General features: G+C 41.8%; 38 protein-coding genes, 3 tRNA genes and 1 pseudogene. 9 read left to right on the top strand and 33 right to left on the bottom strand.

What is annotated here, in order from left to right; genetic code table 11:
• Positions 1–306 precede the first annotated feature (306 nt).
• The 4 genes from AC075L_RS11350 to AC075L_RS11335 form a co-directional block, all read right to left on the bottom strand.
• The gene (locus tag AC075L_RS11350) at positions 307–2319 is read right to left on the bottom strand and encodes a hypothetical protein (RefSeq protein ID WP_243104524.1); all 2013 of its coding nucleotides are present in this window, start codon (positions 2317–2319) and stop codon (positions 307–309) included.
• A 125-nt stretch (positions 2320–2444) separates the two neighbouring features.
• Positions 2445–3140, bottom strand: a complete 696-nt coding sequence (locus AC075L_RS11345) for an N-acetylmuramoyl-L-alanine amidase (protein ID WP_020993441.1) — start codon at positions 3138–3140, stop codon at positions 2445–2447.
• 164 nt (positions 3141–3304) lie between these two features.
• A complete protein-coding gene (locus AC075L_RS11340) occupies positions 3305–4954 on the bottom strand; it encodes a glycosyl hydrolase family 18 protein (protein WP_118593319.1) in 1650 nt (549 codons plus the stop codon).
• Between the two features lie 312 nt (positions 4955–5266).
• Positions 5267–5467, bottom strand: coding sequence for a hypothetical protein (locus AC075L_RS11335; protein WP_008707925.1), 201 nt, complete (start codon positions 5465–5467; stop codon positions 5267–5269).
• A 708-nt stretch (positions 5468–6175) separates the two neighbouring features.
• Between AC075L_RS11335 and AC075L_RS11330 the strand changes: the two genes are divergently transcribed.
• Positions 6176–6922, top strand: coding sequence for an adaptor protein MecA (locus AC075L_RS11330; protein ID WP_020993442.1), 747 nt, complete (start codon positions 6176–6178; stop codon positions 6920–6922).
• 181 nt (positions 6923–7103) lie between these two features.
• Here AC075L_RS11330 and AC075L_RS11325 read toward each other — a convergent pair whose 3' ends face one another.
• The 5 genes from AC075L_RS11325 to AC075L_RS11305 all read right to left on the bottom strand — a co-directional run bounded on the left by AC075L_RS11325 (position 7104) and on the right by AC075L_RS11305 (position 12394).
• Entirely contained in the window at positions 7104–7304 is a 201-nt protein-coding gene (locus tag AC075L_RS11325) for a DUF1858 domain-containing protein (protein WP_008707923.1), read from the bottom strand.
• Between the two features lie 100 nt (positions 7305–7404).
• A complete protein-coding gene (locus AC075L_RS11320; RefSeq protein WP_008707922.1) occupies positions 7405–8385 on the bottom strand; it encodes an ABC transporter permease in 981 nt (326 codons plus the stop codon).
• A 12-nt stretch (positions 8386–8397) separates the two neighbouring features.
• Positions 8398–9477 carry an ABC transporter permease gene (locus tag AC075L_RS11315; RefSeq protein ID WP_022380540.1) on the bottom strand — a complete coding sequence of 360 codons (1080 nt, stop codon included), beginning with the start codon at positions 9475–9477 and terminating at the stop codon, positions 8398–8400.
• Entirely contained in the window at positions 9474–11009 is a 1536-nt protein-coding gene (locus tag AC075L_RS11310) for an ABC transporter ATP-binding protein (protein WP_008707920.1), read from the bottom strand. The genes AC075L_RS11315 and AC075L_RS11310 overlap by 4 nt, the downstream gene beginning before the upstream one ends.
• Positions 11010–11263: 254 nt before the next feature.
• Complete coding sequence (locus AC075L_RS11305; protein WP_370792857.1) at positions 11264–12394, bottom strand: BMP family ABC transporter substrate-binding protein; 1131 nt, start codon at positions 12392–12394, stop codon at positions 11264–11266.
• A 468-nt stretch (positions 12395–12862) separates the two neighbouring features.
• Here AC075L_RS11305 and AC075L_RS11300 point away from each other — a divergent pair, with 468 nt between their 5' ends.
• Entirely contained in the window at positions 12863–13036 is a 174-nt protein-coding gene (locus AC075L_RS11300) for a DUF362 domain-containing protein (protein ID WP_008707918.1), read from the top strand.
• Between the two features lie 69 nt (positions 13037–13105).
• Here AC075L_RS11300 and AC075L_RS11295 read toward each other — a convergent pair whose 3' ends face one another.
• The 14 genes from AC075L_RS11295 to AC075L_RS11230 all read right to left on the bottom strand — a co-directional run bounded on the left by AC075L_RS11295 (position 13106) and on the right by AC075L_RS11230 (position 24578).
• A complete protein-coding gene (locus AC075L_RS11295) occupies positions 13106–13576 on the bottom strand; it encodes a MerR family transcriptional regulator (RefSeq protein WP_008707916.1) in 471 nt (156 codons plus the stop codon).
• Positions 13577–13982: 406 nt separating this feature from the next.
• Positions 13983–15311, bottom strand: a complete 1329-nt coding sequence (dnaB, locus tag AC075L_RS11290) for a replicative DNA helicase (RefSeq protein ID WP_008707914.1) — start codon at positions 15309–15311, stop codon at positions 13983–13985.
• A gap of 20 nt (positions 15312–15331) precedes the next feature.
• Positions 15332–15778, bottom strand: coding sequence for a 50S ribosomal protein L9 (gene rplI / locus AC075L_RS11285; protein ID WP_008707912.1), 447 nt, complete (start codon positions 15776–15778; stop codon positions 15332–15334).
• The gene (locus tag AC075L_RS11280; RefSeq protein ID WP_022380541.1) at positions 15775–17826 is read right to left on the bottom strand and encodes a DHH family phosphoesterase; all 2052 of its coding nucleotides are present in this window, start codon (positions 17824–17826) and stop codon (positions 15775–15777) included. Before AC075L_RS11280 ends, rplI begins: the two co-directional genes overlap by 4 nt.
• Before the next feature lie 255 nt (positions 17827–18081).
• Positions 18082–18345 carry a 30S ribosomal protein S18 gene (gene rpsR, locus AC075L_RS11275; protein WP_008707906.1) on the bottom strand — a complete coding sequence of 88 codons (264 nt, stop codon included), beginning with the start codon at positions 18343–18345 and terminating at the stop codon, positions 18082–18084.
• Positions 18346–18381: 36 nt separating this feature from the next.
• Positions 18382–18843 (bottom strand): single-stranded DNA-binding protein, encoded by a 462-nt coding sequence (locus AC075L_RS11270; protein ID WP_022380542.1) that lies wholly within the window; start codon positions 18841–18843, stop codon positions 18382–18384.
• 79 nt (positions 18844–18922) lie between these two features.
• On the bottom strand, positions 18923–19210 hold the full coding sequence (rpsF, locus tag AC075L_RS11265) for a 30S ribosomal protein S6 (protein WP_020993443.1): 288 nt from the start codon (positions 19208–19210) through the stop codon (positions 18923–18925).
• Between the two features lie 110 nt (positions 19211–19320).
• A complete protein-coding gene (locus AC075L_RS11260; protein WP_008707901.1) occupies positions 19321–19512 on the bottom strand; it encodes a DUF951 domain-containing protein in 192 nt (63 codons plus the stop codon).
• A 31-nt stretch (positions 19513–19543) separates the two neighbouring features.
• Entirely contained in the window at positions 19544–20266 is a 723-nt protein-coding gene (locus AC075L_RS11255; RefSeq protein WP_022380543.1) for an NAD-dependent protein deacylase, read from the bottom strand.
• 121 nt (positions 20267–20387) lie between these two features.
• Complete coding sequence (gene srtB / locus AC075L_RS11250) at positions 20388–21200, bottom strand: class B sortase (RefSeq protein ID WP_022380544.1); 813 nt, start codon at positions 21198–21200, stop codon at positions 20388–20390.
• Positions 21201–21311: 111 nt separating this feature from the next.
• Positions 21312–21488 (bottom strand): hypothetical protein, encoded by a 177-nt coding sequence (locus tag AC075L_RS11245; RefSeq protein ID WP_476387689.1) that lies wholly within the window; start codon positions 21486–21488, stop codon positions 21312–21314.
• Positions 21485–22879 carry an AAA family ATPase gene (locus tag AC075L_RS11240; protein ID WP_476387688.1) on the bottom strand — a complete coding sequence of 465 codons (1395 nt, stop codon included), beginning with the start codon at positions 22877–22879 and terminating at the stop codon, positions 21485–21487. The genes AC075L_RS11245 and AC075L_RS11240 overlap by 4 nt, the downstream gene beginning before the upstream one ends.
• A gap of 183 nt (positions 22880–23062) precedes the next feature.
• Complete coding sequence (locus tag AC075L_RS11235) at positions 23063–24301, bottom strand: vWA domain-containing protein (protein ID WP_022380546.1); 1239 nt, start codon at positions 24299–24301, stop codon at positions 23063–23065.
• Complete coding sequence (locus AC075L_RS11230) at positions 24270–24578, bottom strand: hypothetical protein (RefSeq protein WP_022380547.1); 309 nt, start codon at positions 24576–24578, stop codon at positions 24270–24272. The genes AC075L_RS11235 and AC075L_RS11230 overlap by 32 nt, the downstream gene beginning before the upstream one ends.
• A 157-nt stretch (positions 24579–24735) precedes the next feature.
• Between AC075L_RS11230 and AC075L_RS11225 the strand changes: the two genes are divergently transcribed.
• Positions 24736–26457 carry an ABC transporter ATP-binding protein gene (locus AC075L_RS11225; protein WP_022380548.1) on the top strand — a complete coding sequence of 574 codons (1722 nt, stop codon included), beginning with the start codon at positions 24736–24738 and terminating at the stop codon, positions 26455–26457.
• Positions 26458–26745: 288 nt separating this feature from the next.
• On the opposite strand, the gene AC075L_RS11220 is transcribed toward AC075L_RS11225, so the two are convergent.
• The 6 genes from AC075L_RS11220 to AC075L_RS11195 all read right to left on the bottom strand — a co-directional run bounded on the left by AC075L_RS11220 (position 26746) and on the right by AC075L_RS11195 (position 34000).
• Complete coding sequence (locus AC075L_RS11220) at positions 26746–27978, bottom strand: 6-phosphofructokinase (RefSeq protein WP_195990754.1); 1233 nt, start codon at positions 27976–27978, stop codon at positions 26746–26748.
• A gap of 145 nt (positions 27979–28123) precedes the next feature.
• On the bottom strand, positions 28124–29515 hold the full coding sequence (locus AC075L_RS11215; RefSeq protein WP_195990753.1) for a uracil-xanthine permease family protein: 1392 nt from the start codon (positions 29513–29515) through the stop codon (positions 28124–28126).
• A gap of 160 nt (positions 29516–29675) precedes the next feature.
• On the bottom strand, positions 29676–31397 hold the full coding sequence (locus tag AC075L_RS11210; protein WP_022380550.1) for a S8 family peptidase: 1722 nt from the start codon (positions 31395–31397) through the stop codon (positions 29676–29678).
• Positions 31398–31457: 60 nt separating this feature from the next.
• Positions 31458–32240, bottom strand: a complete 783-nt coding sequence (locus AC075L_RS11205; protein ID WP_008707888.1) for a prolipoprotein diacylglyceryl transferase — start codon at positions 32238–32240, stop codon at positions 31458–31460.
• A 55-nt stretch (positions 32241–32295) separates the two neighbouring features.
• On the bottom strand, positions 32296–33132 hold the full coding sequence (locus AC075L_RS11200) for a hypothetical protein (protein WP_022380551.1): 837 nt from the start codon (positions 33130–33132) through the stop codon (positions 32296–32298).
• Positions 33133–33139: 7 nt separating this feature from the next.
• Positions 33140–34000 (bottom strand): HdeD family acid-resistance protein, encoded by an 861-nt coding sequence (locus AC075L_RS11195; protein WP_055060232.1) that lies wholly within the window; start codon positions 33998–34000, stop codon positions 33140–33142.
• A gap of 462 nt (positions 34001–34462) precedes the next feature.
• Between AC075L_RS11195 and AC075L_RS11190 the strand changes: the two genes are divergently transcribed.
• From AC075L_RS11190 to AC075L_RS11175, 4 genes and pseudogenes are all read left to right on the top strand, one after another.
• Positions 34463–35257 (top strand): GDSL-type esterase/lipase family protein, encoded by a 795-nt coding sequence (locus tag AC075L_RS11190; RefSeq protein ID WP_008707883.1) that lies wholly within the window; start codon positions 34463–34465, stop codon positions 35255–35257.
• Entirely contained in the window at positions 35254–35730 is a 477-nt protein-coding gene (locus AC075L_RS11185; protein ID WP_025579382.1) for a DUF4358 domain-containing protein, read from the top strand. Before AC075L_RS11190 ends, AC075L_RS11185 begins: the two co-directional genes overlap by 4 nt.
• A gap of 155 nt (positions 35731–35885) precedes the next feature.
• Positions 35886–37275, top strand: a pseudogene (locus tag AC075L_RS11180) (MBOAT family O-acyltransferase).
• Positions 37276–37287: 12 nt separating this feature from the next.
• Positions 37288–38481 (top strand): DHHW family protein, encoded by a 1194-nt coding sequence (locus tag AC075L_RS11175; RefSeq protein WP_022380555.1) that lies wholly within the window; start codon positions 37288–37290, stop codon positions 38479–38481.
• A gap of 268 nt (positions 38482–38749) precedes the next feature.
• Here the strand turns inward: AC075L_RS11175 and AC075L_RS11170 are convergent, their stop codons facing one another.
• Positions 38750–39487 carry a LytR/AlgR family response regulator transcription factor gene (locus AC075L_RS11170; RefSeq protein ID WP_022380556.1) on the bottom strand — a complete coding sequence of 246 codons (738 nt, stop codon included), beginning with the start codon at positions 39485–39487 and terminating at the stop codon, positions 38750–38752.
• Between the two features lie 359 nt (positions 39488–39846).
• Between AC075L_RS11170 and AC075L_RS11165 the strand changes: the two genes are divergently transcribed.
• Complete coding sequence (locus tag AC075L_RS11165; protein ID WP_476387687.1) at positions 39847–40077, top strand: hypothetical protein; 231 nt, start codon at positions 39847–39849, stop codon at positions 40075–40077.
• Between the two features lie 41 nt (positions 40078–40118).
• The gene (locus tag AC075L_RS11160; protein ID WP_022380558.1) at positions 40119–40682 is read left to right on the top strand and encodes a GNAT family N-acetyltransferase; all 564 of its coding nucleotides are present in this window, start codon (positions 40119–40121) and stop codon (positions 40680–40682) included.
• A 115-nt stretch (positions 40683–40797) separates the two neighbouring features.
• Here the strand turns inward: AC075L_RS11160 and AC075L_RS11155 are convergent.
• The 3 genes from AC075L_RS11155 to AC075L_RS11145 form a co-directional block, all read right to left on the bottom strand.
• A tRNA-Cys gene (locus AC075L_RS11155) sits at positions 40798–40868 on the bottom strand.
• A gap of 38 nt (positions 40869–40906) precedes the next feature.
• Positions 40907–40978 (bottom strand) — tRNA-Glu (locus tag AC075L_RS11150).
• A gap of 44 nt (positions 40979–41022) precedes the next feature.
• Positions 41023–41095, bottom strand: a tRNA-Asn gene (locus AC075L_RS11145).
• Between the last annotated feature and the right edge of the window lie 17 nt (positions 41096–41112).

The following is a 41112-nucleotide window of genomic DNA, read 5'->3' as shown; positions in this document are numbered from 1 at the left end:
TCCTCAAATCCGGCAAACAGTCTCCCTGTCACAGGCATGGCAACCATTCCCATCAGAAATGCCAACAGCCACCAGGTCCAGAATGTCCATACATCTCCCTTTAACAGAAATGCAGACAGCCCTGCAAGAGCTGCTGCAAGAAGCACTCTCGGTGCCCATTTCTTCATCCGTACGTCCTCCTTAATCATTTATAAAATTATTGTGGTTACTATAATCTTACACATTCTCTCTTATCTCTGTAAATCTGTGATCACCCGGCTCATAATCATAAATCCGGAGTAATCCCCGTAATAATGCATTTGAGGATTATTCTGTTGTTTTATAGATCCGTATCCGTCCATCCTGAGTCTCATAAACCTTTTCATATGCCGCAGCAATTGTCTCCTCACGACATTCCTGCTGTTCAAATTCCGAACCTTCTTCAAACAGGATATATGTTATTTTTTCCTGTTGTACTGTTTTTTTCAATGTTTCACTGTCAGATGTGGTGTATATCGTTACAGCCTGTGCAGCCCTGTAATTCGTATCATAGCCTGCAGACCATGCGTAATATGGCCATCCACAGTAAAGCATAGCTCCGGACATCGTCACTTCATTCATGCTGTACTCAGGAGTAAGTAAAAGATCGTTTTTCTCCAGATTCTCCTCCAGCCATTGGGTCAGCTCGCTGTTCATATTTACAGTCACACATCTGCCCGGACCATTTCCCTTTATGATCACCACAAAGTCATAAATCCCGGTCACACTCAGAGATATCACCAATACTATTGCCAGTATCTTTCCCATAGTTTTCTGTATCCCGGATTGCCCATTTCTCCCTTTCCAAAGACTGCATACTGCCCATGCCCAGAAAATCGTCAGAAACGCATATGATATCATGATATATTTATGGTTTACATTAATATCCGGTGTCATCAGAAGCACAAAAGCAAAAATCACCGGAAACAGGAAACTCACAAGGATTGCTCTCTCCCGTCTTCTCATAAACCATACCATTAGTACCAGCCCAAGGAAAAAAACTCCGCTCATCCAGAACAGATATTTCACAACTCCCGGGACAGTCTTATCCTCTGCCAGAAATCCCAGATAAATCTGAGGACTCATAGCACTTCCAACAATAAAAATCTTTGACTGAAGCCAGGAAAAGAAGATGGATACCCCCGCCATGACAGCGTAATCCACTTTTCCATCCGAGAAAATCGCAAAGCCGCACAAAATCAGCAGACCGCCGATCACTGCTGCCCCATTCCAGAACGCACACAGACCCAGAAACATTCCCATAAGCAGTGCCTGATCCAGATTTCTGCTTTTCCATCCTTCCTTCGAAAAGATTCTGTTTTTTATCCAGAGTATTCCCTTCTCTTCATGTGCCGTCCCGGCTTCCAGCCAGTCCATAAACAGATATAGTGCCAAAGTCACCATCAGAAGTCCAAATGCCAGATGCCTCTGATTAAGATAAACATTAAAGTTCCACAATCCCCAGTTCTCATTGACAGTATATCCGATAAAGGAAGTATTTTCTTCCAGGGTTTCCACAAGATTCCCTGCCTGGATATGCTCCCATACAAATCTGAAAAAAGCCATTCCGCTTCTGAAAAAGAACAGAAACAATGCCAGTACACCGCAGCACATTTTGCCTGTGATCCTAAGTGCAAGCTGATATAACAGCATAAGAAATCCCACAAGCGACAAGGTACTTACGATATTATAGGCAAAGTCTATACGCATTCCAAGATATTCCAGATTTCCTGCGAGAAACTGAAACATAAAATGATACTTTACATCTGCACCTCCATAATGAGGATACTGTGTGGGAAAATTATTTCCTGCAGAAAAAGAACGCATCATCGCCGTATGTGGTGCATAATCTCCATACACAGTCAGGCCGGAATACAGGATTCCGTCTTTTATATAGAATACATAAAACATCATATATGTAATAAATACAGTCAGCAGACCAAAGAGTAATATTTCCTTTTTTAATCTGCGCTTATCCTGTGTTTTATCAATATTCCATATCCTGTAACTTCCCTGTTTTCTGTATTTCTGTACGCTGAGCAGTATCATAATAACTGCTGCACCTGTCATCCCGATAATATTTCCATACAAAAGTGGATTTTCAACTTTTCCCACAACACTGAAAAACCAGGAAATAATATATACCATCCAGGTCAGTAAAAGTGTTCCGACTCCAAAAGAAGCCGGAAGTATGAGCCAGATACGATTAATACCTGACACACTCCTTCCCTCTCCTGTCAGCATTTTCGATACTTCACAGCCCAGCATTCCTGCCAGAAGCAGATAAATAATTCCAAGCATAATTTCTCCCTGTACATTTCCCCGCCATGCAGATACTTCTATCCTCCCGGGGGATTTTATCAAACAAGTATCAGTATAGCAAAAATCCCTACTTATTAAAAGCAAGTTCACATAAATTAAACATTTTAAATTTTTTGTTGCTTCAGATATTGTTCAATCCCTTTCACTATAGCTTCCACTATTTTATTCTGATATTCTTCTTTGCAGAGAAGTCCGGCCTCTTCCGGATTTGTAAGAAAACCACACTCTACAATATTCAAAACACTTTCACTTCTTTTTAACAGATAATAGGTTTTATTACCTTTTGCCACACGAGGGCGTTTTACTTTCAGTCCCAGATTCAGTTCTTCCTGGATAAACTCTGCCAGATTCTTTCCCCGGACAGAATCTTCATAATAAAACACCTGGGGACCGCATACAGACGAATCCTGATAGCTGTTCTGATGAACACTTATGCACAGCACAGGTCTGTATTTCTTTATCATAGCAATCCTGCACTGCATATCCTGTGCTTTCTGATTTCTGCTGTCCTCCTCATAAAGGCCCTTATCTTCTTCCCTTGTCATGATTACAGAAAATCCTTGTTTTTCCAGAGAATCCTTTAATTTTACGGCAATCTGAAGATTTATCCCCTTTTCTTCCAGTCCGTTCACTCCGATCATTCCCGGATCCGCTCCACCATGTCCTGCATCTACCAGAATGATTTTTGAATTTTCTGTTGAACTCATAGTCTCTGAAACTTCAGCTGCCTGTTTTGACAGAATGAGAAAACTGACAAGAAGCAGACACCCTAACATTAATTCCAGTCCATATTTTTTCAAACTAAAAACACCTCCTGAGACATCTTTTACAGTCTACGGGAAAATTCACTGTTCCTGTAGACTGGCTATAGCAATTCCATAAAATAATGCAATCAGTATTTCATAAAATTCTATATTAATATATGTTTCAGAAGATGTTTTTATAGCCTGCTGATGCAGAACTTTTAATTATTCAGATTGTCCGAGATTACCTGCCAGATTCCGTTGTTTTCAAATCCAAGCTTCCATGCAGAAACTCCTGCAAGGTCATATTTGGATACCAGCTTCACTTTCTCTGCAACTGACTGAGCATCCTCAAGCCAGATCTGATAGGTAGAATTATCTATATCATATTTTCCATAATTCTGGGAGGTTGTCTTATCCCAGTAGGTTTCCACATTATTATCTGCAATTGTCTGCTGCGCCTGATCCATACCGATTGCTTCACTGGTTACATTTCCCCCTGTGGTCCTCCACAGTCTGGTATAAAACGGAATGGCATTGATCACACGTTCAGCCGGAACCTCATCCAGTGTATCCTGGATTCCCTGTTCCACCCATGGAAGAGATGCCACAGAACCGGCTTCAGATCCTACATAATGCTCGTCATATCCCATGATGATCACATAATCTACAACCCTTCCCTGCTCAGCCCGGTCATAATGGCTTGTAAAATCCTCAGGAACCGGGTTATCCACTGAAAGAACCAGATTATTCTTATGACACTCTATGGAAAGTTCTCTCAGAAATTCCAGAAAATGAGTTCCCACATCCTCGCTGAGAGATTCAAAATCCACATTAATGCCATCCATTCCCACATCTTGGGCTGCCTGGATCAGCTGACTGATAATATTCTGTCTCGCCGCAGTGCTGGAAAGTGTTTCCGTTGTACTTACTTCCTGTGTAAAGTTGTCGATCAGTCCCCATACCTGGAGCCCCTTTTCATGAGCCTGTGATACATAATCTGCACTCGCAATGCTTGCAATGTTTCCTGAAGTATCTGTCAGATAGAACCAGGTAGGCGAGATCACATTCACACCTGTCATATTTGCTGTCGCATCCGCAAAATAAGCATTGGCATCTGTGGATGTCACCTGATGCCATACCATATTGACCTTGCTGTCCATAGTAAGATAGGAGTACTCTTCTTTCTTAAAGCTTCGTTCAAATTTTGTCTTCTCTGCTTCTCCCACTTTCTTCTTATCTATATAACCAATATATCCATCATCCGTAGCTACCTGATCCCAGTCCTCCAATTCTTCGATAAGACGAAGCTTTGTGCCTTTCTTTACAGAAGTAAGAATAGCCGATTTGATTCCACCGCGGTAACGTATGCTTGTATTCTTCTTAACTGTGACTGTTTTTACATTTTTGAATTTATACTGTATGGCAATCCTGTATGGATCTTTTGTGATGTATGCATCAAGATCTGTAAATTCCTGCACATAAGTAAGATTCAGATACACTTTGTCATCTTTCACCCATACCTTATCTCCTGCCTCAGATGATGCACTCGCAGAAGTCAGCTCCGAAGGTGTTGCATAAAGTATCTGCTGATTGGCAGAATCCCAGTAATATCTCTGGTTCAGATAAGTATTCACCACATCCAGTGGTAAATAGACTCTGTCTCCGTCCACCAGACCACGTTCTTCCAGTTTCTCAGTTCCAATGACCAGAGCAATCTCCCCATCTGCCATTTCTCCATAATATTCATTCAGATCCATTTTCTCAGAAGATGGTATGTACTTCATTACTACATGAGTGACAATTCCAAGAATCGCAACAAGAATGACCAAAACGGCAACTGCGATAACTGGTTTATACTTTTTATTCATAGTATTTTTCCTTTCAGTAAATATTGTGTTACCGGAAACAAAGCAGACAGTAACACGATCGCTATTGATACATCAGCTCACAGAAAGGTATTTCATATAGTTATTTTGAGTATGATGTACCAGTATTATCAACTGTATCGGTAACTTGATGATACTGGCTTAAGTATACCATAAAATATTACAATTGTATTGCAAAATCGTATTTTTCACAAATTTTTAAGATATGCGTAATTATATTCTTATGCTGCCCGAAGGCATTATGAACATCGGGGGGGACTGATTCAGAATCTGTTCGGGCAGCTTTCTCTTTTGTTATTTTTCTTTGACGAAATCAAAATCCACACGAGCGATCCGTCCTTTTTCATCTTCAACGTAATCACGCATGTATCCACCACCTTCTGCAATCTGACAGGCTTTTGCAATTGTTTTCGGATTACTGAGTATACCATTCAGATACAGAGAAATTCCCTGTTCACGATAACTCTTCAATTCTTTTTCCAGTGGTTTACGCATGCTCTTTTTGGTTGCCCGTGATATATTTTCCGTAAGCTTACCTCCCTTCTTTCATAAGATTTTTTAGAAAGCACCTTATCGGCTGTTGAAAAAACAATATCCCTGCACCTGTTTTATCGTTACTGTGAACGGAGTGAACAGTAACGTTTCAACTTCTTATCATCTTCTTATCATCATGGAAATTTTACCTGTACATTGCCACAGCAGGAACGCTGCATGAAAAACGGCAATGAAGTTTAGAAATAAAAGATCACTTTGGTTAATGTTTCAGATCTTCGCTTATGTGAACCGCAGGTTTACTGCTTCTTCTGTTTTCATTATATCCATCTGGTAAATAGATGCAAGTGTTTTTCTTCATTTATGTATTTTTTTCTGTTTTGTTTCTAAAAATTTAATATTTTGGTTGATTACTTATCTTTACATTTTGCAGTTCTGTGTTATATAATATAGTGTATAAAATTTTATAAATTCACAGTCAGACAATAGAATTTTTGAAGTTACTTACAGCAATTTTCCAAAGACAGCGCATCTATGGCAATCCTTTAAAATTGCTGTTCAAAAAAACAATAGTAACTTTTAATTTATCCGTAATTGTCCGCAGCTTTCAAAAGTTAAATTTTCATTATCAGAAACACTTTTAATGGATTTTCACAGGCAATTATGAAGCTGCCAGATAATTCAATGTTATTCAGAATAGGATGTGACAACATGAAGATAGAAAAGATCAACGACAACCAGATACGCTGCACACTGACAAGAGAAGACCTGGAGAACCATCAGATCCGTATCAGTGAACTGGCTTACGGCACTGAGAAAGCCAAGAAACTTTTCCGCGATATGATGCAGCAGGCACAGATACAGTTTGGTTTTGAGGCAGATAATATTCCATTAATGATCGAGGCCATCCCGGTGAGTACCGAGAGCATCATCCTGATCATTACCAAAGTAGAGGATCCTGAAGAACTGGATACCCGTTTCTCCAAATTTGCTCCATTCAGAGGGAATGATAAGACAGATACTCTTCAGCTTGACGGTGCAGACAATATTATTGATATCTTCCAGAAGCTTTACGAAGCAAAGATGAAGAGTACTCAGACAAAAGATGGCAAATCTGCTCAGAATACCGGAGCAAAGGAAAATGACGATACTCAGGTTCCTGATGTAAATCTTATCCGTCTCTATGAGTTCGACACACTGGACGATGTGATTGCGGCCGCCCATGGACTGAACGGCTATTTTACCGGTACAAACACCCTGTACAAAGATCCGGCCGATGAGCTTTACAAACTGGTACTTCACCAGTCATCACTTTCTCCGGAGGATTTTAACAGGGTATGTAATATTCTTACGGAATATGGACAGGGAAAGGCTTTCTCTCTTTCAGGAGAAGCTTATCTGACAGAACATGGAGAACTGATTTCCGATTCTGCCCTTCAGCAGCTGATTCAACTGTAATAATTTTCATAATTAAAAGAGCATTCAGTTTTCATCTGAAAGCTCTTTTCTTATACCATAGTAAATTACAGATTTCTCAAAAAAGGATGTCCTGAACTTATTCAGAACATCCTTTTTACATGTCAGACTATGACAATTCAACAATTGTCATAGTCCGTCATATGATTACCTTTCAGAAAGATTATTCTCCAAGAAAATCATTGATCTGGTTAACCAGTACATCAACATCCAGTCCATGAACCATAGCTGCTTCTTCGAGAGATTCCATCTGGGAAGATGGGCATCCAAGGCAATGCATTCCTGCTCTCATAAGAATCGGTGCGATATTTGCATCAATCTGAAGAAGCTGACCGATCAGCATGTCTTTTGATACTTTAGCCATTGTATATTTCCTCCTTAATTTTTCTTCATACTACTCAGCTTTTATAGCTTCTGATATTATAATACTATTTTACTCTGGAATCAACTGCAAACTTTTAATTTTATCGTTCCTCCCTAAAATACGGAAGTCCCAGCGCAGCAGGCGGCTGGTGTTCCTTTTTCTTTCGGAAGCTTGTGAATACCAGTACGATAATCGTTACCACATAAGGCAGTGCTTTAAATACTTCCTGCATGCTTCGTCCAAGTCCCGGGATATAAAGATACAGAATATAAAGAGCTCCGAACAGGAATGCTCCCCAGATTGCATTCAGTGGTTTCCATAATGCAAAGATTACCAGTGCAACAGCAAGCCAGCCACGATCTCCAAAACCATTGTCTGTCCAGGTTCCTCCTGAATATTCCATTACGAAATAGAGTCCGCCCAGACCTGCCAGACCTGCACCGATACAGGTTGACAGATATTTATATTTGATAACATTGATACCTGCTGCATCTGCAGTTCCCGGATTTTCACCGATTGCCCTGAGATTCAATCCCGCTCTTGTCTTGAACAGAAAAAACGATAACAGGACTGCTATAATAATACAGAGATATGTAAGGAAACCATAATTAAATAAAATACCTCCGATAACCGGAATCTTAGACAATCCCGGGATTTTTGCCGTATAGGCACTTCCTGTTACTTTTACGGAAATCTGTCCTACACCGCCTGCAAGCTTGGAAATAGAACCGCCAAAGAAGTTACCAAAACCTGTACCAAAAATGGTAAGTGCAAGACCTGTTACATTCTGATTTACACGAAGTGTGATAGTCAGGATACTGTAGATCAGACCACCGATTGCAGCACATGCAAACGCACACAAAAACGATATCAGTACACCCACAAGTGCATTGGGATCAGGATTATCCTTCTCATAGAGGAAAGCTCCCATAAGACCTGAAATGCCGCCCATATACATAATTCCCGGAATACCAAGATTCAGATTACCGGATTTCTCTGTCATAATCTCACCAAGCGCCCCATACAGAATACAGATGCCCTGGACAATTGCTTTTTGAATAAAAACTATCAGTACACTCATTGCCGCTACCTCCTATTTCTTTGCACGCTTTACTCTGTAGTTGATAAAGAATTCTGCACCGATCAGGAAAAACAGAATGATTCCCAGAAGAACATTGGAAGCATTCTCATTCAGTCCATACTGTGTTGCGATCTGTACGGCACCCTGGTTCATAAATACGATGCCAAAGGAAACTGCAACCATAATAAATGTATTAAACTTGGAAAGCCATGCGACAATGATCGCAGTAAATCCACGACCGCCTGCTGTTGCAGTGGAAATCGTATGGCTGGCTCCGCTGACAATAACAAAACCTGCGATACCACAGATTGCACCGGAGATTGCCATTGTACGGATAATAACCTTTTTCACCTGGATACCGGCATATCTGGCAGTATTCTCGCTCTCACCTACTACTGCGATCTCATAGCCCTGCTTACAGTATTTCAGATAAATAAACATTCCCACTGTCAGAATCAGGACAATGACTACATTCCAGCCATATTTCTGTCCGAACAATTCCGGAAGCCATCCGCCTTTTGTAGCCTGATTGATGATACCGACTGTATTGGAACCTTTCGGATTTTCCCAGAATACAATACAATAAGTTACTACCTGCATGGCAACATAATTCAACATCAGAGTAAACAGTGTCTCATTTGTATTCCAGTTTGCTTTAAATACAGCCGGGATCATTCCCCAGATCATTCCGCCAAGTGCACTTGCCACAAACATTACGATCAGGAGTAACCCTGCAGGCATTTTATCTCCTGCATAGATCATGGCGGCAGCAGAGCAGGCACCACCGATCAGGATCTGACCTTCTGCACCGATGTTCCAGAATTTCATTTTAAATGCAGGTGCCAGACCAATGGAAATACACAGCAGTACCATTGTATCTCGTATGGTCTGCCACAGACGGCGATCCGAACCCATTGCTCCATCCCAGATTGCCTTATAGACATCCACCGGATTCATCTTTACCAGGGCAACGATCACCGCTCCGCACACGATCAGTGCAAGGATCAATGCAATGAAACGGATCAGAAGACGTTCCTGCCATCTGGCTTTGTTTCTTCTTTTACTTACCTGTAAGAAAGGTTCTTTCTTCATGCCTGTGTCCCTCCTTTTTCATGCTTCGTCATAAGAATCCCGATTCCTTCTTTCGTTGCAGTTCTTCCATCCTCAATTCCGCTGATTTTACCTCCGCAGAACACTGCAATCCTGTCACACAGTTCAAGAACTACATCAAGATCCTCAATAACACAGACTACTGCAACCCCTTTTTTCTTCTGTTCATTCAGAAGGCGGTAGATCACATGGGAAGTATTGACATCCACCCCTCGAGTCGGGAAAGCTACCAGAAGCACTTTCGGATTCTGGGCAATTTCTCTTCCTACCAGAACCTTCTGCACATTTCCTCCTGACATCTGACGGACAGGTGCAGAAATACTTGGAGTCATGACTTCAAGCTGTTCTTTGATTTTTAATGCCAATGCCTTTGGACCTTTTCGATCCAGGAATGGACTTTTGCCATTGCGATAGCTTCTGAGCATCATATTATCAGTCATATCCATATCGCCCACAAGCCCCATACCAATACGGTCTTCCGGAACAAAAGCAAGGCTGATTCCTGCTTTATTAATGGAGATAGAATCCATTCCTGCAAGCTCAGTTCCTTTTCCATTGTCATCAAGCAGGGTGATCGAACCGCTCTCTATTGCCTGGAGTCCTGCAATTGCCTCCAGAAATTCTTTCTGGCCGCTTCCGGAAATTCCGGCAATACCCAGAATCTCTCCTGCATTTACTGTCAGATCAACATCATCCAGAGTTTTTACCTCTTCTTTGTTTTTACAGTTCAGACCTTTGACTACTAATCGTTTCCTTACATTCTCCGGTTCAGGACGGTCGATATTGAGATCTACTCTGCCGCCTACCATCATCTCTGACAGACTCTGTGCATTTGCCTGAGCTGTTTCCACTGTATCAATATACTTTCCTTTTCTGAGGATTGCCACACGGTCTGATAACGCCAGAACTTCCTGGAGTTTGTGCGTGATGATCATAATGGAACATCCATCTTTTCTCATATTTCTCAAAATATCGAATAACCGGTCAGACTCCTGTGGTGTCAGAACTGCGGTCGGCTCATCCAGGATCAGAATCCTTGCACCGCGGTAGAGCATCTTTATGATCTCAACTGTCTGCTTCTGGGAAACGGACATTTCGTAGATCTTCTGTGACAGATCCAATTCAAAGCCATATTTATCTGCCAGCTTCTGAATATCCTCTGTGATTCTCTTCATGTCCAGCTTTCCCTTTCCCGGAAGTCCCAGAACAATATTCTCTGCTGCTGTCAGTACATCTACCAGTTTAAAATGCTGATGTACCATACCGATTCCCAGTTCATAGGAATCTTTCGGTGAACGGATTGTTACTTCTTTTCCATTTACAAAAATATGTCCTTCATCCGGATAATAAATTCCATAGATCATATTCATCAGAGTTGTCTTTCCGCTTCCGTTTTCCCCCAGAATTGCAAGAATCTCCGATTTTCTCAGTGTGAGATCTACATGATCATTCGCCTGGACCGAACCAAAACTCTTGGAAATATCTCTAAGTTCAAGTGCATAGTTTTCTCCCACTATCGTTTCCTCCTTTTATCTAATGATATCCAATCTACAGTAAAAGTCCTGTCTCTTTGACTGCCGATATCATTTAATCCTACTTCTGAATTATGGAATTGCTCTCCTGTATACTCCATAATACAGCAAAAGAAACCTTCTGTCAGAAGACTTCAAGACTTCTTTTGCACGTACGATATGAAAACAGCAGAGCTGCCGCCCGGGCAGCCCTGCTGTCGTAAATTGCTCCGCGCTTTGCAGCTCCAGCAATTTTCTTATTCTGTAATAGATGTAATTCCATCAATCGCAATATCAAATGCAGGTGCGGAACCATATTCAGATTCATGGAAGTATCCGTCAGAAATGTACTCTGTATCACCCTTCTTATAAGTATCAAGTTCCTTGCCGTCTACTGTAAATGCAGATGTATCAAATACATGAAGGGAACCATCAATGAGCGCATCTTCCACTTCTTTGACCTTTTCTTCTGTACCCTCTGCTACAGTTTTGTCATTGAGAGCTGTGATCTTATCTGCACCTTCCGCAAATCCTTTACACCAGTCAGTATCAATTGCTGTGCCGTCAAGCATACACTGTACTGCGTATGTATAATATACACCCCAGTCCATAGATGCAGAAGTAAGTGCTGTGTTCGGAGCAACAGATGTCATATCAATATTATAACCTACACACGGAACTCCTGCTGCTTCGCATGCTGTAGGAGCACCTGTTGTATCTGCATGCTGGCTGATCAGTACACAGCCGTCAGAGATCAGAGCATCTGCGCACTCTTTCTCAAGGTCAAAGCTTGCCCAGCTGTTTGTATATTTTACTTCCATTGTTACAGACGGGCATACGCTCTTCGCGCCAAGATAGAAAGCTGTATAACCGGAGATAACCTCTGCGTATGGGAATGCACCTACATAACCCATCTTGCATGCGTCTTCTTTTACTGTGCCGTCCTCGATCATTTCATTCAGTTTCAGACCTGCAACTACACCTGACACGTAACGTGCTTCATAAATATTTGTAAAATAGTTATGCATATTGGAAAGTCCGCTGGATGCAGCCTGTGTTCCTGTTGCATGACAGAACTGAACCTCCGGATATTCCCCTGCTGCTTCCAGTATATAAGTCTCATGTCCAAAGCTGTTTGCAAAGATGATCTGACATCCCTGATCTGCAAGGTCTGCTGCCGCATCATAGCATCCTTCATCTTCACCGATGAGAGTTTTCTCAATAATCTGAGAATCGTCAAGACCAAGCTTCTCTTCCATCTCATCAATTCCTTTCATATGAGCAGCCGTGTAACCTTCATTCTCATCACCGATATAGATCACTCCTACTTTCAGGTCCTCTTTTGCAATCCCTTTACCTTCATCTTCTGCAAATACCGGTGCACTCATGGAAACCGCCATTACTGCTGCAAGTCCAATTGCCAATGCTTTCTTCATTCTTCATTCCTCCATTCTTTCTATTTGTTTTCTGATTCCTGCTACGGAACAAAAGAGGCACAACTTTCTGTGTTATGCCTCCTTGCAAGTATCTTTACTATAACCGTTTATGTCTGAATTGTCAATAAATTCAGCAAAAACGCACTTTCTTTTTGATACTCTTATTTTTTTTGTATATTAACAGACTATTTTCCATCATACAAATGCCTGTATTTTGGCAGGATAATTTCTCTGCTCGGACAGACATTCACATGCCCGTCAGCTATTTGTAATCTGCAGGTAAAGTAAGCAAATGCTAACTTAATATTATTTTATAATGTATCTGATTTTATACTTGTAATTCAGACAAAGATATATTAAAATGTATGCAGAACCCCGAAAGGGGCCTAAAACGTTATTACGATAAGGAGGATTCTAATTATGGCATATGTAATTTCAGACGAATGTGTAAGCTGTGGAACATGCGAAAGCGAATGTCCTGCAGAAGCTATCTCTCAGGGAGATGAGCATTATGTAATCGACGCTGATGCATGCTTAGACTGCGGAACATGTGCAGATGCATGTCCAACAGAGGCTATTCATCCAGCAGAATAATTCATGATTTCAAAACAGCTTCATCTCTGTTTACCGCAGAGACGAAGCTGTTTTCTTTATGGATAACTTTTACAAATGTTTTCTTCTGATCCTCCTGCTTCTTTTTTCCAGTGCTGCAGCAGCCTCTTTTCTCGCAAGCTGTCTGTTACGGATCGTTTCATCCAGATCCCGGCACTGGTCTTCTCCCTCTTTTTTCATATGTAGCTCCTGAGCGATCAGACGTTCCATGATTTTCTGAAATTCAAGTATTTTTTCCCTCTCAGGCTGTTCATCTTCAAGAAGCTTCACTTTGCTCGCAGTAGTCCCGGGTGCAGTCCTTGAAATTCTTGGAACCAGTTCTTTGATCGCTCTCAGGGCAAGTCCTCTTTTCTTTAGTTCCTTTATATTAGCCAGAAGCGTAATATCATTTCCTGTATAGTAACGATGTCCCTGCTCATTCCTGCATATCCTCAGTTCCAGTTCTTCCTCCCAGTACCGGAGGACCGATGCCCTCACGCCAAGGATTTCTGCGGTCTGAGTCACAGTATACCGCTGCTCCATGCTGCCCCTCCTCCTTTTGAGTCCATTTTTTCATCAGAAACCACTGATGCATATCAACAACTCAATCTATCACCTGATATCATTGAACCACTGCACTGTAAAAACAGCTGTCATAATCCTGATATCATGTATATTTATTATAAAACGCCATAGCGAGATTGCAAGAAGTTTCGATTGACAAACTTCCCTATAAAACTTTATTTTGACACAAAAAACAGGGAAACAGTACCGGATTCTCCCCCTGATACTGTTTCCCTGTGAAATTTTTCTATAGCAATCCTCGTAAATAATGCATTTAAGACAATTCAGCAGGATTTCACACTCTGATGGGCTGGATTAATATGCATTATTTTAGAGGATTGCTATAATATTATTCAAGTCAAAGATCAAACTCCTCTGAGATAGATTATTTCTTCATATTCACAAACTGTGTATATCTCGGCAGCCATACCAGTTCTACTGTTCCGATGGGACCGTTTCTCTGTTTGGCAATGATGATCTCTGCAATGTCCTTCTTCTCTGTATCCTTATGATAATAGTCATCTCTGTAGATAAACATTACCACATCAGCATCCTGCTCAATGGCTCCGGATTCTCGAAGATCCGAAAGCATTGGTCTGTGATCCGGACGCTGTTCCACCGCACGGCTGAGCTGAGACAATGCGATCACCGGCACATTCAGCTCTCTGGCAAGAGCTTTCAGAGAACGGGAAATATCTGAAATTTCCTGCTGTCTGGAATCACTTTTTCCACTTCCGCTCATCAGCTGCAGATAGTCGATCATGATAATCCCGAGATTATGTTCCAGCTTATATTTCCTGCATTTGGAGCGCATTTCCGCAATGGAAATACCCGGCGTGTCATCAATGATCAGATTAGATTTACCGATAATATCTGCTCCTTCTACCAGTTTTGTCCAGTCCTCGTCTTTCAGATTACCTGTTCTCATATTCTGGGAATCTACATGAGATTCCATTGCCAGAAGTCGGTTCACCAGCTGTTCCTTTGACATTTCCAGACTGAATATGGCAACTGTGACATCCTTTCGGAATGCCATATACTGTGCAATGTTCAGTACAAAGGCTGTTTTCCCCATGGAAGGACGGGCTGCGATCAGCACCAGATCAGAAGGATGCATACCGGATGTTTTATAATCCAGATCCATAAAGCCTGTGGGAATACCTGTTACAGAACCCTTAAGCTTAGACGCTTTCTCAATGTTATTAATGGCATTCAGAACTACCTGCTGGATTGGAACATATTCTTCATTGTTGCGTCTCTGGAGAATATTGAACAGTTTTTTTTCTGCTTCTTCCAGAATAATCTCTGTATTCTCCTTCTCCAGATAGCAGGTGTTGGCAATCTCTTCATTTGCCTTGATAAGTCTGCGAAGGACTGCTTTCTCACTGACGATCTTTGCGTAGTACTTCACATTTGCAGAAGTAGGAACCGCTGAGATCAGATCTCTTACATATTCCATACTGCTGATATCCGGCGGGAGTTCTTTCTCCTTTAAACGATTCTGAAGGGTCACCAGATCTACCGGTTTCCCTTCATTACACAATTCCACCATTGCATCAAAGATGATGCCATATTGTTTCTGATAAAAATCATCACTGGTAAGTATCTCAGATGCCACAAGGATTGCATCTCTGTCCAGGATCATTGAGCCGATTACAGACTGCTCTGCCTCTATACTGTGGGGGAGTATTCTTTTAATCAGCGCTTCTTCCATTCTTTATCCCTCCGGAAGACTTATGCTTCTTTTACCCATACTTTAAGAGTTCCTGTTACCTTAGGATGTAATCTGACAGGCACCTGGGTAACACCAAGTGTACGGATTGGCTCAGGAAGCTGCAGTTTCTTTTTATCAATGTCAAGATTCAACTGTTTCTTTGCTGCTTCAGAGATTTCTTTGGAAGAAACGGAACCAAAGGTTCTTCCGCCTTCTCCTGTTTTCAGTGTAAGGATGATTTCTTTTGTCTCGAGATCCTTTGCAAATGCCTGTGCTGCTTCATATACTTCTTTTGCGACCTTCTCTTCGTTTGCTTTCTGAAGTTTCAGATCATTTAAATTCTTAGGAGTTGCCTCCAGCCCCAGTTTCTTAGGAAGGATCATGTTTCTTGCATATCCGTCACTTACATTTACGATCTGTCCCTTTTTTCCAAGTGCTTTTACGTCTTCAAGTAAGATTACTTTCATTTTGTGTTTTCCTCCTGATATTCCTGATCTATGATGTCTTTAAGCATTCTCTCCACCTCATCCGGAGAAGCCTTGACCTGGGCACCGGCAATATTCATATGACCGCCTCCGCCCATCTTTTCCATCATTACCTGTACATTGACTTCGTCAATAGCCCTGGCACTGATATAAACTTCATTATTGTACTGAGTCAGTACAAACGATGCCTTAACCCCTGCAATATTCAGAAGCTCATTGGCTGCCTGTGCTCCTATAACTGTAGGACTGTCCAGATTTTCACTTGGACATCTGGCAATGGCATAGCATTCTCTGTAAATCTGTGCAGTTCTCACTGCTTCTGCACGTGCCTGATAAGATTTCAGATCATCCCTTAACAGTTTACGTACTCTGGTCACGTCTGCTCCACTCCTTCTTAAGAATGCAGCAGCCTCAAAGGTACGTACACCTGCTCTTGTAGTAAAATTGTTTGTATCGATCATAATTCCCGCATAGAGACAGTCAGCCTCCATATTGCGGATACGCAGGTCATCCGAGAAATACTGCAGGATCTCTGCTACCATCTCACAGGCTGAGGATGCATAAGGCTCCACATAGGAAAGCACCGCATTCTCTATCACTTCGCTTCCCCGCCTGTGATGATCCAGCACAACAATTGTCTTTGTCATGTGCAGAAGCTCCTCGCATTCCGTATAGCTTGGTCTGTTAGTATCAACTACAACCACCACTGTATTGTTATCTACCATATCTTTAGCCTGCTCGCTGTCCACAAACATAGATGGCTCGTAGTCTGGATTATTCACATATCCTGCGATCAACGGTCTGATAGATTTTGTCGGATCATTCACTACAATACTGACAGATTTTCCAAGTGTTTTACCTGCACGAAAAATACCGATTGCTGCTCCCAACGCATCCACATCTGTGATTTTATGTCCCATGACAACGACTCTGTCTTTCGTACTCATAAACTCTTTCAGTGCCTGCGCTTTTACCCTGGCTTTTACGCGGGTATTCTTCTCCATCTGCTGAGTCTTTCCGCCGTAATAGGTAATATTATTTCCATTCTTAATAACAACCTGATCACCGCCACGTCCAAGTGCCATCTCTATAGCAATACGTGAATACTCATAATTTTGAATATACGTGGAGGCATTCAGTCCCACACCAATACTCAAAGTGATCGCCATCTCATTTCCGATATTAACTGTTTTAACCTCGTCCAGAATATGAAATCTCTGTTCTTTCAGAGCCTCAAGCGAACTCTGGCGCATGATCAGGAAATATTTGTCCTTCTCAAGTTTCTTTACAAGACCATCGAAATTGGAAAAATATTTCGTAATCTTCCGGTCAATCAGAGCAATCAGAAGTGAACGTCTCACATCCTCTACACTCTCAAGTGCTTCCTCATAGTTATCCAGATAAGCCAACGCTACAACAAGCTTATTGTCTTCATTCTTTTTAATGTAAGACTTCAGTTCTGTATCGTCATACAGATACATGGCGATCAGGCTGGCATTCCTGTTTGAATTCTCCAGAAACTCACTTTTGGCAACCACTTCACCAAGAGACACCCTCTGCATGGAAATACGATAAGTCTTCTCTCCAAATCGAGTACTGATCTCAGCAGTCTCTTTCTTATCTGCGACCGGTAATTTGTCAGCTGTTACATCCGGAAAAACAGTGCTGACATTTTTCTTATAAAACTGATCTTTACCTGTAAGCTCCGCAAATACTTTGTTGGACCAGATCATTCTGCCATTCATATCCATAATGGCATAGGGCAATGCCAGTTCTTCAAGGATTCTCTTTTCAAGCGAATCATACTGATTGGCAAAGGCTATCAGTTCATTTACAATGAACGGTCTGTGGCATCGGAGTATTATTACTGCACATCCCACATAAATCAGGATTCCACCTGACACAATAATACCAGCCTTCACGCTGACAAAATATACCCAGATATTAAGTACGATCAGTAAAGCCGAGAGAATCAGAGGCCACCGCATGAATGCTTTCATATGCCCTTTTAATTTCAGTTTATCACTCATATCTTTCTTTCCGTTCTTCATCATTCTATTTGTTTCGCCTGTACACAGCAAATGTGCTGCATATAGGCAGGTTCTGTGAAAAACGCCCTTTGAATCATATTATAACAGATTTGAACAGAATTTACCATAGCAACAGAAGAACGCACAAAAATAATGGTTATTGTGTTACTGTTCATTCTGTTCTATAGCAATTCTCGTAAATAATGCAAAAATGCTGCTCCGCCAAATGCGGAGCAGCATTTATCATCTTCAGAATTAGTCCTGGATGTATGGCATCATAGACATATGACGTGCTCTCTTGATAGCAACTGTCAGTGCTCTCTGATGTTTTGCACAGTTTCCTGTAATTCTTCTTGGAAGGATTTTTCCTCTTTCAGAAACATATTTTCTTAATTTTGCTACATCCTTGTAGTCGATCTCGTTATTCTCTTTACCACAGAATACACAAACTTTTTTTCTTCTGCGGCCGCCTCTTCTCTTCATTGGAGAGTCTGGTCTTTCGCCTCTATTGTAAGCCATGATTGCTTTCCTCCTATTTTATTCTATCAGTTTGTATTAAATAAACGGCAGTTCTTCATCAATTCCATCCGGAATGTTCATGAAACCGTCTGCACTGGCTGCTCCCGGAGCCGGCATGGATGGTGCAGGTGCAGGGGATGATGTCTGAGGATGGGAAGCTGCGTAATTATCGCTGGCCGCCTTGCTCTCAGCAAACTCCTGTTCCTCAACTACTACCTCTGTGGTATAAACCTTCTGGCCATCACGATTGGTGTAGCTGCCTGTCTGAATGCGTCCTGAAACAATGATCTTAAGTCCCTGACGGAAATACTTCTCAGCAAACTCGGCTGTACGTCCAAAGGATACACAACTGATAAAGTCTGCTGTTGCTTCACCGTCACGGCGGAATCTTCTGTCTACTGCCAGTGTATATCTGGCAATTGCCAATGCATTCTCTCCTGCGGAATATCTCACCTCAGGATCTCTTGTTAAGCGTCCCATTAAAATTACTTTGTTCATATAAATACCTCTTCGTTTCTGCTTTGAATGGTTGAACGGATCAATTAATGGTGCCTTCTAAAATCCACCCTGTATAAGATTATGCGTCTTTTCTTACGACTAAGTATCTTAATACATTGTCCATGATGCGAACGTGTCTTTCAACTTCCGCCGGGCACTGTGCGTCTGCTTCAAACTGAATGAAATAGTAGAAGCCTTCATGCATTTTCTGAATTTCGTAAGCTAATTTTTTCTTACCCCATTCTTCTACTTCTGTGATAGTGCCGTTGTAACGTGTGATGTATCCTTTTGCTTTCTCAACAACTGCATCACGTACTTCGTCTTCAACTTTTGCACTAACAACTAATGCTAACTCGTACTTGTTCATGTCTTGCTTTACCTCCTTATGGTCTGTTGGCCCTTTGCCTGTCAAAGAGCAAGGATATAAAATATATCACGAGTGTTGATTCTAACATAGTTTTTCGTGTCTGTAAAGTACTATTTTTCTTTTTTTATCAAATTTTTAGTATTTTTCTCAACCATCTTGCGCGGTACCATGATCTGATGTCCGCATCCTGTACATTTCAGGCGGAAATCAGCACCTACCCTTAAGATTTCCCAGTCTCTGCTTCCGCAGGGATGGACTTTCTTTAATGTAACAATATCACCAACTTCATAGGGAAGTCCCATAATCTCTTACTCCTCTTATATAACTTTGACACTAACAGTGAATCTGTGAAAATACCTGTCCGATCGGCCCCTGGATCAGAAGGTCTGCATATCTGTCTCTCGGAGTCGGGGATTTGTTGATCACTACAAGGTGCTCTCCCCGGAAGTAATCGATCAGTCCTGCTGCCGGGTAAACAGCCAGGGAAGTTCCCCCTATGATCAGCACCTGTGCCTCTGAGATTGCCTTCACTGCTTCATTGATCGTCTGATTGTCCAGACCTTCTTCATACAATACCACATCCGGCTTGATAATTCCACCACATTCGCATCTCGGAACACCTGTGGATGCTTTCATGTGGGCAAAATCATAAAATCTGTGACACTTCATGCAGTAATTGCGGTATACACTTCCATGAAGCTCCAGCACTTTCTTACTACCCGCCATCTGATGCAGATTGTCGATATTCTGGGTGATAACTGCTTTCAGTTTTCCTGCCTGTTCCAGTTCTGCCAGCTTCAGATGTGCTGCATTTGGTTTTGCAGTGTCACAAAGCATCTTGTCTCTGTAGAATTTGAAAAATTCTTCCGGCTTTCTCATAAAGAATGTATGGCTTAAGATCGTTTCCGGAGGATAGTCATATTTCTGATGATAAAGTCCGTCCTGACTTCTGAAATCCGGGATTCCGCTCTCTGTGGAAACACCTGCTCCACCGAAGAAGACAATATTGTCATATTTGTCTACAAGTTCCTGTAATCTCTCAACTTCTCCTGCCATTTAGAATTCCTCCTTTATTTTTTCAAAACACTGTTACTGAAATTTTATCATCTGAATTTTTATCGTCTGCTTTTACAGCAATACGATTTTCTTCTGATTCAGGTAACTGCTCTTCATAATTCTACTGCCCGACATCAAGTGTATCCACACGTTTTCCCTGGACAACATAACGGGTTGCCTCGTTTCCTGTACAGGTAGACAGAGTAATGATCTTGTCCTTTATGTTCATTCCTTCTGCATCTGTCTGAATCTCGGAATATCCTCTGATCTTTTCCAGATATTTTTCAAATTCCTCACCCGGTCCCTTAAACAGAGTATAGGTATCACTGTTCACACCTGTAGTGTACGCGGAGATAATCTCATACCTGTAGTTTTTCTCAGGTGTAAAGATCCAGAAATATTTGCTCTTCTTATAAGTCTCCTCATCCTGTGTAAATTTCTTAAGCTGTGCAAACATGGAACCATTTTTCATATTATGGCCATACACGATCGTGTTGCAGTCACTGAAATCTCCTTTATTTTCATAGTCCACGAAGATAGTTCCTGCAAAGTTATAATTCTTCTCATAAGTTCTGTGAAGATAAGTTTCATTGTCTTTGCCATGCACGATGGGGTAATTAATATCTGGCACTGCTTCCACATAAATCCATCCCACTACATCATTATTTACACTTTTAAGAGATGCAAAGTCAATATCCATAGGTGCTTTCAGCTCACTGCCGGCTTCCGGTCCTGCCGCTTCTCCATCCGGATCTCGTTCTGTTACTGCCATCTGTGTGATTGAATTGTACTCATCCGTACCTTTCTTATATTCTGTATAAATATGAAACAGATTATATCCTGCATAACAGAATACACAGATTGCTGCGATCAGAACAACCGTCAACACAACATCCCCTGCTGTCTTCTTTTTTTTAGGCTGTTTTTCTGACATTCTTCCTCCATTTCCGCAGCGTATTTCTGCTGCTATGTATCAGCTGCTGTCTGATTTGCTTCTATCAATAATATACTGACTGCCGTTTTCAGATACTGTCTGTAACAGATATTATACCCGGTCACGGCTTTCTTCCTGTAGTCTTTCATGCACTGCCTCCAGACACGCTTTTCGCAGTTCATTTTCTTCTTTATTATATAAAAGCATCTCGCTGTGTTCAAAATATGCCGGACAGCCATTTCCGGCAATAAACGAAGTCATTGACTTATCCGCTGTGATCCCTGTCACGAAAAGCAGCATTTCCTGATTTTCGCCAAAGCTCTCTTTAATAAATGAAAAGGCATTCTCGCAGTTTCTCCCTGGAGTTTCTGGATCATATCTTCTCTGCATACTGCTTCTTTTTCAAAACATTTACTGATCCGCTTAAATCCATTTTCAGCTGACCGCACATGTTCTTTCTTTGCTGTCAGAATATATTCCCTCAGCCTGCGGATTGCCGTCTCCTGATATTTCTGTTCTCTTACTGAGATCAGTTCCATCTTTACTTTGATCTGCAGACTGTTTTCCTGTTCCTGCACAAATTCTTCAAGCAATGAAATTCCCAGCTTCTCTTCCTCAGCATTCTTTCTCACCTGAGTTCTCAGATGCAGAAGCATCTCATAGAGTATCTCAAGCTGATGATCTGCCTGTCCGTATTCTTCCGCTTTTTCTCTCAATGCCCCCAGGATCAGATTTACAACTGCAAAACGCTCCTCAAAAGCTCCATCTGCAGCCATCTTCTCCTTCAGCGCCAGATTCTCCCGGCTCAGATTTCCGGACAGGATCGACGGGATTTCATAATCCTCCCCATACTTTGTATATAACTGATAAAAACCTGCAAAATCTCTGGCTGTTTCCTCTTTCTGGAGAAATTCCTCCACCAGTTCCTCACTGATCCCGATCCCCAGCTTTTCATAGCTTTGCAGAAGTCTTGAAAGATCCTCCCATCCCCTGGCAGTCACAAAGAATTTACCGTCTACTGTATTCTCCACCGCATAGAAATTGTTTTTCTTCACAGACAGATAAGAAATGATCGCCTGGTGCACCTTCTGCTGTCCTGCATATTTCAGCCAGATATCGCAGTCAGGCTCAATTGTAAGCTTACGGACACGGTCGAGTGTGACAATATCAAATTCCCTGACAGATTTATTATACTCCGGTGGATTTCCCGCTGCTACCAGAATCCAGCCTTCCGGAATCTTATGACTTCCAAAGGTTTTATTCTGGAGAAGTGCCAGCATTGCCGGTGCCAGGGTTTCAGACACACAGTTGATCTCATCAATAAACAGGATTCCCTCTTTCCTGCCTGTATTCTCCATACAATCATAGACAGATGCCACGATCTCACTCATTGTGTAATCTGTCACCATCATTCCTTTTCCACCGTAATTCCGTTTAACGATCTCCGGAAGACCGATGGCACTCTGACGGGTGTGATGGGTAATGGTGTAGGCTACAAGTCCCACACCGCACTCTGCTGCCGCCTGTTCCATAATGGCAGTTTTGCCGATTCCCGGCGGACCGATCAGCAACAGCGGTCTCTGACGGATCAGAGGATAAGTATAATATCCATTCTCATCCTTCGCCAGATATGCACGAAGTGTATTACAGATTTCTGTTTTTGCTTCCTGTATGTTCATTTTATTATCATACTCCTGCTAATTATTTAGTTACTGTTCACTCCGTTCCCAGCAACACGCTTCGCGATGCACAGAATTTATGCTAATCGCATAAATTCGCGCGGTATGTCTCGGGTTTTCTGTGACCTTCGCTCACAAAAAACACCTCGCGGGATATTACCAGTGAACAGTAACATTATTTACTCAAACTGACATCTGCTCCGCAGTTTGTCCCGTTCCTGTGATCAGACATTTCGCCCATGGCGGCACCAGTTTCATCTTGTCCGTCCGTTTCAGAAATACAAATGCAGTCTCATAATCCGGCTTTTGTCCCGGATAAATCCCGTCACCATCTGTAAAATAGATCAGTGCTCTGAGATTCTTCAGTTCTTTTCTCTCTTTTTCCTGACGGATCAATTCAAATACAGGGCGGAAATCTGTACCTCCCCTGCCCTGGATCTTAACGTTCCGGATGTATTCCTTCCACTCTTCCTCAGAATGGATCACATCCACTTTCTGGATAAAACAGTCGCACTGGACGATATATACCTTCATCCTGCTGAAAAAATTCTCTTTTTCACTTAAAATCCCATAGGTTTCACCCAGAAATCTCTGTACAGTTTCTCCTGAACATGAACCGGATGTGTCAATGGCGATCACCAGCTCCTCCAGACGGTTTACTTCTTTATACTCCAACGGTTCTATCAATGGAATATTTCCATAATGTTCCATTCCAAAGCTGTAAAAAATATAATCAAAGCTCTCCGTATCCAGCTCCACTTCCTCCCGCAGTCTGCAGAACTGCTTCAGAAATTTCCGGTAATCATATTTACTGCGGTAGATCTCATCCAGTTCTTCCTGCTGATCGTTTGTCTGAGTCCCTGCCCTGCTTTGCATACCGGTCTTATTCTGTGAGGTATAAGCAAGGATATGTTCCCATTTTTCCTTTGTTCTCCTGCCTCCTGATGCCTGTCCGGCAGTTCTCTGCCAGAATATGTGATCATCAAAAGTATTTGTGTTCACCTGTGTATCATCTGATTTTCTTTTCTTCAGGCTGATTTTGCCTTCTCCGACAGCCTTGTCGATCAGCTGCTCTACAAAACAGTCGCATTCCCTGTCCCATTCACCGGAATCTCTGTCAGGTTCCATGAAAATATGAAGGTACAGACAGTGAAGCAGCATGTGCAGATATCCTCTTCTTACTGCTGCCGGATCTTCCAGATATTTTTTCATAAGAAATACCGGATTAAAATAAATCAGCTCCCCGTCTGTCCCAATTGTATCAATGCTGCTGTCTGCTTTGTATTCCAGACTTGCAAATGCCCCGTCCAGATAAGGAAAGTCCAGATATAATTGATTTCTGCAGTTTTGCAGGATTTTTTTTCCGGTAAGTTCCTGCTCTGTTGTTGTTTTACAGTGAAAAGTCTTTTTTTGGGTATCCATATTTTTTATCTTTCAGATGAAGCAGCCATACCAGAGAACGCAGCTTTGCTTTTTCCTGTGCACATCTTATAAAATTCTCCAGCTCATTTGCGGAAAACCATCCGCATTTCTCGATCTGCTCCATCCTTTCTGTATCCTCATTCTCTATCAGAAGCTCCATTACAGAACGTATTCTGAGCTTCAGGTATTTCTGTATCTCCTGATATTTATCGGACTCTCTGTCCGGATTTTCCTGAAAATAAATCTCCAGAGCCTGTTCAAGCTTTCTGTCCTGCATCAGATCATCTTCCTCTCCTGTGAAATTACCATAACCACAATATAACACAAAAAAGCTTCATTTTAAAGTCCTGTTCCTGCCCCTCTATTGACTTTCCTTTCTGTTATGTTACTATAAAATCACATATATTCTATCACAGATGAAAGGATTTTATCTTATGAATACTATCAAAAAATTCATCCACTACTATGGTCCGTATAAAACGGTCTTTTTTATTGATCTGATATGTGCTGCCGTGATCAGTCTGATAGATCTGGCATATCCTCAGATCCTGCGGACTATGACAAAAACACTGTTCACTCAGGATCAGTCAAGGATTCTTCATGCACTGCCTGTGATCGCAGGAGGACTCTTTCTTATGTATGTGCTCCAATGTCTCTGCAAATATTATGTAACCTGCCAGGGACACATGATGGGAGCAAATATGGAACGGGATATGCGGCAGGAATTATTTGATCATTACCAACAGCTTTCATTTTCCTATTACAGTCAGAATAATTCCGGTCAGATGATGAGCAAGCTGGTCAGTGATCTTTTTGATATTTCCGAGTTTGCACACCATGGTCCTGAAAACCTTTTTATCTCTCTGGTAAAGATCATCGGTGCTTTTGTCTTTCTTTTCTTTATCAATAAGAAACTGGCATTTCCACTGATCATCCTTGTTATTGTTATGTTTTGGTTTTCCTTTAAGCAGAATGCCCGAATGCAGACAACTTTTATGGAAAACAGACGTAAGATCGGGGATGTCAATGCAAGTCTCCAGGACACACTTTCCGGTATCCGTGTGGTACAGTCCTTTGCAAATGAAGATATTGAACATAACAAATTCAAAAAAAGCAATGAAGCTTTTCTGCTTTCAAAGCGTGATAATTATCGCTGTATGGGAAGCTTTATGAGCTCTAATCTGTTCTTTCAGGGAATGATGTATCTGGTCACTCTGGTGTATGGCGGTTATCTTATTGCCAACGGAGAAATGCAGACTGCAGATCTTGCCATGTATGCACTTTATATCGGAATCTTTATCAGTCCGATCCAGATTCTGGTCGAGTTGGTCGAAATGATGCAAAAGGGTCTTTCAGGCTTTCGCCGTTTCCTTGATGTTATGGAAACAGAGTCAGAGATCACAGACGCTCCGGATGCCAGAGAACTTACTGATGTGAAGGGACATGTAAGCTATGAGCATGTATCTTTTCATTACAGTGACGATAATACCCCTGTTCTCAGTGATATCTCTATTGATATCCCTGCCGGAAAGTCTGTGGCACTTGTGGGTCCGTCAGGTGGCGGGAAAACTACTATCTGTTCTCTTCTGCCACGCTTTTATGATGTAACAGAGGGACGGATCACTATTGATGGAAAAGATATCCGCAGCCTGACTCTGAAGAGTCTCAGAAATAATATCGGAACTGTACAGCAGGATGTCTATCTGTTTGACGGTACGATCCGGGATAATATTGCATATGGAAAACCGGGAGCTTCTGATGAAGAGATTATTGCAGCTGCAAAGCGGGCAAGCATTCATGATTTTATTATGGAACTTCCACAGCAGTATGATACCTATGTCGGAGAACGCGGAACAAGACTTTCGGGCGGTCAGAAACAGAGGATTTCCATTGCACGTGTGTTCCTGAAGAATCCGCCGATCCTGATCCTTGATGAAGCTACGAGCGCTCTGGATAATGAGAGTGAACGATGGATCCAGAGAAGTCTTGAAGAGCTTTCACAGAACCGTACTACTATTACTATCGCGCACAGACTTTCTACGATCAGGGATGCGGATGAGATTATTGTGATCACTGAGGATGGGATTGCTGAGAGGGGGACACATGAAGAGCTGTTGGATATGAATGGGGTTTATGCGGCCTATTATAATATGTGATTTTATTTATTGTCTGACGGACGCGCAGGAAAATTAATGGTCTGGCGTGCGGTTTCGGACACTAAGATATTCTAAGGCGATAAAAATCTGCTAAAAGCATGAGCCCGCAGGGTCAAACTCGCTGTCGCTCAGACAGTGACCCTGCGGGCTCATAACGCATATTTTTATCGTCTAAGAATATCTAAGTATCCTGCAAATGCACGCCAGACCATTAATTTTCCTGCGCTGTTATAATATATGTCAGCAGTTTGCAAATATAAAAACAATGGATTCGCAATTTATTTGATACTATTTGCGGTATACGAATGACGGGAGGCCGTCTTTGCCGCAGGGGATCTGTACTGTTCCCTGGATCAGAGGGCGGGCGTAGTTTATGAAGGCTTCAGTGACGTCAGATCCGTCTTCTGTGATCCACTCTGGTGGAACTGTTTTTTCTTCGTTGCAGATGGCATTGACGTCTTCAAGACCACATTCCATGATATAGGTTCCGTCAGAGGTTTCTTTGCGGATAAATGAGATCATTTTTCCTGTTTCGCCGTTGAGGGCTGCCTGTACGCCGAATTCTCCGGCTTTGATGGCTTCCTGCTGGTCTGTGGCGGACATCATAGATGCAGAGCAACGCTGGCTGACGTTGAGTTCTACAGAACGGGCTTTTACACCGAGGCGGTTTCTGACAAGGTTTTCGAGATATTTACCACAGCCTGCCAGCATTTTGTGTCCAAAGGTATCAGTGCCTACGGAATTGTCGTATTCACAGATAAATGTGCCCTTGTCGTCATGGATTCCTTCTGATACGCAGACAATGACATTGCAGTTTTTCTCAAAGGAGTTCTCTACTGCTTTAAGAAATTCTTCCTGGTCAAAGGCTGTTTCCGGAAGGTAGATGAGAAGAGGGTTGTCTCCTGTATATTTGCGGGCAAGTGCAGATGCAGCAGTGAGCCATCCTGCGTGGCGGCCCATAATTTCTATAATCGTTACGGATTTCTTTTCATACACATTTGCATCTATGGTAATCTCGCGGACTGTAGAAGCTACATATCTGGCTGCACTTCCAAATCCCGGAGTATGGTCTGTGTGGATCAGATCATTGTCGATTGTTTTTGGTTCTCCGAGGATACGGATATCACTGCCTGTCTGCGCAGCATAACGGGAAAGTTTGCTCACCGTATCCATGGAATCATTTCCACCGATATAGAAAAACCAGCCAATATTCATTTCTTCAAATTTCTTAAAAAGTCTTGGATAAACCGGATCTTCCAGTGATTCCGGCAATTTATAGCGGCAGGAACCAAGATAAGCACCTGGTGTGACTTTCAGACCGTCAAGTTTCTCTCCCGGAAGTGCTTCGGCAAAGTCAAGAACTGTTCCATTTAAAAATCCTTCAATTCCATTTATCATTCCGTAAACATGCTCAATAGCTTCCGGATGACGCATTCCCTCGGATACAACTCCGTAAAGGCTGCTGTTAATTACTGCGGTAGGACCGCCGGACTGACCGACGATCAGATTCTTTCTGGACATAAGAAACCTCCTGTATCGTTTGATTTAATGTGATTGCTTTTCATTATATCATACAACTACCTTCCATAGCAATTCAATAAAAAGGTGTGTTCCCACATCCCCCTGTGAAAGCACACCTTATATTTCCCATATTCAGTTTCTGTTTTTATTCCCCGAATTCCCTGTGGTCTTCTTCCAGTTTCTGTTCTATTTTAATCTTTTTTTTTGCCTCTTCTTTCTGCTCATCCCGTGTTTTCGGAAGGATCACATTAAGCATTACTGCAATAATAGTTGCAAGGACAACCGGTGATTTACCGAAAATTGTTGTTACCCATGTGGGAAAGCTTGCAAGTGCAGCTGTTGCCTGAGATACACCCATTCCCAGTGCAGCTGCAAGTCCTACGATAGATGAATTACGGTAATCCATCTCAGCAGAAGCAACCAGCTTCATACCTGTCATTGCGATCGATGCAAATACAGACACAGTTGCACCACCCAGTACACACTGAGGAATCGTTGTCAGGATAGCTGAGAATTTCGGAACCAGACCTGCTATACCGAGAATTGCAGCTGCAAGTCCCAGTACCCAACGGTTGATAACCTTTGTAGTTGTAACAATACCAACGTTCTGGCTGTATGTTGCTGTGGGAAGTCCGCCGAGCAATGCGCCTACAACGTTAGAAAGACCATAACCAACGATTCCGCGCTGCAGTTCATCATCCTTAGGTGTTCTGTCCATAGCTCCGATCGTAGTCGCTGAATAATCACCGATTGCCTGAATAGAGTTGATAGCAAATAAAATTCCCAGTGCAACACAGGAAGACGGCTCAAACTGTACTCCAAAATGCATCAGAGATGGAAGCTGACAGACACCTGCTTCCCCTATGCTTGAGAAATCTACCATTCCAAACGGAATAGAAACCAGATATCCCACTATAATACCGATCAGAATAGATGCCAGTTTCCAGATTCCCTTTCCAAAATGATTCAGAACTGTAACAACGATCAGCGTGAAAAATGCAATTGCCCAGTTCTGCCAGGATCCGTAATTCGGACTGCTGGTACCGCCTGCCATATAATTAATGGCAGTCGGATACAGGGAAAGACCGATGGTAAATACGACTGTTCCTGTAATTAGCGGCGGGAAAAATACCCGAATCTTCTTGACCAGCAAACCCATAACAACTGCTACGATACCACCAACAATCTCCGCACCCATGATTGCTGCTATTCCATACGATTCCGCTATCGCCTGCATACTTGGCACGTAAGCAAAGCTGACACCCATGATAATAGGCAGGCCTGAGCCAATTGCAAATTTCGCCTTTCCGCCAATCGGAAACAGCTGAAGCAAAGTTGACAATGCTGCAATGACCAGTGCCGACTGAATCAGGATAACCTGGTCTTCTCTGGAGAGTCCGCCTGGAACTGCTCCGGAAACGATGATCGCCGGTGTGACACAGCCAACGATCATAGCTACGACATGCTGCATGGCAAGGGGTAAAGCCTCACTCATGTGGGGGATTCCGTCAGTTTCAAAAATACTGCCTCTCTTCATAATTGCCTCCCAATTTCTTTTGTACGATTGTAACATTTTTTGTCCAAAAAAACAATTAGACAGTCTAATTATTTTTGGTCTAAAACTATACAATATTTACTCTTAAAATTTGGTTATTATTTTATCTTTTATATGTATTTTCCAGTATTTCATAAACCTTTCAGTTTATAATCTCAAATGTCCGATACAGATCCAGTCTTCCATATCCCCATCCCGGATTTGGGTATTCCATCTGTTCTTCTCTCACTGCCCCTTTCTGCAGATAAAACTTCACCGTATTTCCCGATGCATAAGGAATATTTCCTCTCACGATCGCCCATTCCTGCACCAATGCTGCTGCTCCTGCAACAACAGCCGAAGAAAGACTGCTCCCCGAAGCCTTTCCAAACGCCCCTCCCGGCAATGGAATGAGCAGATCTACTCCCGGTGCTGCCAGATCAGGTGTCACCTGGTTATTTGGAGTAAACCCTCTCCCAGCCTGAAAATACAGACTGTTATCCAGATACTGATAAGCTGTTGCCGTAATACCTCTGGTTGAATCCCCAGGTGCAGTAACAGTTATATAAGGTGTAGACTCCAGAAAATAAGTATCCGGCGAAATCAGCCCTTGCACCGGAAGCCACATGTGAAACCTGCTTCCCGATATTCCTTTTTTACTGACATTTACCTTCCAGATACCTGCTGCCGGATGAAAGAAGCGAAAATAAATCAGCTGTTTCCCGGTCATCCGCTCCATCTTTACGTAATTGACCAGCACTTTCGTCTCCACAAAAATGAAACTTAATTCCTGAGTACCTGCACCAAGAGAACTGCTCACATACAGCTTTTCTCCTGCCGGTGACTGTAACGATATCCCATAGTCATCCGGCGGATCTCCCCAAAATTCCATGGAAAATCCTTCTTCTTTATCCGCAATACGAAGTTCAACAGTATCCTGATTTTTCACATAGTCCAACTCTGCTGTATAATGATGCTGTGCTGCACCCTCATTTCCTGCTGCCACAGATACTGATACCTGAGAATCTTCATTAATATAATCTACATATCGACTCAGCTCACTGTCACCAACATGTGCGCTCTGATTGGTGCCAAGTCCCAGACAAACGGAAACCGGCATTCCCATCTCTTGTGCCATCTTCACTGCAAAAGAAATCCCCAGCATAATGTCGTCTTCCTGAAATACCGGTGCCTGTGGCGGATACTGGTAAAATTTTCTCAGATAGGATTTTGCTTTCTTTAATTTCACCACAATGATCGTTGCTTTCGGAGCTGCTCCTGAGAAATTTTCTGTGGGTACAAAATTGCCTGCTGCCAGCCCTGCCATAGCTGTACCATGTCCGTTCTCATCCAATGAGGGTACAATCTCCTGTGGATTCTCCGACAGCAATGCCTGATTAATTTCCTCTCCGGTAAAAACCTTTCCATAAGGAACCTGTTCATCCTCATTTCCCGGAATTGTCTGATCCCAGATATATGCAATACGGCTTACATCTCCGTTTCGAAAGATTGGATTCAGATAATCAATCCCGGAATCAATCACTGCGATCACTGTGCCCTCTCCCTGAAGTTTCAGATAGGGATGATTATGTAACCGCGTAATCCCGGATGAATTTAATGCATCCGCATCCATAAATGTATAACACTTCGGCAAAGATGCATACGTATAGGAATTAATTTCCAGCGGACCAATCTCATTCAGCGGAATATATAGAATTCCAAACAATTCATTCACAGGAAGAAATTTTCCGCCCATATTCTGTCCATGTTTTACAATAAAATCCCCGTACTCTTCATCCTGTGCCGGCGGTATTGACGGCTCAGCATGAATGCCCGGGGGGTTTTCCTGCTGTATCTGCACTTCAAAATCGTCAGGTCCGAACATTACTGTCCTCCCTGGATTTTTTATACATGATATGCACAATATATGCTCTTTATGACAATTCTAACCTTTACTGTTCAGACTGATATTCGCTTCCTGCTTTTGTTTCTTCACAACAGTCAGTAATAATATAATTCCAGCCACAGTTGTAAAAATACTGATAAACTGCGAAGTCGACAATACTCCTACGCTTCCTCTTTCAATATCTCCTCTGAAAAATTCGATCACAAATCTTCCTATACTGTAGAAAATAAGATAGCAGGCAGCCACCTGTCCATCTGCTTTCTTATGCTTTGCCACATAAAGCAGCAACAGAAAATGGGCAAAATCCAAAAAACCGGAATAAATCTGTGTCGGGATCAGAGCAACATTGTTGGGTGCAAAATCTGAATTTGTAAACGTAACCGCCAGAGGCCCTGAAGTTTCTTTCCCATAACAGCAGCCTGCCAGAAAGCATCCAATCCTGCCAAATCCCTGTGCCAGTGCAATGGATGGCATCATCAGATCAAAATACTCCAGAAATTTCAACTTCTTTATCCTGCAGTACAGCCAGCCCACCAGAATTCCTCCGATGATTCCTCCATATACCACAAATCCATCTGATCCTATGATCTGCCTTGGATTCTGCAGAAATTCCCTCCAGTTGGTGATCCAGAACAAAATCTTCGCAGATGTAAATCCACCAATGGCGCACCACACTACCAGATAAAAAATATGTTCACATGCAAGTTTCAGTTTACGCGCTCTCTGCTCAGCCACAAACCAGGCAGCCAATACTCCCATGGCAATCATAAATCCATAACCATATACCGTCAACGGTCCTATATGCAACAATTCATTATGCATGTCTCAAATCCTCTCAAATCTTAAAATACTTCCTGTCACTCTCTCATTTTATTTATTATTCACAGTCGGATTTCCCAAATAAACCTTCAAAAACCTCCAGCAATTTTTCATTTGCATAATCATTGGCTTCATTCTCATGTACCGCTTCCGCATCTGCTTCTCCGCAGATATCCACACCGGCAATCTTTCCACTGCTTTCTTTTGCACATTCCAATACAGTCTGTACACCGGACACCAAAGTTGTCAGCCTCATATCCCCCTGGCTCCATGTCGTCTGTGCATCCTCTGTACAAAGCACATCTTTATCAACAGATATATATAATGGAAGGAATTTTTCAGCATCTTCCTGTAAACCTTCCGATTTTCTCCAATTACATACTTCACTGACTGTTTCCCTGAGAAACCAGTTTCTCTCTTCATCATTCATCACCTGAAGTTTCTCTCTGGAGAGAAATATCACTCTGTCCTTCAGATTCTCATCTACCTGCTCATAGGCTGCTTCATCCGGTCCCACAAGGATCACATATTTCAGATTCTCCAGTTCCTCCAACGCTGCCGCGATCCATCCTCCACACGACAAAATCCCACCAAAAGCCGGAGGCTGCATATCTGTATGATTATCGTATACCAGCAGACAGAACGGTTGATCCATTCTTGTCAGCCAAAGTCTTGTCATATAGTGATAATTGCCGGAATCAATAAAATGGATTCCGGCAGTTGGATAATTTTCTGTTCGTTTATTAATCTCTGCGATTGCTTCCTCATCACAATAGCAGTTTGTCCCACAGACATCCTGAAGCTCAATCCAGGATACCTGTCTGTTTTTCCAGAATTCTTCTTCTCTGTAAATTCCGGAGAAATTCATCAGTACAATGGGATTCTGTTCCTGCATATTTCACTCAGTCCTTCCATTCTTCCAGCGGTTCATCATGATTTTTCAGCATTTCCCGGATTTCTCTGCCGGGACTTTCCACGCCTTCATCCGGAGTCTGCATCTCTGCATCCAGAATGGCGTCTGCATCTGCTGCATCTGCAGTCTTCCCGGTTTCTATTTCCATCTCCGCTTCCTGAACCTGAGAATCTGTATCTTGCTTCCATTCTGTTTCATCTTCATTTAAAGATTTATCCTGCACTTTTTCGTCCAGACCTGCATCTGCCGGGTCATCCCATGGTTTCTCTTTGCCATTCTCTTCCTGTTCTTTTTCAGCACAGAGTTTTTCGGATTTTTTCATTCCAAGACGAATCATGATCAAAAATACAATGTCTGCCACTCCATCAGCAGTCAGAATAATTCCGGAAAACAGGATCATCCGGGTTACACTCAAAAAAGAATAGAGCAACATGGAAACACCCAGCGCAATAAATACCAGACAGCCAATAAGAATAATCTTCCAGCGTCCTCTCTGGGCTTTTTTCAGTCTGTAACTTCCCTTTATCTTCCAGATACTGTCAACCAGTACCAAGGCTCCCAGTAAATATGGCAGGATTTTGATCACGATCTGCGGTGTAAAGAAAAGAAAAATTCCAAGCACCATGACGATTACACCCGTAAACAGATCAAGAATCGTTGCCTTTTCCTTCTCAGCTGTATAAATAACAATATGATAAATACCGGAAGCGATCATTACCAGTCCGAATACAATCTTGCAGATAATGTTTACGGTCTGGTCCGGAACCAGGAGCAGACACAGACCAAATGCCAGATAAAAAACCGATGATAAAATCTCGCTTTTTAAAAAATCAGAAACTTTTTTCCCCATAACCTTTTCCTCCTGACTGTATGATAGCAAGTCCACACCCACTCTTATTGCTTTTCGCAATCTCCGCAGGGGACTTACTTGATTCGGTTAAAAAGTTACTGTTCACTCCGTTCACAGTAACTTAGCCAAAATTCATTCCAGATTGCCTGCGGCAATGGAATTTTGGCTTGTATGTCTCGGGATTTTGGCATGAATATGCCAAAACACCTCGCGGGATAGTGATGTGTGAACAGTAACGTTAAAAATACTATTCTATTGCTTCTATTAAGATAGTATAACTTCTTTCTTTCTCTTCGTCCACAGGCAACTGCATGACTTTGTGTAAAATTTGTGAATTTTTCCTTGCAGTTTTTTTAGTGCGTATTATAATTATAGCGATACTCATAAATAATACATTTGAAAGTATTGCTATAAATAAAACTATGTCATAAAATGGATATTTTTCCATAGGAAGGATTTATTTTGAAAAAACAACCAAAGAATAAAGTTTTATTTCTTATCCCTGTCGGTGTTATACTCGCCGGTGCAGTGATTTTTTTATGCACCCGCGGAAATGAGAATGATTCTGTCTGTAAAGAAAATGTAGCCCGCCTTCAGGCTCTGGAAAATTCAGACATTTCACAGACAGAAGAACAGCTTCAGGCTCTGAAACAGACAACCGGCATTTCTTCCGGTTCTGATGCTTCAGACGGTTCTGGATCTACCCTGTTAAGTGATGTAGAAATCCGACAGGTTTTTGCCGGAAACGTCATCATCGGTGACTCTATCACAGAATCCATCGTAGAATACGGATATCTAGATACGGATGTGGTAGTCAGCAAACGAGGATTAAATGTAGGTGCAGCCGATGATCAGATCAGTACGGCAATTGCTCTGAATCCCTCTCATGTATTCATGGCATTTGGTTCCAACGACCTGGAAATATATGGTTCGGCTTCATCAGAATTTATTGATGCATACAGGACGCAGATAAAGAAAATCCAGACAGCCTTACCGGATGTCCCAATTTATATCAACTGCATTCTGCCGATTACTGATGAAGCGATCGCACAGACTCCTGATCTTGGATATTACCCTGATTATAATGAAGGACTTATCAAACTCTGTCAGGAAATGGGATGTACCTTTATTGACAATTCAACGATTGTAACAGACAGTTCAGAGAATCTGTATGAACCGGACGGTGAACATGTGATTCAGGACTACTATCCCAAATGGCTGACAAATATGGCACAGATTGCGGGGTTAAAGGCATGAAAAATTATTTACATATTTTTATCAAAGGTGCATTTGTTCTTTTCCTTATCGCATATCTGACTGTCCTGTATACCTCCGACAGCGCAAAGAATGTACCCATGGAACAGATTGCACAGACTATGGAACAGGATTCTGATATCACTTCTTTAAATAAAGAAGCACGTTCTGATCTGAAACATTATTATCAGACAGATGACCGCAATATTGACGGTTATTTCTTCTACAAAGCCGCTTCACCCATGGCAGTAGAAGAAATCTGTATTATGAAGGCCACTGACAATACCCAGGCAAATACTTTGCTTGAAAATGCAAACGCCCATCTCTCCGGTCAGAAGCAGGTATTTGAGGGCTATGGCACAGATCAGATGGCTCTTCTGAACAATGCAGTTGTTGGAAAAAAAGGAAACTATGTATATTATATGTGCGGCGCAGACGCACAGAACTGGCGCACTGCCTTTCTTTCCATGATATAAGCATTTTACTTTAATCCTCGTAACTGTTCCGCATTTTACGCTAATGGACTGCAGAACCATTACTATGGCAGTCCTCTTAATAATACCGTTAAGAGAAAATGCAGTTAAGAGAATTACTATAATATTCATAATATCCAGATTGGAGAACTTTTAATATGGTATTCAACAGTATATTTTTTATATTCTGCTTTCTTCCGGTTTTCATGCTGATCTACTACCTGGTACCGGGAAAGCTCCGCAATCTGCTGCTGTTTTTGGGCAGTCTGATCTTTTATGCCTGGGGAGAACCTGTATATGTGATCCTCATGCTGTTTTCCAGTATCTTCAACTATTATATGGGTACAGAACTGGAACGTTTATATTATGACGACAGGAAACAGAAAATTAATCTGATTTTCTCGATCATTATAAATCTTGCAGTACTTGTGTTTTTTAAATATTATGGTTTCTTACTTAACACAATCGGAGGAATCATCGGTATCCATATCCCTCATCCGGAGCTTTCGCTGCCGATAGGACTTTCTTTCTACACTTTCCGTAATTTGTCCTATCTTTTTGATATTTATTTAAGCAAGGTCAGTGCGCAGCGAAATTTCCTGACCTTTGCCGTATACAGCACAATGTTTCCTTATACCTCTGCCGGACCAATCGTACGATATACGGATATAGAGACGCAGCTGAAGCAGCGCACCATCAATATCTCCAAATTCGGTACCGGTGCAGAGCTTTTTGTCAAAGGTCTTGCAAAGAAAGTTCTTCTGGCAGATAATCTCTCGGTTTTATACAGCAGTATCTGTGGTCATCCACAGATGTCTGTATTTACTTCATGGCTTGGCATTCTGGCTTATACAATGCAGCTTTATTTTGACTTCAGCGGCTATTCGGATATGGCCATCGGTCTGGGAAAAATGCTGGGATTTGATTTTAATAAGAAACTTTGATTATCCCTATATTTCCACCAGTGTTTCTGAATTCTGGAGACGCTGGCATATTTCTCTTGGAAGCTGGTTCAGAGATTATATTTATATCCCGCTTGGCGGTAATCGGGTCTCCACTCTGAAACATATCCGAAATATCCTTGTGGTATGGGCACTTACCGGTCTGTGGCATGGTGCAAGCTGGAATTTCGTACTATGGGGTGTTTATTACGGACTCTTCCTTTTACTCGAAAAATTTGTACTTCAGAAATATCTGAAAAAAATACCATCCTGGCTTTGCACTGTATACACTATGCTTGTAGTCATGATCGGATGGGTATTCTTCAGCCAGACAGACTTTGGTGCCCTTGGCCATTACCTTGGAACTATGTTTGGGATCGGAGCTTCCGGTTTCATAGACAAAACTGCACTTTACTACCTCAAGACAGGATTTATCCTTCTTCTGATCAGTATTCTTATGTGCCGTCCTGCTCCTTACCAGTACTTTAAGCGTCTGGTCAGACGCAGACCTGTTGCTGCAGTGATCATAAATCTTATTTTATTTGCATTATCGATTGCCTATATGGTTTATAACTCTTACACACCATTTTTATATGCAAAATTTTAGAAGGTAAACAATATGAAAAAATCATTAAGAAATTATCGTTTATTTTTCCACAGAATGGGACTTTTGTTTTTATTTATCCCCTTGATCGTACTCATTCTGAGCATTGTGCTTCCTGACAGAGGATTTTCTGAAAAAGAAAACCGCGTACTTTCTTCCCTGCCTCATTTAAACGGCAGTCAGATTGCTTCCGGCGGATTTGAAAAACAATTTGAAACCTATGAAAATGATCAGTTTCCACTTCGCGATCTGTGGATTACCCTGAAAGCCGGAACTGACCGTCTGATGGGAAAAGTAGAATCTAATGGCGTATACGTTGGAAAATCCGGATATCTTATGGAAGAATTTAAAGCGCCTGATCAGACACAGTATGACGCCACTGTAAAAGCAATGACTGACTTTGCGCAAAAACATTCTGATCTGAAACAATATGCACTGATCGCCCCAAATTCTGTGAATATCCTGAGCGACAGGCTTCCTGCTTTTGCCCCTGTCCAGGATCAGAATTCCTGGCTTGACAGCCTCTCTGCCTCCCTGACCGATGCAGGTGTGACCTTTATTGATGTTCGCAGCACTTTTAAAGATCACAAAATGGAAGACCTCTATTATCACACTGATCATCACTGGACTACCCAAGGTGCTTATTATGCCTATCTTAAGGCAGCCAAAGATATGGGAATTGATACTTCAGCAGACACTTATGACAAAGCACCTGTCACCCGTTCTTTTCAGGGAACACTGTCTGCCAAAAGCGGTTTCCGCTCCGGCGAAAAAGATGAGATCGATGTATTTCTCCCCACCGGAGATCAGGCGCTCTCTTCTGTAGTTAATTATGTAGACGAACAGAAAAAAAGTGCCAGCTTCTATGATACCGAGAAACTTGAGACAAGAGATAAATATGCATTATTCTTTGGTGGAAACCACGCTCAGATAAAGATCAGTACTCCTACTGAAACAGATAATACACTGCTTGTGCTTAAGGATTCATACGCAAACAGCTTCATCCCATTTCTTGCTCAGCATTACCGAAAGATCATAATGATTGATCCCCGTTATTACTTTGGAGATCTGGAGCAGTTAATGCAGGTTGAAAATGTTCAGGAAATTCTGTACCTGTATAATGCTAATACCTTCTTCACAGACACTTCTCTGGAGCTTGCCCTGACAACTGCTGAACAGGATTCTTCTGATACATCTGATATCAGATAATATTATATCAAAAAATCCCCACCGAAATCTCAATGCCGAGGAAACATTGACTTTCGGTGGGGATTTTTCACACATTCACACACATTTTATAACACACACTTTTCACACACTTTTTAATAATAGGTCAGGTATAACGACTGATTTAAAACAATAATACTGTGTCTTGCATTCCCCGTTCCCAGTTTATCTGTTTTTTATATCAGCTGTACCTTAATGTGTATTATATCAGCATTTACGCCCTCTTTTCATTTTATGCAAATTCAGCAATTTATTCTGCAAAAGTGTCCTTTGAGTCTCCAAAATGATTTACAAAATAATCATAGTACGTATCCAGTATTTCTTTCCGCCCACGAACACGTATAGGCACAAGTGTTCCATCTTCCATAATAAAATCGTCCTCTACATCCTTAATATAATCCATATTTACCAGATAACTCTGATGGCAGCGCAGAAAACGTTTCTCGTTAATTCTCTTCTCAATTTCTCCCAGCTTGTCCACTGTTATAATTTCGGAACCATCTGACAGATGCAGGGTGACATTATGTTTATTGCTGTCAATATACATGATATCATCTGTACATGGATAACGGTACTGTCTTCTGTTTTTAATCGCAACACGCCTTTTCATATCCGTTTTAAGAATCCTGTTCAGAAGTTTCATCAGTTTCTCTTCTGAAAATGATTTCAACAAATATCCGGAAGCCTGTACTTCATAACTCTCTATGGCATAATCCGGTGAGGCGGTAAGAAAAATGATCGGCACCTTACACTGTATCTGTCTCAATTTTCTTGCAGTTTCCATTCCATTAAGTTTCTTCATACAAATATCCAGAAAAAGCAGATCCATAGCAATGTATCCTTCTTCCACATCGGCTATAAGCGTCTCTCCTGAATCATATTCTACAATTGAAACCTCTTCATTTATTTCTTCAAAATACTGACACAATATTTCTTTTAAAAGAAGTCTTTCAATCTCAACATCATCACAAACGACGATCGTTTTCATGTAATTTCCCCTTTCCGTATCAATATAAAAAGCAGCTTCCAAAATCCTGTCAGTCGCAAAGTTCTGACATTTATCTGTAAACAGCACAATTTCTATTAATTATATATGCTTAATCCTACGTATTCAAGTACTTTTTTCATTTATTTTACTTTTTTATAACAATCATTGTTGTTTACTTTTTTTGTGTTATACTTATATGGCAGCTTCACTTATGACAGCACTTTGGTAAAACAATCATATACTGAACTGTTACTCTATTTAACCGAATCAGGTAAGTCCCCTGCGGAGCAGTTATTCGGTGTAAAGCTGCGTAGCAAAGCGGATGATTTTATCCGCTTGACACAGAAAGAAGGAATTATATGCGTCAGGAAAAATTTAAAATGGAACGTCAAGGATTAATAAATGTGGGAGATGAAATAGAAATTTCCGAATATCAGTCTTTTATGAATTACAGTTATATCATTGAACCGGCTGTGGCAATGTCCGGCTGTTATCCCAATGCAGAACGCATCAAATCCAGAAAAGGAATCGTAAAAAATATTGAACATACACCGCGAGGTTTTATAGTGACTGCAAAATTTGATGAATAGTTACATATATTTTTCAAACACACTTCAGAAAGGAAATTATCATGGACAATAAAATAATAATCCGTACCGCTTCTGCTGCAGATGCACCGGCACTGCTTAAAATTTACAGACCATATGTAGAAAATACAGCCATCACCTTTGAATATGATGTTCCCTCCACAGAAGAATTTGCTTCCCGGATTCAACACACTCTGAGAAAATACCCTTACCTTGTAGCTGAGGAAAAAGGAACTTTGCTTGGATATGCATATGCAGGTCCTTTCCATGAAAGACCTGCATATGACTGGGCTGTGGAAACATCTATTTATGTTGATCAGTCTCTTAAACACAGAGGGATAGGCCGCAGGCTTCATGATGCCCTTGAAACCGCTTTACGTGAACAGGGTATCTTGAATATGAATGCCTGCATTGCCTATCCTCCAAAGGAAGATGAACATCTTGACAAAAACAGTGTAGAATTTCACACTCATATGGGATATCGTCTTGTAGGTGAGTTCCATAAATGCGGTTACAAATTCAACCACTGGTATAATATGGTCTGGATGGAGAAGCTGATCGGTGAACATCTAACAGTTCAGGAGCCACCGAAATTCCCTCTCCTGTAGCCTGTTATTTCTGTGACTTCCAGAAATTATCAGAATCCATCCTGTGTCACTATCGCAAGTGTCAGTATACATTAACACAAAAAAACCTTAGAAGATATTTCTAAGGTTTTTCAAGAGGTGCCACCCGGATTTGAACCGGGGATAGAGGTGTTGCAGACCTTTGCCTTACCACTTGGCTATGGCACCATATTCACTTTTTATTATATGTAAGAAATCTTACATAATGACTCCAAGGGGATTTGAACCCCTGTTACCGCCGTGAAAGGGCGGTGTCTTAACCGCTTGACCATGGAGCCTGGTAGAAAATTGAATTTGATATCGGACTTCATGTTTCCGAAAACTCCCCCTGTTGGACTCGAACCAACGACACTGCGGTTAACAGCCGCATGCTCTACCGACTGAGCTAAGGAGGAATAAAGGTTTGCACCTT

It is taken from the genome of Blautia sp. ZXY-1-B12 (assembly GCF_056339915.1).
This window is presented reverse-complemented; position numbering and strand designations above follow the sequence as displayed.

Coding starts and splice junctions, on each gene's coding strand:
- AC075L_RS11215 (WP_195990753.1), bottom strand. CDS start 29,515: ATGAAGAGAGGCAGTATTTTTGAAACTGACGGAATCCCCCACATGAGT.
- AC075L_RS11235 (WP_022380546.1), bottom strand. CDS start 24,301: ATGGATACCCAAAAAAAGACTTTTCACTGTAAAACAACAACAGAGCAG.
- AC075L_RS11210 (WP_022380550.1), bottom strand. CDS start 31,397: ATGTTCGGACCTGACGATTTTGAAGTGCAGATACAGCAGGAAAACCCC.
- srtB (WP_022380544.1), bottom strand. CDS start 21,200: ATGTCAGAAAAACAGCCTAAAAAAAAGAAGACAGCAGGGGATGTTGTG.
- AC075L_RS11330 (WP_020993442.1), top strand. CDS start 6,176: ATGAAGATAGAAAAGATCAACGACAACCAGATACGCTGCACACTGACA.
- AC075L_RS11340 (WP_118593319.1), bottom strand. CDS start 4,954: ATGAATAAAAAGTATAAACCAGTTATCGCAGTTGCCGTTTTGGTCATT.
- AC075L_RS11260 (WP_008707901.1), bottom strand. CDS start 19,512: ATGGGACTTCCCTATGAAGTTGGTGATATTGTTACATTAAAGAAAGTC.
- AC075L_RS11200 (WP_022380551.1), bottom strand. CDS start 33,132: ATGCAGGAACAGAATCCCATTGTACTGATGAATTTCTCCGGAATTTAC.
- rpsF (WP_020993443.1), bottom strand. CDS start 19,210: ATGAACAAGTACGAGTTAGCATTAGTTGTTAGTGCAAAAGTTGAAGAC.
- AC075L_RS11315 (WP_022380540.1), bottom strand. CDS start 9,477: ATGAAGAAAGAACCTTTCTTACAGGTAAGTAAAAGAAGAAACAAAGCC.
- AC075L_RS11220 (WP_195990754.1), bottom strand. CDS start 27,978: ATGTCCAGAAAGAATCTGATCGTCGGTCAGTCCGGCGGTCCTACCGCA.
- rpsR (WP_008707906.1), bottom strand. CDS start 18,345: ATGGCTTACAATAGAGGCGAAAGACCAGACTCTCCAATGAAGAGAAGA.
- AC075L_RS11280 (WP_022380541.1), bottom strand. CDS start 17,826: ATGAGTGATAAACTGAAATTAAAAGGGCATATGAAAGCATTCATGCGG.
- AC075L_RS11185 (WP_025579382.1), top strand. CDS start 35,254: ATGAAAAATTATTTACATATTTTTATCAAAGGTGCATTTGTTCTTTTC.
- AC075L_RS11225 (WP_022380548.1), top strand. CDS start 24,736: ATGAATACTATCAAAAAATTCATCCACTACTATGGTCCGTATAAAACG.
- AC075L_RS11230 (WP_022380547.1), bottom strand. CDS start 24,578: ATGCAGGACAGAAAGCTTGAACAGGCTCTGGAGATTTATTTTCAGGAA.
- rplI (WP_008707912.1), bottom strand. CDS start 15,778: ATGAAAGTAATCTTACTTGAAGACGTAAAAGCACTTGGAAAAAAGGGA.
- AC075L_RS11325 (WP_008707923.1), bottom strand. CDS start 7,304: ATGGCTAAAGTATCAAAAGACATGCTGATCGGTCAGCTTCTTCAGATT.
- AC075L_RS11240 (WP_476387688.1), bottom strand. CDS start 22,879: ATGAACATACAGGAAGCAAAAACAGAAATCTGTAATACACTTCGTGCA.
- AC075L_RS11165 (WP_476387687.1), top strand. CDS start 39,847: ATGCGTCAGGAAAAATTTAAAATGGAACGTCAAGGATTAATAAATGTG.
- AC075L_RS11335 (WP_008707925.1), bottom strand. CDS start 5,467: ATGCGTAAACCACTGGAAAAAGAATTGAAGAGTTATCGTGAACAGGGA.
- AC075L_RS11350 (WP_243104524.1), bottom strand. CDS start 2,319: ATGCTTGGAATTATTTATCTGCTTCTGGCAGGAATGCTGGGCTGTGAA.
- AC075L_RS11205 (WP_008707888.1), bottom strand. CDS start 32,240: ATGCATAATGAATTGTTGCATATAGGACCGTTGACGGTATATGGTTAT.
- AC075L_RS11295 (WP_008707916.1), bottom strand. CDS start 13,576: ATGGAGCAGCGGTATACTGTGACTCAGACCGCAGAAATCCTTGGCGTG.
- AC075L_RS11305 (WP_370792857.1), bottom strand. CDS start 12,394: ATGAGTGCACCGGTATTTGCAGAAGATGAAGGTAAAGGGATTGCAAAA.
- AC075L_RS11160 (WP_022380558.1), top strand. CDS start 40,119: ATGGACAATAAAATAATAATCCGTACCGCTTCTGCTGCAGATGCACCG.
- AC075L_RS11300 (WP_008707918.1), top strand. CDS start 12,863: ATGGCATATGTAATTTCAGACGAATGTGTAAGCTGTGGAACATGCGAA.
- AC075L_RS11255 (WP_022380543.1), bottom strand. CDS start 20,266: ATGGCAGGAGAAGTTGAGAGATTACAGGAACTTGTAGACAAATATGAC.
- AC075L_RS11270 (WP_022380542.1), bottom strand. CDS start 18,843: ATGAACAAAGTAATTTTAATGGGACGCTTAACAAGAGATCCTGAGGTG.
- AC075L_RS11195 (WP_055060232.1), bottom strand. CDS start 34,000: ATGGGGAAAAAAGTTTCTGATTTTTTAAAAAGCGAGATTTTATCATCG.
- dnaB (WP_008707914.1), bottom strand. CDS start 15,311: ATGGAAGAAGCGCTGATTAAAAGAATACTCCCCCACAGTATAGAGGCA.
- AC075L_RS11170 (WP_022380556.1), bottom strand. CDS start 39,487: ATGAAAACGATCGTCGTTTGTGATGATGTTGAGATTGAAAGACTTCTT.
- AC075L_RS11320 (WP_008707922.1), bottom strand. CDS start 8,385: ATGAGTGTACTGATAGTTTTTATTCAAAAAGCAATTGTCCAGGGCATC.
- AC075L_RS11175 (WP_022380555.1), top strand. CDS start 37,288: ATGAAAAAATCATTAAGAAATTATCGTTTATTTTTCCACAGAATGGGA.